This is a genomic window from Streptomyces chryseus (genome assembly GCF_014650755.1).
GTDB classification, from domain to species: Bacteria; Actinomycetota; Actinomycetes; order Streptomycetales; family Streptomycetaceae; genus Streptomyces; species Streptomyces chryseus.
Window position 1 is genome coordinate 1 of the sequence record NZ_BMVO01000032.1, and the last position, 56,331, is coordinate 56,331.

Consider the following 56,331-nt stretch of genomic DNA (forward strand, 5'->3'; position numbering starts at 1 on the left):
ACGAAGGAACGAGCAGGTCAGCGAACACGTCGTAGATCATTTACGGGACAACGCTTAGCCCGACCTCTCCGTCGATCGAGTGTAAGCCGCTGACTTCGAGATTCTGGAGCCGTTGAGTGAGTCGCTGCGTGACCAACTGCTCGTAGATTCCAGGGACTGGCTGTGATGCGCTGCTGGCTTCGGTCACGCTGTGGCCTCCGGTAAGTTGACACCTTGCGAAGTAGCAGGTGCCACTGACAAGGGGCTACTGATCTGTCTTCTGTAGTAATGCCGGCGGAAAGCCCATGACCTGATTTCTGGAACCTGATTCGATCACGTCGACGCTTCTCTGGCCAGGCCCACCGCCGGTGCAGCACGTTGGCTCTGCACCCCCTCGCCCGCCAGCACTGCTGGGCTGCCGACGCGAGCCGTTCGGTGCTGCATCACGTGCAGATGATTAGTAAAGCGGGCTTATACGAGGTCCGGGGTCCCGTGGCAGGTGCGGTATGGGGTGTTCGAGCCGCACCAGCACGGGGCGTTGCGGGCCGGGGGCCAGGTGGTGGCTCGGCCTCGTGCTGCCAGGGTGGTGGCGTACTGGGGGAGGAGGTCCGGGTCGGCGGGGGACACGGATTCCGATGCGGCGAACGCCTCGTACGACGGGACCGTGCCGCGCACGATGCCCAGGTTCCGGGTGCCCGTCGACGACAGGTCCCGCAGGGCCGACTCGATCGCGTTCAGGTGCGCCTCGTACGTCGGGTAGTCCGTCGTCAGCGCCGGGTACGCCGTCACCAGTTCGCGCAGCTCCTCCTCCGGCCAGTGCAGCATCGCCACCGGGAACGGGCGTGAGAGCGCCGTGCGGTACGTGCCCAGCTCGGCGCGCAGGCGGGCGATCTCGGCCCGGAGCTCCACCGGGTTCTCCGACCCCAGCGACCACAGCCGCTTCGGGTCGTGCAGCTCGTCCAGGGCGATCGGGCCGGCGTTCACCGCGTCCGCCGTGGCGTCCCACTCGTCGTGCGGCAGGCCCAGCATGCGGCGTACGCGGTGGCGGCCGGTCAGCAGCGAGTGCGCCGTGTACGGGATCTCCTCCGACGGGTCGATGAGGAGGTTCAGCGCGGTCGTGAACGCGTCGTGGGCCGCGTGGAGTTCGTCGTGGGATTCCAGGGCTTCCGCGATGATCTCCCACGGAGCCGCCTCGCGCGGGGCCGCGGCGCGGATGCCGTCGATGATCGCGCGGGCCTCCGCCTCATGGCCGTACTCCCACAGGTTGGCGGCCTTGAGGGCCTTCACCAGTGGCGGGTTGTCAGGGGTCTTCGCCAGGAGGTGGTCGTACAGCGTCGCCGCGCGGGCGCGGTCGCCGGACAGTTCCAGATGGGCGGCGGCCTGGAGGTACAGCGGTTCCTGGTCCTCGGGGTACTGGGCCGCGGTACGCAGCAGGCGCTCGGCTTCGGCGGTGTGATCGGCGTGATCGGCAGGCGTGTCGGGGCGCATGGTCCACACCGTACTGCTGTACGGGGTGCGGGCGAGAGGGGCTCGGAGCCATGAGGACCGAAGCGCGGCCGGGATTCCGGCCTGGCGCGGTGTGCGGCGAGGCCGCGCGGTGGCCGGAACGGGCTTGTCCGGCCGGTCTCGTCGGCGTGCGGCCTGCGGACGGTCCCTCGGAGTGTGGTGTACGTCCCTCCGGTACGGGTCTGGAGACTTGGCGGGGCAGCCCCTATCGTGCGCGCCGTGCGGGAGCGGAAGCGGCGGCGGAATCCGGTGGTGGTGCAGGGCGCCGCCCGGGGGCGCGCGGTGGCCGCGCGCGGGCTGTGGGTGGGCGCGGAGGCCGCGGTGACGTTCGGCGTCGTCGTGTTGCTCCTCGTCGTACACCAGCTGTGGTGGACCAACCAGCAGGCCCGCGACGGCGCCGAACGGAAGGTCCGGGCGCTGGAGCGGGAGTGGGCGGGCGGCGCGGGAGGCGAGCCGGCCGTCGCGCCCTCGATGCCGTCGATGCCGCCTCAGGAGGTGCCCGACGAGGCGGAGGCGGGGGCCGGCGGTGGGGCGGGGGAGGCAGCCGGGCCCGGTGGGGGTGGTGGTGACCGGCCGTCGCCGCGCGCCACCGGCCGTACGCCGTCGCCTCCCCGGTGGGACCAGGCGTACGCCATCCTCCGCATCCCGCGCCTCGGTGTCACGGCGCCCGTCGCGCGGGGCGTGAGCAAGGGCGGGGTGCTCGACAAGGGGTACGTCGGCCACTACCCGCACACCGCGCAGCCCGGCGGGGCCGGGAACTTTGCGCTCGCGGGGCACCGCAACACGCACGGTGAACCGTTCCGCCACATCAACCGGCTGCGCGCCGGGGACGAGGTGAGGGTCGAGACGCGGGAGGCGGTCTTCACGTACGTCGTCGACAAGGGGCTCGCGCAGACTTCCGCGCGCGACAGCGGGGTGATCGCGAAGGTGCCGAGGAGCGATGTCCGGGCGGGGGCCGGGTACCGGGAGCCCGGGTACTACCTGACGCTGACGACGTGCACGCCCGAGTTCACGTCCACGTACAGGCTGGTCGTGTGGGGGAAGCTGGCGGCGATGCGGCCCCGGTAGTTCTTGCGCGTGCCCTGCTGGCTGTGTGTCCCCTGTCCCCCTGTGTGACCCGTGTGACCTGTGTGGTGCGTGCGGCCTGTGTGACCTGTGGGGAACGTGCCTGGCGGGAGTACGATGATCGGACGTTCTGGGTAGGGCCGGGCTCGTGCCGGCAATGGTCGCATTGCCCTCTTTCGGCACGAGAGTTGAGGAGATCGCGCGCGTGCACGTCCGCCGGCTGCCTTCGTGGGCCTGGGTTGCCGCACTGACCGTGGCGGCCCTCGCGGCTGTCGTCGTACTGGGGGTCCAGGCCGACCGGTCGGTGCCGCCCGGCGAAGCGCCCTTCGCGTCGCGGCCCGCCGCGACCCCGTCGCCGCAGGCACGCCCGTCGACCCCGCCGCGCAAGCCGCCCCGGGCCGAAGTCCCGGCGAACTCGGGCGAGGGGACGCGCATCGTCTACTCGCTCGGGCAGAAGCGGGTCTGGCTGGTGGAGGCCGGTGACACCTCGCGCCGCTCGTTCACTGTCTGGCCCGGAACGGTGAACCCCGAAAAGGGCTCTCACCTGGTCTCCTTCCGGCGGCAGGCAGCAACAGGGTCCGACGGGGTGAAGATCGAGAACATCGTCTACTTCTCCACGAAGTCCGGGGTCTCCATCGCCTTCTCCAACGCCGTCGACGGCTCGTCGCCGGAGCCTGCGGCGGATGTGCAGACCGGTGGGATCCGCGTGCGCGCCGACGACGGTGACGCCATCTGGAAGTTCGCCGCTGTGGGCGCGGTCGTCTTCGTGGTCGATTGACCGCACGCGCGGCACCTCGGTGGTGGGAGGTGAGACGCGGACGGTGACGCCCGGTGGGAACTTGGGGGCCGTCTTGTGCGTCTGTCCTTACGGGCCCGTGACGCGACCTTGGCCCGCGGCCCGATGCTGAGGTGCCGGGTGCCGGGTGCCGGGTGCTTGGTGCCGGGGTTGGTTGTTCGTTCCGGCTTGCCCGGGGTGGCACCGGCGGGGGCGTTGTCAGTGCCGGGCCTTAGCATCGTGAGAAGAGTCGGACACCGGTCGAACGCCGGTTGGATGCTGGACAGGGAGAGGGAGGGATCATGATCAGTTGCTCCGCGCGACTGCTGCGCACGGTCGGTCTCGTCCTCTTCCTGTTGACCGAAGTCCTCCTCATGGAGAACGGCAGCTTCTCCGCCGCCGTCGCGCTCGCCGCCACCGCGGCGGCCGGCTCAGCCCTCACCGTCTGCGTGCTCCTCGCCGCCCGCTCCGTTCCCGCCGTGCCGCGCACGCGGGTCCGTACGGCGATACGGGACCGGGAGATACGCACCGCGTTCCTGCCCCAGCGCGATCCGGACGCGCGGGGGCGGACCAGGCCGCGTGCGCCGGGGCGTCGTCTTTCGACGACCCCCGCGTAGGGACACGCGCCGCTTCATTGGGCGCGTGCCGCGTGGATACGTAGTACGGCCTGCCGTGCTCGCGCCCCTGGTGCGACCGGATCGGCGCGCGTACCCGTCCACTCGCCCGCTCGCGTAGCCACCTGCCTGCCTCGCGTGGGTCGTCATGCCGATCTGTCTTCTCTCCCGGCACGACGAGACCCCCGGAGGGCTCACCATGTCCGTATTCGCCAATCTGGTCGCACGCCTCGCGGAACTGCTCGAACCGTTCTTCCACGCCTCGGCCGCAGCCGCCGCGATCGTCCTGTTCACCGCATGCGTACGACTCGCCATCCATCCCCTGTCGCGGGCCACGGCCCGCGGCCAGAAGGCCCGCACCAAGCTCGCGCCGCAGATAGCCGAGCTGCGCAAGAAGCACGGCAAGAACCCGGAGCGCCTCCAGAAGGCGATCTTGGAGCTGCACACCAAGGAGCAGGTCTCGCCGCTGTCGGGCTGCCTGCCCAGCCTGTTCCAGCTGCCGGCGTTCTTCCTGATGTACCACCTCTTCTCCAGCACACAGATCGGAGGCGAACCGAACGAACTGCTCGGCCACACCCTCTTCGCCAGCCCGCTCGGTGACCGCTGGACCGACGCGCTGGCGGACGGCGGGGTCTTCGGGGCGCAGGGGCTGCTGTATGTGGCGCTGTTCGCGATCGTGGCCGCGGTGGCCACGTTCACATACCGGCGCACCAAGCAGCAGATGGCGGCGTCTCCCGGCATGCCGGTCACGGGGCCGGACGGGGTGGAGCTGCCGGGTGCCGGAGCGATGGGTGCGATGGCCAAGGTGATGCCGCTGATGTCCTTCGCGACGCTGATCACGGTGGCCGTGGTGCCGCTGGCCGCCGCGCTGTACGTGGTCACCAGTACGACCTGGAGCGCGGTCGAACGTGCATGGCTGTACCGGGACGTTCCGGCTGGTGGGAGCGCTGTGGCTACTGCTCGGTAAGGGTCCAGTCCGTGAACGGGGTCTTGCGGACTGGACGTGCAGCTTGGAGGATCAGCCAATCCTCCGATGGCCGCACCCATCGGCCGGGGCCGAACGCGACTCTCGACCAGAGGAGACTGACCATGAAGCTGCTGCGTGTGGGAACGGCGGGTGCCGAACGTCCGGCGCTGCTCGACCAGGACGGGACGCTGCGGGATCTGTCCGGTCTCGTCACCGACATCGACGGCGACCTGCTCGCCGACGATGCGGCTCTCGGCCGGGTTCGCGAGGCTGCGGCGGGCGGCGAGCTGCCGGTGATCGACGACGCGGCGGGGACGCTGCGGGTCGGGCCGCCGTTGGGTCGTATCGGCAAGATCGTGTGCATCGGCCTGAACTACCACGACCACGCGGCCGAGACGGGTGCGGCGATACCCCCCGAGCCGATCATCTTCTTCAAGGCTCCGGACACGGTCGTCGGCCCCGACGACACGGTTCTCGTACCGCGCGGCAGCACCAAGACCGACTGGGAAGTCGAGCTGGCTGTCGTCATCGGGCGGACCGCGCGCTACCTGGACTCGGCCGAGGACGGCCTCGCGCACGTCGCCGGATACGCGGTCGCGCACGACGTCTCCGAACGCGAGTGGCAGATCGAGCGCGGCGGCACGTGGGACAAGGGCAAGAACTGCGAGACGTTCAACCCGCTGGGCCCGTGGCTCGTGACGGCGGACGAGATACCGGACCCGCAGGCCCTGGGCCTGAAGCTGTGGGTGAACGGCGAGCTGAAGCAGAACGGGACCACCGCCGACCAGATCTTCGCGGTGGGAGAAGTGGTCCGGTACGTCAGCCAGTTCATGACGCTGTATCCGGGTGATGTGATCAACACGGGTACGCCGGCGGGTGTGGCCATGGGACAGACGGAGCCGAAGCCGTACCTGCGGTCCGGGGATGTGGTGGAACTCGAGGTGGAGGGGCTGGGCCGCCAGCGCCAGGAGCTGAAGGACGCCTAGCCTTCGGCCGACCCTCATCACGGGAGGGGGAGGGGGCCGTGATGGTTCGGCGACGGTGAGGCTCGCCGCCGGCTGGCTGGCTGGTTGGCCTGGCCGGCCGGCCCGGGGGCTGGCCGACCGCCAGGCCGGCGCGCCGGACCGATCGCCCCGGCCCTCAGCGCCTGACCCCGCGCCCGGCCTTCAGGCCCTGACCCCGCGCCCGGCTCTCAGCGCCTGAACTGCTCCAGCGCCTCCACCACCAATGCGTGGTCGTCCGCCTGGGGGAGGCCCGAGACCGTGACCGCGCCGATCACGCCCGCGCCCTCCACCGCGATCGGGAACGATCCGCCGTGCGCCGCGTACACGTCCGGGTCCAGGCGGGACGAGTCCTCGAACGTCGTGCCCTTGGCGCGAAAGCGGGTGCCGACCCGGTACGAGCTCTCCGCGTACCGCTCCACGACCCGGCGCTTGCGGTCGATCCACGCGTCGTTGTCCGCGCTCGACCCCGGCAGGGCGCAGTGGAAGAGCTGCTGCGTCCCGCGCCGGATGTCGATCGCCACCGGCGCCTCGCGCTCCCGGGCGAGCCTCACCAGGAGGCTGCCGAGAGTCCACGCGTCCTCGTGGGTGAAGCGGGGGAGGACCAGCCGGTCCTCCTGGGCGGCCAGCTCGGCGAGGAGTTCGGCCGGCGTGGGCGGGGTGGGAGGCGTGGGGCCTGTCGACGTCATCGCCGCACCTCCACCGTCACGCCCTCGCGCGCCGACCGGCGCGCCGCCTCCAGTACGTCGAGCGCGGCGGCCGCCTGTGCGGCGGTGACCGGCGGAGCGGTGCCCGCGCGTACGGCGGCGGCGACGGCCGCGTAGTACGCCGGGTAGTCGCCCGGCAGCGTCGGGACGGGGCTGCCGCCACCCGTCGCCGGGGACTCGCCCGCACCGACGCGGCCCCACGCCGACTCCGGCTCCTCGCCCCAGCTCCCGTCCGCCGTCGGCCGCTTGCCCTCGCGCAGCGCGCCCTCCTGCGGGTCGAGCCCGTACTTCACATAGCCCGCCCGCGAGCCGAGCACGCGAAAGCGCGGGCCGAGCTGCGCGGTCGTGGCGCTCACGTACAGGTGGGAGCGCACACCGTTCGCATGCGTGATCGCGATGAACGTGTCGTCGTCCGCCTCCGCGCCGGGCCGGCGCACATCGGACTCGGCGTACACCCGCACCGCCGGGCCGAAGAGCACCAGCGCCTGGTCGACGACGTGGCTGCCCAGGTCGTACAGCAGTCCGCCGATCTGGGCCGGGTCGCCCGACTCGCGCCAGCCGCCCTTGATCTGCGGGCGCCACCGCTCGAAGCGCGACTCGAAGCGCTGTACGTCGCCCAGCTCGCCGGAGGCGATCAGCTGCTGGAGGGTGAGGAAGTCGTTGTCCCAGCGGCGGTTCTGGAAGACGGACAGCACCAGGCCGCGCTTCTCCGCGAGCGCCGCCAGGTCACGCGCCTCGGCGGCCGTGCCGGCCACCGGCTTGTCCACGACGACCGGCAGGCCCGCCTCGAGGGCGGCGGTGGCGAGCGGTACGTGCGTGTTGTTGGGAGACGCGACGACGATCAGGTCGAGTTCCTCCGCGCGCGCCCACAGCTCGTCGGCCGAGGCCGCGACGCGGACGCCGGGGTGCTCGCTGCGGGCCTGCTCCTGCCGCTCCGGGTTGGAGGTGACGACCGTGTCGAGGGCGAGGTCCTCGGTCGAGGCGATGAGCGGGGCGTGGAAGACGGAGCCCGCGAGGCCGTAGCCCACGAGTCCGACGCGCAAGGGGGCGCGGGTGTCGGTGCCAGTCATGACACCCACTTAAACAACGCTGTTGCCAAAGTGCAAGCGCAGTGGACAATGGGTCCGTGAACAGGAGCTATACGGGCGCGAACCTGCCGACGCTGCGCAGCCACAACGCGGCGCTGGTCCTCGACCTGCTGCGCACGGCGGGCGAGGCCGGCATCAGCCGCCTCGAACTCGCCGAGGGCACCGGCCTCACCCCGCAGGCCGTCAGCAAGATCACCGCCCGGCTGCGTGCGGAGGGCCTGGCGGCTGAGGCAGGCCGCCGCCCGTCGACGGGCGGCAAACCCCGAACGGTGCTGCGGCTGGTGCCCGACGCCGGGTACGCCGTCGGGCTGCACCTGGACCGCGACGAGCTGACCGGGGTCCTGGTGGACCTGGCGGGCACGACGGTCGCCGTGCGCAGGGCGCCGCTCGACCTGGGGGCGGACGCGGAAGTGGTGCTGGAGGCGGCGACCCGCGCGGTCGCCGCGCTCGTCCTTCCCCCGCCCGGGCCGGACGGGCCCACCACGCCGGGACCCGAGCGCGGCCTGACGCTGCTCGGGGTGGGGGTGGCCGCGCCCGGGCCGCTCGACCACGGCCGCGGGGTGCTGCACCGCGTCACCGGGTTCCCGCAGTGGGACGGGTTCGCGCTGCGGGACGTGCTGAGCGAGCGGCTCGGGCTGCCCGTGGTGGTGGACAAGGACACGAACGCCGCCGCGCTCGGGCTCGCGCTGCGCGCCCGCCCCGGCGGCGGGTCCTTCGCGTACCTTCACCTCGGTACGGGCCTGGGGTCCGGGCTCGTACTCGGCGGGGCGCTCTATCGCGGGGCGCGCACCGGGGCGGGCGAGTTCGGGCACCAGACGCTGCAACTGGACGGGCCGCCCTGCTCCTGCGGCGGTCGCGGCTGCGTCGAGGCGCTGTGCCTGGCCGCCGTCGCCGGTGGTGACCTGGCGGAGGCCGCGCGGGTGCTCGGGACCGGGGCCGCGAATCTGGTCGGGCTGCTCGACATCGACCGGGTGCTGCTCGGCGGCCGCGTCGTCGCCGCGGACGAGGAGGTGTTCGTACGAGGCGTGGAGGCGGTACTGGCGGACCGCGCCCGGCGTGAGGGCAGTGGGCCCGCCGTGCCGGTGGCCGCCGTGGCCGGCGACGGGCGCGCCGTCGCCGACGGGGCGGCGCAGCTCGTCCTCGCGCCGGTCTTCGGGCACGCGGACATCGCGTTCCCCGGCGCGGCGAGTGGAGCGGGCGCGGCAGAGGGGGCGAGCGGGGCGGACGGGGCGGCTGGAGGGAGCGGTGGGCCATTGGGGGGATTCCCTGCAGTCATATGAACGTATTGGGCGTGGCCTCCGGGGGTCCGTCGCGCGGCGGTGGAAGGGTCACTGGCGACTGACCGGGTGACCCGACCTGCAAAGGCTCCTCATGCGACTGCGCGATGCCCTCGCCCTCGGAGTTGCGGCAGCCTCGCTCGCTTCCCCGGCGGCCGCCGCCGCCTCCCTCGCCCCCGCTGACGCGGGCGCCGCCCACCGCGCCGCCTTCGGCGCCGGTTCCGGCGTACGCGCCGACGAGGAACCGGCCGGCGTACGCGCCGACGAGGAACCGGTAGGCGTACGTGCCGACGAGGGGCCCGCGGAGTACGCCGAACCCCTGCGCGCCGCCGCTCCGCACCTGCGACCCACCTGTGGCGACCCCGCCTCCCCCGACTTCCCCATCACCACCCGCCTGCGCGGCGGCCCCGACTCCTACCGAGCGGGTGGCGCGGCCGCTGAATGGTCGCTGGAGCTGACCAACACGACGGGCAGGAGCTGCCGCAACATCCACCCCGTCGTCGTCCTCATGGACGGGCGGCGACAACTCGAACCCGGCCAGGTGGAGCTGGCCTTCGAGGACAGCGCCGGGCGGTGGACCGACGTACCGATCGAGACCACCGACGAGGACGAGCACATCGGCGTCTTCGACGGCGGCGTCCCCGGCTTCACCGTCGGCGCCGACCGCACCGTCACCGTCAAGGTACGGCTCGGTTTCGCCGCCGGCGCCGCCCCCGGCCGCGCCGTCGTCACCGCCGCCGTCGTGCAGCGGCAGCCCGCCGACGGCGAGTGGGTCGGCGCGTCGAAGGACTACCGCTTCACCATCACGGGCCGCGAACCGGACGCCGACCCCGACCGCGAAGCCGAGGCCGACCCCGACCGCGAAGCCGAGGCCGACCCCGACCCCGGCCGGTCCCGCGACCCCGGGCGCGACCCCGAACCCGACGCCACGCTCGGGCCCCGCATCGGCGACGACGGTACGCCGCGCATCCGCGAGCGCCCCCACTCCCTCGCCATGACGGGCCGTGCCCCCGGGCCGCTCCTGGCGCTCGGGGCCACCGCCGGCGCGCTGCTCCTCGGCGGCGGGGTGCTGGTGGCCCTGTCCCGGCGCCGGTACGCGACGCCGACGCGCGGGAAGACGCCGACGCCCGGGAAGGGGCGTCGCGGCCGATGAGCGCCGATGGCTGACCGCACCCCCACCGGCGCCGGGCACGGCCGGGCCGTCGTACCGCTGGTGCGGATGGCGGCCCGGCGCCGCGACGAGGAACACCGGGCGGCGACGCCGCTGGAGCTGTTCTTCGACCTGTGCTTCGTCGTGGCCGTCGCACAGGCCGGAGGGCGGCTGGTGCACGCGGTGGCCGAGGGCGACCCGGGGCACGGGGTCACCGGGTACCTCTTCGTCTTCTTCGCCATCTACTGGGCGTGGGTCAACTTCACCTGGTTCGCGTCCGCCTACGACTGCGACGACGTCCCGTACCGCATCGCCACGCTGGTGCAGATCTCGGGCGTGCTCGTCCTCGCCGCCGGAGTCCCGCGCGCCTTCGACCAGGCCGACTACGGCGTCGCGGTCCTGGGCTACCTGATCATGCGGGTGGCGCTCACGCTCCAGTGGCTGAGGGCCGCGCACAACGAGACGGGAGCCGCACGTGCGGCAGCCCTGCGTTTCGCCGCCGGGCTGGTGGTGGTGCAGTTGGGCTGGGTGGTACTGCTGTTGCTGCCGGACGGGGCCTGGGTGTGGGGGTTCGTGCCGCTGGCCGCCGCCGAGCTGGCCGTTCCTGTCTTCGCCGAGAGCCGCCACGAGACCAGCTGGCACCCCCACCACATCGCGGAACGCTACGGCCTGTTCACCATCATCGTGCTCGGCGAGACCATCGCCGCCGCCACCGTGGCCGTGCAGTCGGCCCTCGACGAGTCGGCGGCGCTGGACGAGCTGCTGCCGATCGCGGCGGGCGGTTTGGTCATCGTCTTCGCCGCGTTCTGGATCTACTTCGCCGTGCCGATCCACGAGTACCTCCACTCGAACCGGCAGGCGTTCTTCTGGGGGTACGGCCACTACCTGATCTTCGGATCCGCCGCGGCGATCGGCGCGGGCATCGAGGTGGCGGTCGAGCAGGCGACCCACCACGCGCACATCTCCACGCTCGCGGCCTCCCTCGCCGTCACGGTGCCCACCGCGCTCTTCATGATCACGGTGTGGCTGGTGCACGCCCGCCACTTCAAGCGGGGCGCCGCCCAGAACCTGGTCCTGCTGGTGGGCGGGCTGCTGGTCCTGCCCGCCAGTTTCGCCGGGCACTGGGCCGTACCGCTGACCGGGCTGATCGCGGCGGGCACGGTGGCCGTGGGGGTGTACCTCGCCGTCCGGGGCGGCACGGGGGAGCCGGCCGGGCGGGCGACGGGCTGAGCGGGCGGCGGGTTGGCCGGGCGTTCAACATCGTCTGCGACCATCCAGGGCGTGGACTACCCGAAGGACTACCCGTACGCGCACGACCAGGACCCGGGGGCGCCGATCCGCTCCGGCGTCCCGGAGCACGGCCGCGTTCCCAAGTACTACGCCGTCAAAGCCCATATCGCCGCGCTGATCGGTGAGTTGGGGGAGGGCGGGCTGCTGCCGACCGAGCGGGATCTCGCCGTACGGTACGAGGTCTCGCGCGAAACCGTGCGGCAGGCGCTGCGCGAGCTGCTCCTGGAGGGCCGTCTTCGCCGGCAGGGGCGCGGCACGGTCGTGGCCGGACCGAAGCTCGAACAGCCCCTCGCGCTGGCGAGCTACACGGAGGGCGTACGCCGCCAGAACCGGCGGCCCGGGCGTCACCTCATCGGGCTCGACCGCTTCCCGTGCCCTGTGGCCCTCGCGGCCGATGTGGGGGTGGAAGCGGGGGATCCGGTCTGGCACCTGGAGCGGGTGCTGCTCGCGGACGACGAGCGGGTGGGGCTGGAGAGCACGTACGTCGCCGTGTCCCGCGTGCCGCGGCTGGACGTCGACTTCGAGCCGGATTCGTCCTTCTACTCCTACCTGCACGATCAGGTCGGGGTGTCCTTCGGCGACGCCGACGAGCGCATCGAGACGGTCCTGGCGACGCCGCGCGAGGCACTCCTGGTCGGTACGCCGCCGGCGCTTCCCATGCTCCTGATCCACAGGCTGTCGCGGGACGTGCGCGGGCGCCCGCTGGAGCGCGTCCGGACGCTGTTCCGGGGGGACCGGTTCAGCTTCACGGTGCGGTTGGGGGAGCGGGGATAGGGCGGCGGGCCCTGCGGTCGCGGGCGGGGTGCCGCTGCGCGGGCTTTCCCCGACCCGCCCTGCCCGAACCGGGGTGCTGTCCCGGATCCCGGTCCTCAAGCGCGGGACGGGCTGGGGGGTAACAGAAGAATAACGGGTCTAGGCCATCCTTGGGGGCCTGTTCACCGTCGCGTTGCCGGGTGGATCCGAGTGGGACACCCGTCCCGAGGAGCGTGGCCGCCGTGAGAGTCATAGTCGTTGGAGCCGGCGTCGTGGGAACCATGCACGCCTGGCACGCAGTGGAACGCGGCCACGAGGTCGTCCAGATCGAGCGCGAGACGGAGGCGCGCGGGGCCAGCCTCCGCAACTTCGGCCAGATATGGGTCAGCGGGCGCGCGGGTGGTGAGGAGCTGGAGACGGCCCTGCGCGCCCGCGAGCTGTGGGAGGGGATCGGCGCCCGCGTCCCCGGGCTCGGCTTCCGGGCCATCGGCTCGCTGACCCCCGTACGCAACGGTCTGGAGCTGGCCGTCGCCGAGGCCGCGCTGAGCCGGCCCGACGCGGCGGCCCGCGGCTACAAGCTGCTGACCGCAGAAGAGGCCCGCGCCCTGAACCCCGCCCTGCGCGGCGCGTTCGAGGCCGCCCTGTGGTGCGAGCGCGACGCCGCCGTCGAGCCCCGCACCGCCCCACTCGCCCTCAAGCAGGCCCTGCTGGCCACCGGCCGCTACACCTTCCTCGGCGGCCGCGAAGTACGGGAGGTCGTGGGACACAACGCCGTCCGCGACGACCACGGCGACGTGCACACCGGCGACGCGGTCGTCCTCTGTACGGGCGCCTGGCTCGGCGGGCTCGTCAAGGAGCTCGTCCCCGACCTGCCCGTACGCCGTGTCCGCCTCCAGATGATGCAGACCGAACCGCTCGGCGAGACCCTGACCACCTCCGTCGCCGACGCCGACAGCTTCCGCTACTACCCCGCCTACGCGAGCGCCGCCCTCGACGCCCTGAACGCCGGTCAGGCCCAGGACCCGACCGCCGCCGCGCACCGGATGCAGCTGCTCATGGTCCAGCGCCGCGACGGCGCACTGACCATCGGTGACACCCACGAGTACGAGCACCCCTTCGCCTTCGACGTCGTCGAGGAGCCGTACGAGCACGTCGCCCGAGTCGCCGAGTCCTTCCTCGGCCGCCCGCTCCCCAAGATCCGGCACCGCTGGGCGGGCGTGTACGCGCAGTGCACCGACACGAGCCGCGTCGTGCACCGCCAGCAGGTGCGCGAGGGCGTCTGGCTGGTGACCGGTCCCGGCGGGCGCGGCATGACGTGCTCCCCAGCGATCGCCGAAACCACCGCGAACGAACTGGGCTGGTGAACGCCACGATGAACGCCACGACGCACGACACGACGCACGACACGGTGAACGACCCCTGCACGGTCAAGCTGGTCGTCCTCGACATGGCCGGCACCACCGTCGCCGACGGCGGACTGGTCGAGCGGGCCTTCTCCGCCGCCGCCGAACGCCTCGGTGTCGTACCGGGATCGGCCGATCACGCGGTGAAGCTCGACTACGTACGCGCCACCATGGGCGAGTCCAAGATCTCCGTCTTCCGGCACCTCTTCGGGGACGAGGCCGAGGCCCAGCGGGCCAACGCCGCGTTCGAGGAGGCGTACGGCAGCCTCGTCGACGCCGGGCACATCGCGCCCGTACCCGGCGCCCGCGAGGCCATCGAGCACCTGCGCTCCGACGGCCGGCGCGTCGTCCTGACCACCGGCTTCGCCCGCGTCACCCAGGACGCGATCCTCGACGCCCTCGGCTGGCAGGGGCTCGTCGAACTGACCCTCTGCCCGGCGGACGCGGGAGGCCGGGGCCGCCCGTACCCGGACACGGTGCTCGCCGCCCTGCTGCGCACGGGGGCCGCCGACGGGGTGCGGGAGATCGCGGTGGCCGGGGACACGTCGTACGACATGCTCAGCGGCGTCCGATCCGGCGCGAGCGTCGTCGCGGGCGTCCTGACCGGTGCGCACGACCGCGGGCAACTCCTCGCCCACGGCGCCACGCACGTCCTCGCGTCCGTCGCCGAGCTGCCCGATCTGCTGGCCGGGGAGGGGCGATGACCAGCGGCATCCGCTTCGAGGACGTCTCGGTCGCGTACGGCGGCACCACGGTCCTCGACGCGTTCTCCCTGACCGTCGAGCCGGGCGAGGTCATGGCCCTGCTCGGCCCCTCGGGGTCCGGCAAGACCACCGCCCTGCGCGCCGTCGCGGGGTTCGTGCGGCCCGCCGCCGGGCGGGTGTTCATCGGGGACCGCGACGTCACCGGGCTGCCGCCGCACCGGCGCGGCATCGGCATGGTCGTCCAGCAGTACGCCCTCTTCCCGCACCTGCGCGTCGAGGACAACGTCGCCTTCGGCCTGAAGGCGCGGAAGGTCAACAAGGGCGAGATCCCCGGGCGGGTCGCCGAGGCGCTGGAGATGACCGGCATGGCGGCGTACGGGACGCGCTACCCCCGCGAGCTGTCCGGAGGCCAGCAGCAGCGCGTCGCCATCGCCCGGGCGCTCGCCGTCCGGCCCGGCGTGCTGCTCCTCGACGAGCCGCTGTCGGCGCTGGACGCGCAGCTCAGGTCCGGGATGCTGGCCGAACTGGCCCGACTGCACCGCGAGTTGCCGGAGGTGTCGATCCTGTACGTCACCCACGACCAGGTCGAGGCGCTGACCCTCGCGGACCGCATCGCCGTCATGGACAAGGCGCGGCTCCAGGACTGCGGTACGCCCCGGCAGTTGTACCGCAGGCCGAGGACCGAGTTCACCGCGTCCTTCGTCGGCAACGCGAACCTGCTGCCGGTCGCGGTCGGCGGCGCGGGCGTCTCCTTCGCCGGTACGCCGCTGAAGGTCGACACCGGGGGCGCGGCGAGCGGTTCGACGGCCACCTTGTGCGTACGCCCGCACCTCGTCGGTCTCGGCGACGGCCCGAACGCGCTGCGGGGGACGATCACCGAGGTCCAGTGGCGCGGCGCCACGCACCGGCTGTACGTCGACGTCGGCGGCCGGCGCCTCAAGGCGGACCTGCGCGAGCTGCGCGAGACGCCGGAACTCGGCGCCGAGGTCACCCTGCACTTCGCACCCGAGGACGCGGTGCTGCTGGGGGCGGGGGTGACCTCCGATGGCTAGCGCGGACGCCGTGCCCGCGGGCGGCGGGGGAGGAGTGCGCACGGCCTCCACCGGTGCCGGTGCACGCGGCGGCACCACCTCCGCGGGCGGGACCCGGAGCGCGGACCCGCGCACCGACGGCGCCCCACCCGCGCCGTCCGACGCCCCCGTGCCCCACGCCGACGCCGCCGCACCCCGAGGCCCCCGTTCCGGAGCCGGCGCAGCCCCGGGCAGCCGCCCCGGCCCGCCCGCAGGCGCGCCGGTCCGGGCCGTCCCCCGGTGGGTGTGGGCGCTGCCGCCCGTCGGTGTGCTCGCGCTGTTCTTCCTCTATCCGCTGGCCCTCGTCGTCCAGCAGTCCCTCTCGCCCGACGAGGGCGGCACCTCTGTCGAGCCGTACGCCGAGGTGTTCGCCTCCGAGGCGTTCCGGGAAGCGCTGTCGACCACTGTGTGGCTGGCCGTGGGGGCCACTCTCGGGTGCCTCGTCCTCGGCTTCGTCCTGGCCCTGGTCATCGCCTTCATACCCTTCCCCGGCGGCCGGGCGGTAGCCAAGTTCATCGACGTCTTCCTCTCCTTCCCGTCGTTCCTGATCACGCTCGCGCTGCTGTTCGTCTACGGAACGGTCGGGATGGCCAACGGGCTGTGGACGGACGTCACCGGCGCCGCCGAGGGGCCCTTCCACTTCCTCACCACCCCCTGGGGCGTGCTCCTCGCCGAGATCACGTACTTCACGCCGTTCGTGATGCGCCCGCTGCTCGCCGCCTTCTCCCAGCTCGACACCGCGCAGCTCGAAGTGGCCTCGTCGCTGGGCGCCAGGCCCGCCCGGATCGTCCGGCAGGTGATCCTCCCCGAGGCGCTCCCGGCGCTCGCCGCCGGCGGCAGCCTCGTCCTCGTCATGTGCCTGAACGAGTTCGGGATCGTGCTCTTCACCGGCGCCAAGGGCGTCACGACCCTGCCGATGCTCGTCTACAGCGAGGCGATCCTCGCGTCCGACTATCCCGCCGCCTGCGTCGTCGCGGTCGTCAACATCGCGATCTCCGTGGGCCTCTACAGCCTCTACCGGGTGGTGAGCCGCCGTGTTGGTGCATAGCCGTACGGGGAGGTGGGCGGCCTGGGCGCTCTTCGTCGTCCTGTTCGTGCCGCTCTTCGCCCTGCCCCTCCTCGTCATCCTCGCCGCGTCGTTCTCCACCCACTGGTCCGGCGCCTTCCCCTCGGGCCCGACCGCGGGGCACTACACCGCCGCCGTACGCGGGGAGTCGCTGCAGGCGCTCACCACCAGCCTGGTCACGGCGCTCACCGCCAGCCTCCTCGCGCTGACCGTGGGAACCTGGGCGGCGCTCGCCGCCGCCGCGCTCGGGCGCGGCGGGAAACGGGTGCTCGACGCGCTGTTCATGCTGCCCGTCGCCGTGCCGTCCGTGGTGGTCGGCCTCGCCGTGCTCGTCGCGTTCTCGCAGCCGCCCCTGCTGCTCAACGGCACACGCTGGATCGTGATCCTCGCGCACACCGTGCTGGTCACGGCGTTCGCCCACCAGTCGGTCTCGGCCGCCGTCCGGCGCCTGGACCCGATGTACGAACAGGCGGCCGCGTCCCTGGGCGCCCGCCCCTCGTACGTCCTGTGGAAGGTGAAACTCCCGCTCCTGCTGCCGTCGCTCAACGCGGCCGCCGGGCTCTGCTTCGCCCTGTCCATGGGCGAACTGAGCGCCACCATGATGCTCTACCCGCCCGACTGGATGCCGCTCCCGGTGCGGATCTTCACCGCCACCGACCGCGGCTCCCTGTTCACCGGCTCGGCAGTCGCCGTCGTCCTCATGGCCACGACGCTGCTCGTGCTGCTCGCGGTGTCCCGTATCCGCACCAAAGCCTCGTACCGCTAGGAGAAGTGAGACGTCATGCCCCGCAACCCCCGCACGCTCGCACAGCCGGCCGTCGCCGTCTGCGGCAGCCTCGTGCTCGCCGCCTCCCTGTGCGCCTGCGGCGGCTCGTCCGCCGCCTCCGACGAGAAGACCGTCACCGTCTACAGCGCCGACGGCCTCAAGGGCGAGAACGGCGACGGCTGGTACGACCGGGTCTTCGCCGACTTCGAGAAGAAGACCGGCATCAAGGTCGAGTACGTCGAGGGCGGCTCCGGCGAGATGGTGCAGCGAGCCGTCCGCGAGAAGTCCAACACCCAGGCGGACGTCGTCGTCACCCTGCCGCCCTTCATCCAGCAGGCCGACGAGAAGGGGCTGCTGCAGAAGTACGTTCCGCGGGGCGCCGACAAGGTCGCCGCCGCCGACAAGGCGCCCGACGGCACGTGGACGTCCGTCGTCAACAACTACTTCGGGTTCGTTCACAACAAGAAGGTGCTGAAGGAGGCCCCGAAGACCTGGGAGGACCTCCTCGACCCCGCGTACAAGGACAAGCTCCAGTACTCCACGCCCGGCGTCGCGGGCGACGGCACCGCCGTCGTCATCAAGGCCATGCACGACTTCGGCGGCAAGGAGCCGGCGATGGCGTACCTGAAGAAGCTCCAGGCCAACAACGTCGGCCCGTCCTCCTCCACCTCCAAGCTCGCCCCGAAGGTCGACAAGGGCGAGATCCTGGTCGCCAACGGCGACGTGCAGATGAACTTCGCGCAGTCCAAGTCGATGCCGAACCTGGGCATCTGGTTCCCGGCCAGGGAGGGCGGGAAGCCCACCACGTTCGCGCTGCCGTACGCCGCCGGTCTCGTCACCAGGGCCCCGCACGGCGAGAACGGGAAGAAGCTCCTCGACTTCATGCTCACCGAGGGCGCGCAGCGACAGGTCAGCGAGATCGGCGGCGGCTTCCCGGCGCGTACGGACATCGAGGCCACGGACACCAACGCCACCGAACTGGCGGGCGTCATCAAGGGCGTTGAGATCTTCGAGCCGGACTGGCAGGACATCGGCGCCCACTTCGACGACTACATCGACGCCTGGAAGTCGGCCACCGGAAGCTGATCAGTAACCACTCGGCCAAGCCCGGCTGCGAGGGTCTGGACCGGTCACCGCTGTCACGCAAAGGTAACGGGTCTGGTCCAGGTCCGGACCCTCGTCCTTTTCCTTGGAGGATCACATGTCCCGAGGCATACCCAGACGTTCCGTCCTCGCTGCCGGTACGGCAGCCGCCGCCGTCGCCGCCACCGGACCGCTCGGCGCCACCCCGGCCGCCGCCGCCACTGCCGCACCCACCCTCCCGAACGGCACCAGCCTTGACAAGGTGCTCGTCATCGGAATGGACGGCCTGCGCCACGACCGGATCGACGCCGCCAGGGCCCCGCACCTCAAGTCCCTGATGGCGAACGGCACGTACGGCACCTCGCTCCTGTACGCCAACCCCATGGCGGCCACCTCGTCCGGTCCCGGCTGGTCGACCGTCTCCACCGGGGTCTGGCCCGACAAGCACGGGGTGAAGGACAACACCTTCACCGGCAAGAACTACGCCAAGTACCCGGGCTTCCTGGCCCGCCTGGCCCAGGTCCGCCCCGGCCTCTCCACCTACGCCGCCGTCGACTGGAAGCCCCTGGACGCCCAGGGCACGGTCACCCCCGGCGCCGACGCGAAGCTCGTACTCGACGGTGACGCCGACGGCTACACCGGCCACGACGCGACCATCGCCGCCACCACCGAGTCGGTCCTGCGCGACCAGAACCCGGACGTCCTGTTCGTCTACTTCGGCCAGACCGACATCGTCGGCCACAGCTCGGGTGCCGCCAGCCCCAAGTACCTCGAAGCGATCGACGTCCAGGACGGTTACGTCGGCCGCCTCCTCGCCGCGATCAAGGCACGCCCGACGTACGCCTCCGAGCGCTGGACCGTCGTCGTCACCACCGACCACGGCCACGCCGACGCCGGCGGCCACGGCGGAAGTGCCATCGAGGAGCGCCGTACGTTCGTCCTCGCCCAGGGCCCCGGGATCGCCGCCGGCTCCCGGCCCGTCGACACGCGCCTCGTCGACGTCGCCGCCACCGTCTTCAAGCAGCTCGGGATCACGCCCGACCCCGCCTGGGGCCTGGACGGCAAGCCCGTCCAGGAGCGGTCCGCAGACCCCTTCGACGCCCTGTACCCCTCACTCTCCGGGCGGGTCGACGAGACCGGCATCCCGGCCGGGGTCCTCGGCTTCACGCACACCGCGCCCAGCGGCTGGTCGGTCATCAACAACGCCATGGGCACGGGCGGCACGACCGAGTGGCGGGGCTGGTCGTTCGCCACCGACGAGTTCTGGTCCAGGACCCAGCGCGACCAGTCCCGCGAGCTCAACGTCCGCGCGCGCGGCGTCTTCGCGGTCGCCGACTCCGACGAGTGGGCGGACAAGACCTTCTCCGGTACGTACGACTCGACGCTCGTCACCCCGGCGTACTCCGTCGGCGGCAAGAGCACCGTCACACTCGGCTTCACCACCTTCTACCGCCAGGAGGGCAGCCAGAGCGCCCGGATCCTCGCCTCCTGGAACGGCGGCACACCGGTCGCCGTCCGGTCGTACACGGCGGACGTGGTCTCGCAGCCCCAGTCGCTGACCCTGAACGTCCCGTCCGGGGCCACCAGCGTGGGCTTCCGCTTCCACTACACCGGCAGCAACAACTGGTACTGGGTGATCGACGGGGTCAAGATCACAGCAGCCTGATTAGGCTGGGGGCGCCCGGACGGTGTGGTCCGGGCGCCCCCAGCGTTGTTTTGCGTACGGCAGGAGTCCGGCACATGGCAGAGCGCAAGCCGATCGAATCATGGCTGACCGACATGGACGGCGTCCTCATCCACGAGGGAACGCCCATCCCCGGCGCCGATGCCTTCATCAAGCGGCTCCGCGAGTCGGGCAGGCCCTTCCTGGTGCTGACGAACAATTCGATCTACACCGCCCGCGACCTGCACGCCCGCCTGTTCCGCATGGGCCTGGACGTGCCGGTCGAGAACATCTGGACCTCGGCGCTCGCCACCGCCCGGTTCCTCGACGACCAGCGGCCCGGCGGCACGGCGTACGTCATCGGCGAGGCGGGACTGACCACCGCGCTGCACGACATCGGGTACGTCCTGACCGACCACGACCCCGACTACGTGGTGCTGGGCGAGACGCGCACGTACAGCTTCGAGGCCCTCACCAAGGCCATCCGGCTCATCAACGACGGCGCCCGCTTCATCTGCACCAACCCGGACGAGACCGGCCCGAGCCGGGAGGGCCCGCTGCCCGCCACCGGAGCCGTCGCCGCGCTCATCACCAAGGCCACCGGCAAGGACCCGTACTTCGCGGGCAAGCCCAACCCGCTGATGATGCGGACCGGGCTCAACGCGATCGGCGCCCACTCCGAGACCAGCGCGATGATCGGCGACCGGATGGACACCGACGTGCTCGCCGGGCTCGAAGCGGGCATGGAGACGTTCCTGGTCCTCACCGGCCTGACCGGTCCGGCGGACGTCGACCGCTACCCGTTCCGGCCCTCGACGATCGTCGACTCGATCGCGGACCTCGTCGACCGCGTCTGACCGGCCCCCTCGTCCGTCGCACGGCGGTCTCCAGGGGCCCGTACGGCCCAGTGACGGGCCTCTGGAGATGCGGAAACGGCCCGTACCGGTGAATCTTCCTAGTACCAGGAGGTTCACTATGCGCTCAATACAGCTCGCTCTGTGTGCCGGTGCGGCCGTCGTGGCGGTCATGGCGCCCGCGGCCGCGGCACACGCCGCCCCCACCGAGAACGACGGCGAGGGACGGGTCCTCGTCACCCCGTCCACCATCGCTCCGGGAGGAGAGGTGGATCTGCGCGTCGACGTGTGCCGGGGCAGACACGCCACCGGTACGTCCGACGCCTTCGCGGCGCCCGCCCACTTCAGCCCCGCCGCCGACCGGGGCGACCTCTTCGCCGAGGCCCGCATCCGGTCGGACGCCGAGGCCGGCGACTACGAGATCTGGGTGCGGTGCAAGGACGGCGGCCAGGCCAACGGCACCGTCACGGTGGTCCACCACCACAAGCCCACGCACCACCCGACCCACCACGCGACCCCGATCGCGCCCGTCCACGCGGGCGGCGGCGGCACGGCCGAGACGGCCGCGACCGAGGAGGGCGGGCCCGGGACCCCGCACACGGTGATCGGTCTCGTGCTGGCGGGCGTGGCGGCGGTGGCCGTGGCGTTCCGGAGCGTGCGTCGTCGCCGTACGGACTCGGACTGACATGTCCGCCGAGGACCGCCCGGCCGGTGGCGGCGGACGGCTGCTGACCGGCGTCGCGTGGGCCGTGCTGCTGCTCGGCCTGTGGCTGTGGGGCCGGGAGATCACGGACGGCAGTTCGGCGCCCACCACCGGAGACGTGGCCGCCGTCGGCCGCCCGCTGGGGACGCCGCTGCCCCCCGCGCACGCACCCGTCGAGGGCGCGGCGCCGCGGCACGTCACGGTGCCCTCCATCGGCATCACGGCCCCGGTCGTGCCCCGCGGACTCGACGCGTCGGGCGCCGTCGACCCGCCGCCGTACCACCAGCCGTCGAAGGTCGGCTGGTACGAGGGCGGAACGAAGCCCGGCGCCCGGGGAGTCGCCCTGCTCGTCGGTCATGTCGACACCGAGAGCAAACCGGCCGTCTTCTACGGTCTGAGCGCCGCCCGCCCCGGCGAGAAGGTACGGCTCGCGCGGACCGGCGGAGAGACCTTGGAGTTCACCATCGACGACATCCAGGTCTTCACCCGCGAACGCTTCGACCCGCAGAAGGTGTACGGCCCCCGCGAGAGCGACCGGGCGGAGCTGCGCCTGATCACCTGCGGGGGAACGTACGACAAGAAGGCCCGCACCTACACGGCCAACGTCGTGGTCTCCGCCTACCTGACCGGTACGGGCAAGAGCTGACCGGCGGGCCGGGACCGGCCCGCCCCCGGCGGGCGCACGGGCCGGCCGGCCGCTCCTAGGCCGCCACCGGCGTTGCCGCCGGAGCGGTGCGGCCGGCGGCGCGCAGGCCCAGCGCGCCGAAGACCCCGGCGAACACCGCCCACAGCACCGCGTGCGAGGCCAGCGACAGGACGCGGAAGTCCCACAGCAGCGTCGCCGCCACCGGGACCTCGTCCGGGTTGCCCGGCAGTGCGAAGAGCACCGCGAGCGTCGCGACCCCCGTGAGGGCCACCGCGACCTGCCGCACCGGGAGCGACCGGTCCGCGAGGCGTACGTACACCTGCCACGCCAGCACCATGCCGAGGACGCCGATCACGACGGCGGCCAGCCACAGGGCCTGGCGGTCGGCGACGGTGCCGGAGTCGCCCACGCCCGGCGGGTTCGCCGGATAGCGCAGTCCCGGCAGCAGCGAGACCGCGACGAACGCGGCCGCGCCGAAGGCGAGGGCACGCTGCCACGGCCGGTCGGCGAGGCTTGTCCGGCGGTGCACCAGGGCGTACGCGAGGGCGAACAGGACGCCCAGCGCGAGCCCGGCGGCGACCGCCGTGACGACCAGGCCGAAGTGCTGGGTCGAACGGGAGAACAGTTCCTCGTGGTGCTGGACGGCCGTGGCCGCCGCACCGTGCGCGTGTTCCTCGGCGGAGCGTGCCTCTTCCAGGCGGATCGCACGGTCCATCAGGGGCTCGGCGAGCAGGAGCGAGAAGAGGCCGGCGGCAAGACCGGCCGCCCCGCCCGCCGCGAGTCCGCGTCCGAGCAGGGGGAGTACGGGTGTCGACATGGTGCGTACGGCCCCGATCAGTGGCAGGGGGCACCGAAGAGGTGCCGGCCGTCGTGCGAGAACTCGTGCAGGTAGTCGCCCGTCGCGGTGACGACGGTGCCGTTGTCCATGAAGACGGCGTACAGCGCGACCACGGCGATGATCGCCGCGGCGGCCATGATCAGCCAGTCGCGCGTGGTGGTCGTGGCGGACTCGACCGCCGCGGTGTCGGCGTGCTGCGCGGTGTGCAGTGACATACCGGTGTGCCTCCTTCTGGGGTTTCCACGCCCCAATGCAGGAGGACGACGGGTCAGTTCCTGACTTCCGTACGGGCAGCACTCGGCTCTCGCACGGTCACAGTGGCGGGACCGTCCCGGGTTCGCACCGGGTTCCTGTCCACCGTCGCCTCGATGTGTGGAGTTGTCCCACGGAGCGTCCCAGCCCGGATGAGCACTGTCAACAGGCCAGTGCCCGCACGCCCTGCGCCCCCGGCCGGTGTGTCAGGATGGTTTCGACCGGATGTGTCCGGGGAGGGGCCGGGGGGTCCTCAGCAATCTTCAGCGCGTTGTTGAGCGCAGCCAAGGGGGAGTGGATGTACGGCAGTTACAGCGGCCGTAGGCGCAAGGGTGTCCGGGTGGCCGCGGTGGGGGCCGTGGGGGCCGCGCTGCTCCTGGCGGGATGTTCCTCCTCCGGGGGTGACGGAGGAGACGGGTCGAGCCTGCCGCCGATGAAGCAGCAGCCGAAGGGCAGTGACCCTTACTGGGTCAATCCGGAAGGAAACGCCGCCAAGCAGGCCGGGGCGCTCGCCAAGAAGGGCGAGGACGAGAAGGCCGAGCTCATCAGGAAGATCGCCGAGCAGCCGACCGCCGAGTGGATCGGCCCGGAGAACGCCGAGGCGCAGGCGAAGGGGTACACCGAGGCGGCCGAGAAGGCCGACCGTGACGCCCTGCTCGTCCTCTACAACATCCCGCACCGCGACTGCGGCCAGTTCTCGAAGGGCGGCGCCGCCGACGGCAACGCCTACCGGACCTGGACCGACCAGGTGGCCAAGGGCATCGGCGACCGCCCGGCCACCGTGATCCTGGAGCCGGACGCGGTGCTGCACCTGGTCGACGGCTGCACGCCCGACGAGTTCCACGAGGAGCGGTACGACCTCCTCAAGGGCGCCATCAAGCGCCTCAAGCAGCAGCCGAAGGTCACGGTGTACCTGGACGCGGGCAACGCGGGCTGGAAGTCCCCGGACTCGCTGTTCGAGCCGCTCCAGTGGGCGGGCATCGCGGACGCGGACGGCTTCTCGGTGAACGTCTCCAACTTCCAGACCACCGAGGTCAGCAAGGAGTTCGGCAAGAAGCTGTCGGCGAAGGTGGGCGGCAAGCCGTTCGTCATCGACACCAGCCGCAACGGCAACGGTCCGTACACCGGGGGCGACCCCGCCGAGAGCTGGTGCAATCCGCCGGGCCGCGCGCTCGGGGAGAAGCCGACCACCAAGACCGGTGACGAACTGGTCGACGCGTTCCTGTGGATCAAGCGTCCCGGCGAGTCGGACGGCGACTGCAAGGGCGGCCCGAAGGCCGGCGAGTGGTACGAGGAGTACGCGCTCGAACTGGCCCGCAACGCGAAGTAGCCGCGCGGAACACGAAGGGAGGGCCGCCCGTCGGGGCGGCCCTCCCTTTCCCGTTCCGCAGGACTCCCGGGCTACGGGACCTCGATCCAGGTCCCCTCGGACGGCGTGCCCTGAGCGTCCGTCACGAACAGCATGTAGTAGCCCGAGGGCACCAGTGCCCGGTTCTTCGGCACGGTGACCGAGATGCCGTCCTTGGTCTTCTTCATCTCCAGCGCGACGGTGCGCTGGTCGACGTCGGTGACGTGGGTGACGGCGCTGGGCCGCATCAGCTTCGCGTCCTTGAGCGACGCGGCGTGCGCCGACTCGAAGGTCGCCGTGCCGCCTCGCGCGATCTTCTTCGGGCCGCCCGTGAGCTTGGGCCGCGCGTCCCGGAAGAGGTACGGCGGCGTGTAGATCTCGATGCGCTGCTCGAAGACGCCCGGCCGGGTGTTGGCCTTGTCGGAGTACAGCGAGTCGGACCCGAAGATCATGACGCGCCCGTCGGGAAGCAGCAGCGAGCCCGAGTGGTAGTTGCGGCCCACGGCCGGGTCGGCCACCCGGCGGTACGTGCCGGTCTGGGCGTCGTACAGCCGCGCCTGGAGGATGTCCGAGCCGCCGCGCCCGCGGTAGTCGTGGGAGCCGCCGGTGATCAGGACGGTGTCGTCCGGCATCAGGGACGCGCTGGGGTAGCGGGTGCCCTGGTCGAGCGAGGCGCCGTCCTTGAAGCGGGGGTTGGACTCCTTGAGGTCGACGAGGCGCGACTTCTCGCTGGACTTCTCCGACTCGCCGACGCCGCCGCCGCCGATGACCATGAACTTCTCGTCCTGGGCGGGAGGCAGCCGCACGGTCGCGGAGGTCTCCATCATGTCCGGGTCGCTCAGACCGGGGATCTTCTTGAACTTGTTGGTCTTCAGGTCCCAGATGCCCGGCTCACGGCCCTCGTCGGCGGGCCCGTACCCGGCGTTGGAGCCCGAGTAGAACAGCTTGCCGTTGTTCATCAGGAAGATCGCGGGGTATGTCGGGAACTTCCGGATGACCCCGGTGTACTCCCACTTCTTCGTGGCGGGGTCGTAGATCTCGTCCTTGCCGGGGACGATCTGGCCGATCTCGTCGAGGCCGGACAGCGACAGGACCTTGCCGTCCTCCAGCGTGGTGAGCGTCGGGTACCAGCGGGCCTCGTTCATCGGGTCCACGGTGATGTACTTCTCCGCGACCGGGTCGAACTCGTAGGCCTCCTTGATGCCCTGGAAGTCCTTCTTGTCGAGGGCCAGCTTCTGCGCGATGCCGTACACGTTCTTGGCGTCGGTGCCCGTCAGGCCGTGGACCCGGTAGTTGTCCTCGGTGCCGGACTCGTACTTCTTGCCCGACGCCTTGGCCTCGACGTAGATGCGGCCGAGCCCGGCCTCCGTGCGCAGGAAGCGGCCGGTCTGCTTGTCGAAGACCTTCTTGGCCTTCTCCACGAGGACCGGGTCCTTGGAGACGTACGTCTTGCCGTTCTTCTTGCCCGTGAAGATGGTGCCGGCGGGCAGCGTCTTCGGGGCGTCCGGGTCCTCGTTGTGCACGATCATCAGGCCGCCGGCCTTGGTGACGTCGCCCTCGAGTTTCTCGTACCGCTTGGTGCCGCCCGCCACCAGCAGCTTCCCGTCGGGCAGCTGGGTGTGCCCGGCGCAGAACATGTCCTTGGGCGTCGGGATCTTCTTGTACGTGTCGGTCTTCGGGTCCCACAGCACCGACTCGAACTTCTTGGCGTCGAAGTTCTTCTGGTTGTTGCCCGAACCCGCGATCAGCAGCACCTTGCCGGTGTGCAGCAGGGCGGCGTGGATCGTGTTGATGCGGAACTCCGACGGGACGTCGAGGAAGTCCCAGTGGCCGTTCTCCGCCTTGTACTCGGGCCGGTTGATCTTGTAGTCGTGGTACTGCTCCGTGCCGAAGCGGTAGAGCGCGGGCCCGTTCATCCCCGCCAGAGCGAGCACCACCACACCCGTTATCGCCAGGCGGCGGGTGCGGCGGCTCGGACGGTAGTTCATTTCTTACGTCCCCCAAGGGCTATCTGCATGGTCTGGTCGGAAGCGGCCCAGGTGGGCTTCTGCTGCGGCGGGTGAGCCTCGGGCGGGGGACCGGCCGGCGGCTCGGACTGGTTCGGCGGCGCTCCGTGCCTGCCGCGCCCCTTCCGCTTCTTCTTCTCGTCGCGGACGGTCCAGCGCCAGGCGAAGATCGGCGCCGCCGTGATCAGCAGGGCCAGCGTGGCCCAGGTGATCATCGCGGGATGGTTGTGGCCGAAGAAGAAGGACGAGACGAGCGATCCGCCGAAGACCAGGACGAAGAACAGGTGGATACGGAAGGTGCCGAAGAGCGTGTCGGGGCTGGAGGAGTCGCCCTTGGGCGTCACCACGAAGCCGGACTTGCGGCGCAGTACGGCGTCCATCAGCGAGCGCGCGTAGATCGGCGCCGAGAGCGCGGACATCACCATGCCGGCCAGGCCGCCGGAGCCCTCGGGCTCGTGCGGCGAGACGTTGTGCCGGCGGTTCCAGATGTAGAGGCCGATCTGGAGCGCCGAGGCGTTGCCGTACAGCATCATCCAGATCGCCGGGTCGATCTGCACACCCGAGGCGCCCATGCCCAGGAACAGGGCGCAGCTGAGCGCCGCGAGGATCCAGTTCATGGCGGACATCGGGTAGAAGATGATCATCATCGTGTAGTTGAAGAGCTTGCCCGCGGGCAGCGAGCCGTAGCCCCTCCAGTACTGCTTGAGGATCGTCTCGTACGTGCCGCGCGACCAGCGCAGCTGCTGCGTGAAGAAGTCCGTCCAGGCGGTCGGTCCCTCGCCGACGGCCAGCACGTCGGGCGTGTAGACCGAGCGCCACTTCCGGCCGGTGACCGGGTTCGTGGCGCGGTGGATCTCGAAGCCCGTCGCCATGTCCTCGGTGATCGAGTCGTACAGGCCGCCGATCTGCTTGAGTGCCCGGATGCGGACGGCGTTGGACGTGCCGACGAACATCGGCGCGCCGTAGCGGTTGCCGGCGCGCTGGATCAGGGCGTGGAAGAGGAACTGCTGCGACTCGGCGGCCTTGGTGACGAAGGTGTCGTAGTTGCCGTAGACCTGCGGGCCGATGACGAAGCCGATGTCCGGGTCGCGGAAGTAGCCGAGCATCCGCTCCAGGTAGTTCGGCAGCGGCACGTGGTCGGTGTCGACGGAGGCGAAGAAGTCGTAGTCGTCGCCGTGCGCGTCGAGCCAGGCGTTGTAGTTGCCGTGCTTGGTCTTGGCGCGGTGCGGGCCCTTGGCCTGGTTCCACTTCGCGACGCCCTTGCGGGAGAAGTGGTGCACGCCGAGGCGCTCGCAGACCTCCCTGACCGCCGGGTCGTTGCCCTCGTCGAGGAGCCACACGTGCATCAGGCCGCGGTGGCGGATCTTGACCGCCGCCTCCAGCGTCTTCGTCACCATCTCCAGCGGTTCCTTGCCGGGCACGAAGGAGGTGAGGAAGGCGACGCGGGTGCCGGTCTCGGGCACGACGGGGACGGGGTCGCGGGCGACCAGGGTCGCGTGCGCGTTCGACAGGACGTTCATCGTGCGGAAGAGCTCGATCAGACCGATCGAGACCAGCATGACGATGTCGAGGATCAGCAGCGTGTCGTTCTTGAGGTTGGGGTCGCGCTCGGTCCAGTGCTCGGGCTGCATCAGCCAGACGAACAGACCCAGCGACAGCAGCGGCGCGGCGCACAGCAGCAGGGCGGCGCGGACGCGGTGCGGCTCCTGCGAGAGCAGCGAGCGGTACTGCACGGTGTACGGCTTGGCCGGGTCGGGCTGGGTCAGCGGACCGGCGAGCCGACTGTAGTGCTCGTAGTCGTACCTGGGCAGCGGCTTCTTCGCCCGTATGCGCGACCCGCCGGTCCGCAGCTGCGGGGGTACCCGGAGCTGGGCCGTCCGGGAAGGGTCGTTGTTGTGCCGGGCGCCGGTCGGCGTCGACGTCATGAGTCATCCCCCCGCACGCATGCTGGCTGCGTGTGTTCGTCGGTCTCTTCGCCCGGTGCCGGTCCCCCTCGACCATTCCGGACGCACAAGTGGCCTGCTGTCATCCCTTCAGACATGGGACGACAACCTTCCGGTTGCATGATGCCCGCCCCGGGATCTGTTCAGAACGGGGCCCCCGCCCCCTGTGCTCCCGCAGCCCCCCGGCTGCCGGCTTCGCCCCCAACGTGCCGGAGCCGCCCGCCCCATTGGAGCCACTGGCTCCAGGATAGGGTCTACGACCCCCGCCTTGATCGCAAGGGTGAAACAAGGTGTTTACCGGTCATACGCGGGCTTTGGGGGCCCTCTGCGATTTGGGTGCGACATGGGTTCGGCGCGGGGGCGACATGCCCGGAGTGTCCCGGAAAAGCCGAAGCCCCCTCACGCTGGGTGAGGGGGCTTCGACGTCGTGTGCGCCGCCAGGGACTCGAACCCCGGACCCGCTGATTAAGAGTCAGCTGCTCTAACCAACTGAGCTAGCGGCGCCTGTCTGACTCCGAGAACTTTACCCGACGGTCGCGGGTGCTCCGGACCGGCCACGCCGTGCGCTGTCCGTTTGATTATCATTTGGACCGTCAACATGCGTTATGTCCAGACAGTTGAAACACTGTCACCCGTGCAGATCCGCCAGAAAAACCCACGGGAGGGGACCGCATGACGATGCCGGTTTTCGATGAGTACGAACCCGCGGCCGACTGCGGCTGCCCCGGCTGCGCCCAGGAGCGCCGGGCCGCCGCCCTCGGCCTGACGGTCGCGGCCGGCGGCCACCCGGCCGCGCACGGCGCCCGCCGCGCGCTGGTCCTCGCCACGGCCGCGGGCGTGGTCCTGGGCGGCGGCGCGGCCGGCGCCGCGAGCGCCGTCGCCCCCGGGCACGCGCCGGCCCGTACCGGAGCCGACCACGACCCGGACACCCCGCAGGGCGGGCCCGGCCCGCTGCACGGCGGCCGGCCGGGCCGGGACGGCGAGACGACCCCCACCGCGCACGTGACGCCGACCGCCACCCGGCCGGCCCTGCGGATCACGACCAGGGCCGAGATCATCGACCGCGCCAAGCGCTGGGTGGACGCCAGGGTCCCGTACAGCATGGAGAAGTACTGGAGCGACGGGTACCGGCAGGACTGCTCGGGCTACGTCTCGATGGCTTGGAACCTCGACGGCAACGAATGGACGGGGAGCCTCGCCCAGTACGGCACGCTCACCGCCAAGGACCAGCTGGAGCCCGGCGACATCCTGCTCTTCCACAACCCCGCCGATCCGAACAAGGGCTCGCACGTCACGATCTTCGGCGGCTGGTCCGACGACGGCCGCACCCACTACATCGCGTACGAGCAGACCCGTCCGCACACCCGCCGGCTGGCCACCCCGTACGCCTACTGGAACAACTCCGCGCGCTACGTCGGCTACCGCTACAACGGGATCAGCGGCGGGGCCGGCGGCGGGGCCGGTGGCGGCGGGTCCACAGGGACGGCCTACCCGGGCGCGAAGTCCTTCGGCCCGGGTGCGAACAACCGGTACGTCACCCGGCTCGGCAAGATGCTCGTCGCCCGGGGCGGCAAGCGCTTCTACAGCCAGGGCCCCGGGCCCGGCTGGGGCGAGGCCGACCGGCGCGCCACCGAGGCGTTCCAGCGCGCCCAGGGCTGGCGCGGCGCGGAGGCGGACGGGCTGCCGGGGCCGCACACGTGGCGGCTGCTCGTCCAGAACGCGGGCAAGGACATCCCGGCCGCAGGCGAGGGCGAGGGCGGGGGCGGGGACGGCGGCACCGGCGGCACGGCCGGCGCCACGGTGTTCCCCGGCCGGGAGCACTTCCGGCCCGGCCGGTCGAACGGGTACGTCGAGATGCTCGGCAGGCAACTGGTGAGGAAGGGATACGGCAAGCACTACACCTCGGGGCCGGGACCCCGCTGGACCGAGGCGGACCGGCGCAACGTCGAGGCGTTCCAGCGCGCGCAGGGCTGGCGCGGCGCGGCGGCCGACGGCTATCCCGGCCCGCAGACCTGGCGGCGGCTCTTCGCATGACGGCATGACGGAGGAACGATGAGCACCACGACTTCAGAGACCTCGGAGCCGGACGGCTCCAACGCGCCGTCCGCTCCCGGCCGGCCGGGGCCCGAGCCCGTGCCGAGGGCGCCGGTCATCAGGAACGAGTCCACCGTCGAGATCCCGGTGCACCTGCTGTTCCGCGACGACACCGGCCCGACCGCGCTGACCCTGCCGCCGGGCGCCTCGGTGATCAGCCGCAGGAAGGGCACCGGCGAACAGCCGCGCGTGGCGGCGGGCGGCGCCGCTGCCCGGCCGGGCGCGGGCGTACCGGTGTCCGCGCGGGGGCGCTCGCCCCGGCCCGCCGCGCCCTGCGACCCCGGGCTCGCGGAGCGGCCGGGGCCGGCGCTGCCCGGCTGGTGCGGGGTCGCGGCCGGGGCGGGTGCGCTCGCGGCGGGCGCGGCGCTGGTGTGGTGGACGGGGGCGGTGCCGCCGCCGGCGGCCGTACTGCTGGGGCTGCCCCTGCGTCCGTACGACGGGATCGCGCTCGGGACCTGGGCGGTGCTGGCCGCGCTGGTGACGGTCGTGCTGTTCGCGTTCGGCGGTCTGGCCCGGGGGCGGGTCGGACACGCGTGGGTGCTCTCGCTGTTCGGCGACTACCGGGGGACCGTGCGCCGCAGCGGCCTGGTGTGGGTGAGCCCGCTGCTGCTGCGCCGCCGGGTCGACGTGCGGCTGCGGCACTGGCGCAGCGAGCCGATGGAGGCCGTGGACGCGAACGGGGTGGCGCTGCGGGTCGTGGTGCTCGTGGTGTGGCGGATCAAGGACACGGCGCGGGCGGTGCTCGCGGTCGAGGACCACGTCCGGTACCTGCGCGAGCAGGTGGAGGCGGCCATGGCGCGGGTGCTGTCGCAGCTTCCGGCCGACGCCTTCCACGACAGCGCGCCGACCCTGCGCGACGCGGAGGCGGTCGGCGGCGCGCTGACCGGGATGCTGGCGGCGGAGGCGGCGCCGGTCGGCATCGACGTCTTCTCGGTGCAGCCGACGCGGATCGAGTACGCCCCCGAGGTCGCGGCGGCGATGCGGCGCAGGCGGGTCGCGGCGCTCGACGCGCAGCACCGGGACAGCGTGCTGTCGTCGGTGGTGGACGCGGTGGACGACACGGTGACGCGGCTGACCTCGCGCGGGCTGGTCGAACTGGACGACTACGAGCGCAAGGCGCTCGTGAAGGACCTGACGGTGGCCTTCTACACGGGCCGTGGGGAGGGACTGTGAACGCCTCCGCGATTGGTCTGGACATGTTCATGACCCGTTAATACATTGGAACTTGGTCTAGACCGCAAGACAACGCGCGCAGCACAGCTCACAGAACTGCCCCCACGTTCAGGAGCAAGCATGCGAATAAAGACAGGTGCGGCCGTCGTCGGCCTCGCGATGGCCGGGGTGTCCTTCCTCGCCACCGGCAGCGCGAGCAGCCACGGCTACACCGACGCCCCGATCAGCCGTCAGAAGCTCTGCGCCAACGGCACGGTGACCGGCTGCGGCAACATCCAATGGGAACCGCAGAGCGTCGAAGGGCCGAAGGGATTCCCCGCCTCCGGCCCGGCGGACGGCAAGATCTGCGCCGGCGGCAACGGCCAGTTCGCCCAGCTCGACGACCCGCGCGGAGGTGCCTGGCCCGCCACCAGGCTCACCGCCGGACAGGGCTACGGCTTCCGCTGGCAGTTCACCGCCCGGCACGCCACCAGCGACTTCAGGTACTACATCACCAAGAACGGCTGGGACTCCAGCAGGCCGCTCACCCGGGCGGCCCTGGAATCGCAGCCGTTCATGACGGTGCCGTACGGCGGTCAGCAGCCGCCGTCCACCCTGACCCACCAGGGCACGGTCCCGACTCAGAAGACCGGGCGCCACATCATCCTGGCGGTCTGGAACGTGGCGGACACGACCAACGCGTTCTACGCCTGCTCCGACGTTCAGTTCTGACGTCTGGTCAGCTAACCTCCGGCGCCATGGGGAGCGCAGGCACCGTCGCGGAGCTCGTACAGCGCCAATGGGGCGACCACCGGCCGGGACTGAGATCCGGGAATCTGGTTCTCAGCCACCACCAGGTCGCCGCGGGCGCCGCCGCGCGGGCCGCGCTCCTCGTGGATCTGCTGCCACGGGGAGCCGAGCCGCACGTCGCCGTGCTGCTCGACAACACGCCGGAGTACCCGCTGTGGCTCAGTGCGGCGGCCCTCGCGGGGGCCGCCGTCGCCGGCGTCAACCCGACCCGGCGCGGCGCCGAGCTGGCCCGCGACATCCTGCACACCGACTGCCGGGTGCTGGTCACCGAACGGGCCCACCTGCCGCTGCTCGACGGCCTCGGCCTGCCGGGCGTACGGATCCTGGTCACCGACACCGACGCGTACGAGCAGCGCCTGCGCGCCTGTGCCGGTGCGACGCCCGGCAGCGCGACCCTCGCCGGCGGCCCCGCTCCCGGCAGCCGCCTGCTCCTGTACTTCACCTCCGGCTCGACCGGCGCGCCCAAGGCGGCGATCTGCACCCAGGGGCGTCTCGCGGCGGCGGGCGCGTCGCTCGCCGCGCACTTCCGCGTCCGTCCCGACGACGTGCACTACGTCTGCATGCCCATGTTCCACGGCAACGCGGTGATCGCGGACTGGGCTCCCGCGCTCGCCGGCGGCGCGGGCATCGGCCTGCGGCGGCGCTTCTCGGCGTCCCGGTTCCTGGACGACGTACGGGCGTACGGCGCGACGTACTTCACCTACGTGGGCCGGGCCGTCCAGTACCTGCTCGCCACCCCCGAGCGCCCCGACGACCGGGACCACTCGCTGCGGCTCGGCTTCGGCACGGAGGCGGGCGCGGTCGACGCGGCCCGCTTCGAGGCGCGGTTCGGGGTGCGCCTCGTCGAGGGGTACGGCTCCTCGGAGGGCGGCGCCGCGATCCGGCGGACCCCGGACACGCCACCCGGCGCCATCGGGCGCGCGGCGCCCGGGGACGACCTCGCCGTGGTCGACCCGGCGACGGGCGGGGAACGGCCGCCCGGCGTGCTCGACGCGGCGGGCCGCCTCCTGAACGGCTCGGAAGCGATAGGCGAGCTGGTCAACCGGGGCCCGAATCCCTTCGAGGGGTACTGGCGCAACGAGGCGGCGGAGGCGGAACGCCGCCGGGGCGGCTGGTATTGGACCGGTGACCTCTTCTTCCGCGACGCGGCCGGTTTCCTGCACTTCGCGGGCCGTACGGACGACCGCCTGCGGGTGGACAGCGAGAACCTGGCCGCCGCGATGATCGAGAACATCCTGGCCCGCTGGACGGACGCGGCGGCCGTCGCGGTCTACGCCGTACCGGACCCGGTGGCGGGCGACCAGGTGATGGCGGCGGTCGCGCTGCGCGAGGGCGCGGCGTTCTCCCCGGCCGCGTTCGCCCGGTTCCTCGCGGCGCAGCCGGATCTGGGCACGAAGATGGCCCCGCGCTTCGTGCGCGTCGTCCCCCGGATGCCGGTGACGGCGACGAACAAGGTGCACCGGGTGGCCCTGCGCCGCGAGGGGTTCCGCTGCGCCGACCCGGTGTGGTGGGCGCGCGAGCGCGGCGCGTACGTACCGCTGACCGGGGCCGAGGAGGCGGCGCTGGTGGCGGAGTACGCGGCGCACGGCCGGGCGCTGTGACCCGGATCACGGGAAGCGGCACGCGAAGGGAGGCGGGCGGGGGAACGGAAAAGACCCCCGCTTCCGCGAGGGTCTTTCGTCTGTGCGCCGCCAGGGACTCGAACCCCGGACCCGCTGATTAAGAGTCAGCTGCTCTAACCAACTGAGCTAGCGGCGCTTGACTCGTAAATAGTACCTGGTCCGCGGGGGTGCCTCGCACCACGGCCGGTGACCGTCGTCACAGGGCCAGCGACAGCACCACCGGAGCAGCCCTGCGGTTCAGGGTGTCCGCCGCCGAGCGCAGCCGGTGCGCGTGCTCCACCGGCAGGGACAGGGCCAGGCAGCCCACCGAGGAGCCGGCCGTGAGCGGCACGGCCGCGCAGACCGTGCCCACCGCGTACTCCTGGAGGTCGAGCACCGGCACCGTGGGCGGCTGGCTGTCCAGCGTGGAGAACAGGACCCGCTCGTTGGTGATCGTCTTCGAGGTGAGCCGGGCGGTCTTGTGGCGGGAGAGGTGGTCCCGGCGGCCGTCCTGGTCGAGCTGGGTGAGCAGGCACTTGCCGATCGCGCTGGCGTGCGCCGCCGACCTGAAGTCGACCCACTCGTTGACCCTGGGTGTGCGCGGGCCCTCGGCGATCTGCGTCACCTTGATCTCGCCGTCGATGTAACGGCTGATGTAGATCGCCGCGCCCACCGTGTCCCGCAGCTCGTCGAGGGTCTGCTGGAGCTTGGCCTGCAGGGCCTCGCGCCGGGTGGAGCCCGACCCGAGCAGGACGAGCGAGTCGCCGACGACGTACGCGCCGTCCCCCACCTGCTCCACGTACCCCTCGCGGCGCAGCATCAGCAGCAGGGAGGTCAGGTGGGCGGTCGGGAGTCCGGTCTCACGGGCGATCTGGACATCGGTCACACCGCCGCCGTGCTTGGAGACCGTCTCCAGTACACGCAGGGCGTACTGCACCGAGTGGAACGGTGCGGTCGGCTCCGGCTTCAGCGCCACGGTTTCCCCCTACCAGGTTGTGACCGCTTGCATCCGTTCCACGATAGCTGCCAAGAACCCCTTGTGGGGCCGCTGTTGACGACAATGTGGCGCGCCCCGGCGACGTGCGCCGGGACGCGCCGCCCGCGCATATGTCAGGGGCAGGATCTTCGGGCGGAAGGAGAGGTCAGAGCACCGCGCCCAGGAACTCGCGCGTACGTTCGTGCTCCGGATCGCTGAAGATCTTCTCGGGGGAGCCGGACTCGATGACCCGCCCCGCGTCGAACATCAACACGTCGTCCGAGATGTCCCGCGCGAAGTTCATCTCGTGCGTGACGCAGAGCATGGTGATGTCCGTCGTACGGGCGATGTCACGCAGTACGTCGAGAACGCCCGCCACCAGCTCCGGGTCCAGCGCCGACGTCACCTCGTCCAGGAGCAGCACCTGCGGACGCATCGCCAGTGCCCGGGCGATGGCGACCCGCTGCTGCTGGCCGCCGGAGAGCTGGGTGGGCCGCATGTCCTGCTTGTCGCCGAGCCCGACCAGGTCCAGCAGGCCCTTGGCGCGCTCGGCGGCCTCGTCCTTCGACATGCCGAGGACCCGCACCGGCGCCTCGGTGACATTGCGCAGGACGTTCATATGGGGGAAGAGGTTGAACTGCTGGAACACCATGCCGATGTTCTTGCGGACCTCGCGGACCTCCTTCTCGTCCGCCGGGAACAGCCGGCCGCCGTTCACGCTGATCACCCCCTCGTCGGGCTTCACCAGGGTCATCAGCAGCCGCAGGATCGTGGTCTTGCCGGACCCGGACGGCCCGATGAGGGTCACGTGCTTCCCGGTCTCGACCGAGAAGCAGAGGTTGTCCAGGACGGTGTTGTCGCCGAACCGCTTGGTGACGTTGTCGAAACGGATCAGCTCGTGGGGGGTCGGGTCAGCGGACAAGACGACGCTCCAGGGCTCGCATGAGAAGAGAAGCCGGGTAGGCGATGAGGATGAAGGCGACGCCGACGACGGTCAGCGGCTCGGCGTACTGGAAGGTCTGCGCGCTCGCCAGCCGGGCCTGCTGGAGCATCTCCAGTACGCCGATGGCCATGAGCAGCGGAGTGTCCTTCAGCATCGAGATCACGTAGTTGCCCAGAGCGGGCACGATCCGCCGGATCGCCTGCGGCAGGATCACCGCGAACCAGGTGCGCGGAACCGGCAGGCTGAGCGCCGTCGCCGCCTCCCACTGCCCGGCCGGAACGGCGTCGATGCCGGCCCGGTAGACCTGCGCGGTGTACGTCGAGTAGTGCAGCCCGATCGCGAGGGTGCCGGTGGTCAGCGCCGAGGCCTGCACGCCCCACTCCGGCAGGACGAAGTAGAAGAAGAACAGCTGCACCAGCAGCGGAGTGTTGCGGATGAACTCGGTGACGGCGTTCACCGGCCAGCGGACCCAGCGCGGCCCGCGGTATCCGATCGCCCAGACCAGGCCGAGCGTGAACGACAGCAGCGAGCCGAGCACCAGCACCTGGAGCGTGACGAGCAGGCCGTCCCAGAACGTCGGCATGAAGTCCGTGACGGCGGACCAGTCCCAGTGGTTCATCGTGCCCCTCCGGCTCCGGCGGCCCCGGCGGTGATCCCGACGCCGGCCTTGGTCCTGCGTTCGAGCACCCGCATGCCGCGGGTGAGGACGAAGGCGATCACGAAGTAGACGACCAGGGTCACCGAGTAGATCTCGACGCTCTCCTGGGTCGCCAGGCGCACCAGGTAGGCGGCGAACGACGTGTCGGCCACTCCGAGCAGCGACACCAGCGCCGTGCCCTTGAGCAGCTCGATCAGCAGGTTGTTGAAGGGCGGGATCATCTCGGGCACCGCCTGTGGCAGCAGGACCAGCCGCATCCGCTGCCAGGGGGTGAAGCTGAGCGCCACGCCCGCCTCGCGCTGCGCGGGTGCCACCGCGTTCAGCGCGCCGCGCACCACCTCGGCGCCGTACGCCCCGTACGAGAGTCCCAGCGCCAGGACGGCCGCCCACATCGGGACGAGCGCCCAGCCGAAGAGGCCCGGCATCACGAAGAACAGCCAGAACATCAGCACCAGCGCCGACGTGCCGCGGAAGACCTCCGTGTAGAAGCCCGCCAGGAAGCGGACGACGCGTGAGTGGTGGGTACGGGCGATGCCGATGCCGAAGGCCACGAGCGTGGCCAGCGCGGCGCTGTACACCGTCAGCTGGATCGTGATCCAGATGCCGGGGAGTATCCAGTGCGTCCACAGTCCGGCTGTCATGCGCACAGCTCCTCTGCGGTCATCGTGGTCATCTCCGCCTCGGTGAAGCCGAACGGCCGCAGGATCCGCAGCAGTTCGCCGCTCTTCTTCATCCGGTGGATCTCCACGTTGAAGGCGTCGCGCAGCTCCGCGTCGCCGAGACGGAAGGCGAAGCCGCCGCCGTCCACCTTCTTCCTGCCGTCCACGAGCGGCGCGAAGGGCTTCGTCGCCTCGGCCTTCGTGCTCTTTTTCACCACGCCCCGGCCGGTCAGGGCCGTGCCGGCGAAGACGTCGACCCGACCGGACTCCACCGCGTTCAGGCCCGCCACCGGGTCCTGGAAGATGGCTATCTCCCCGCGCGGGATCCCCGCGGCCACCGCGTAGTCGAGCTCGGCGTACCCGGCGCCGGTGGCTATCCTCGCCTTCGCCCCGACGACGTCCTGGTACGAGTGGAGCTTCTTCGGGTTGCCCTTGCGCACGATGAACGCGTCGAGCATCTGGTACTCGGGATCCGCGAACAGGACCTGCGCGCAGCGTTCCTTGTTGATGTACATCCCGGCGGAGACCACGTCGAACTGCTGCGACTGCAGGCCGGGGATCAGCGAGGAGAAGTCGGTGGGGGAAGGCTGCACCTTCGGCACGCCCAGCCGCTTGAAGATGACCTTGGCCAGTTCCACCGCCTCGCCGGTGAACTCGCCCTGCTCGTCGATGTACCCGTACGGAGCCTCGCCGGCGATGCCGAGCCGGACCGTGCCCTGTGATCTGAGGCGGGCGAGCGTGTCGCCCGACGGGACCTTGGCGCAGCCCGCCGCGCCGAGCGCCCCCGCGGCGCCCAGCGCGGCCGTGCCGAACAGAAGCGAGCGCCGGCGTATGGAAGGTCTTGTGGTGCTGCCTGAGTCGTTCCCTGGTGGTGGAGCCATGGGCGCGCGGCTACCCCACTCCAGCCCGGGCATGCCGACGAATTCCGGCCCATGTCACGGCGGGAGGACCGGGGTGCGCCCTTGACCCCGTGGGGACCATGAGGAGATGACCGACCGATTCGTGGACGTATCGCTCGACAAGCGTGGTGTGCGCTGCACCGCGAAACTCCTCGACGACCGGGCGCCGGTCACCTGCGAGGCGGTGTGGCGGGCGCTCCCCCTGGGCGGCGACGTCTACCACGCGAAGTACGCCCGCAACGAGATCTACGCCCTGGTCGCTCCCTTCGCGGAGCGGGAGCCGCCGCTGGAGAACCCCACCGTCACGCCCATCCCGGGCGACCTGTGCTACTTCGCGTTCTCCGGCACCCAGTTGGGCACGGCCTCCCACGGCTACGGCCCCGCGCCCGCCCTCGACGCCGGCCGGGGCGTCGTCGACCTCGCCCTCTTCTACGAGCGCAACAACCTGCTGCTCAACGGCGACACCGGCTGGGTCCCCGGCATCGTCTGGGGCACGGTCGTCGACGGCCTCGACCGCATGGCGCAGGCATGCCAGGACCTGTGGCGCGCGGGCGCGCTCGGGGAGACCCTGACGTTCACGCGCGGCCGGGCACCGGACTGAACACCGCCGCCCCCGCCCCGTACAGCGCGTGCGCCGCGCGCAGCACCAGGTCGTCCCGGTGGCGGGCGGCCACCAGTTGCAGACCGACGGGAAGGCCGCCGGCGTCCAGGCCGCAGGGCACCGTGGCGGCGGGCTGCTGGGTGAGGTTGAAGGGGTACGTGAACGGGGTCCAGCCCGTCCAGCGGCGGTGCCCCGACCCCCGCGGCACCTCGGCGCCCGCCTCGAAGGCGGTCACCGGCAGGGTCGGCGTGAGCAGCAGGTCGTACGTCGCGTGGAACCGGCCCATGCGGCGGCCCAGGTCCATCCGGGCGTCGACCGCCGCCAGGTAGTCCAGGGCGCTGTACCGGGCGCCCCGGGCGGAGATCTCCCGCAGGCCCGGGTCCAGCAGCTCCCGCTGCCGCGCGCCGAAGTGCTGCACCAGCCGTGCGGCGCCGCTGAACCACAGCGTGTGGAACGCCTCCACCGGGTCCGCGAAGTCGGGGTCGGCCTCCTCGACGTACGCGCCGAGTCCGGCGAGCCGCTCCACCGCCGCGTGGACCGCCGCCGCCACGTCGGGGCGCACCGCCACCTGCCCGCCGAAGGACGCCGAGTACGCGACCCGCAGGCCCTTCACCCCGCCGTCGAGAGCGGCGGTCATGCTGCCGCCGGGGGCCAGCTGGGACCAGTCGCGCCAGTCGGGGCCGCTGATGACGTCCATCAGCAGCGCCGCGTCCGCCGCGTCCCGCGTCATCGGCCCCACGTGGGCGAGCGTCCCGAAGGGGCTGGAGGGGTACAGCGGCACCCGGCCGTACGTCGGCTTCAGCCCGAAGATCCCGCAGAACGACGCCGGGATGCGGACCGAGCCCCCGCCGTCCGTGCCGAGCGACAGCGGCCCCGCCCCGTACGCCACGGCCGCCGCGCTGCCGCCGCTGGAGCCGCCCGCCGTGCGCGCGGGGTCGTACGGATTGCCGGTCGCTCCGGACAGCGGCGAATCGGTGACGCCCTTCCAGCCGAACTCCGGTGTGGTCGTCTTGCCGAGGAACACCGCGCCGTGCTCCCGCAGCCGCGCGACGGAGGGTGCGTCCTCGTCCCACCGCGCTGCCGGCCATACGGTCCTGGAGCCCCGCAGCGTCGGCCCGCCCCGCATCAGCAGCAGGTCCTTCACCGACACCGGCACCCCGTCGACCAGCCCCCGCGGCTCCTTCTCGCGCCATCGCTCGGCGGACGCCTCCGCCTGCGCGAGGGCCTGATGGGCGTCGACCCGGACGAACGCGTTGACGAGCGGCTCCGCGGCTTCGATCCGGGCCAGGGCGGCGCGGGTCGCGTCGACGGGAGTGAACTCACCCTTCTCGTACCCGGCCAGCAGTTGACGGGCGGTCAGTGCGCTCAGGTCAGTCATGACTGGGGACGTACCCACGTTTCTTGTCCACCACGTTCGGCAGCGGCTTTCCCGACGCCCACCGTTCGTACAGGTCGACGAACTGCGCACCCAGTTCGTCGCGCCAGCCGACGGTGTCGCCGCTCATGTGCGGGGACACCAGCAGCCCGGGCACGTCCCACAGCGGGCTCTGCGGCGTCAGCGGCTCGGCGGCGAACACGTCCAGTGCCGCGCCCGCGATCCACCGCTTGCGCAGGGCGTCGACGAGGTCGTCCTCGACGACGAGCGGGCCGCGCCCCACGTTGATGAAGCGGGCCGACGGCGGCATGGCGCCGAAGGCCGCCGCGTCGAACATCCCGCGCGTCGCGTCGGTCAGCGGCGCGGCGCAGATCACCCAGTCGGCGCGTGAGAGCAGCGGGGGCAGGTCCTGGGCGCCGTGCACGCCGGGGCGCTCGGTGCGCCCGACCAGGGCGGTGACGACCCCCAGGGCCCGCAGCAGCCGGGCGGTCTCCCGCCCGATCGGCCCCGAACCCACGACCACCGCCCTGCTGCCCGCCACCCGCTGGGTCTCGCGGTGCTGCCAGCGCCGCTGCCGCTGGAGCTCCAGCGTGCCGGGCAGGTCCTTCGCCATGGCGACGACCAGGCCCGACACGTACTCCGCGATGGGCAGGTCGAAGATCCCGCGCGCGTTGGTCACCACCGTGTCCGACGCGACCAGCTCGGGACACAGGAGGTGGTCGACGCCCGCGCTGGCCGTGTGCACCCAGCGCGGCCGGGGGCCCTCGCCCGGCCAGAGGCGGCGTACCGCGTCGGAGGTGAAGTCCCACACCAGCAGCACGTCGGCCAGGGGCAGTTGACGGGCGAGCGTGGACTCGTCACCGTGCAGGATGCGGGCGCGTCCGGTCAGCCGGCCCAGCCGGGGCGGCGGATCGGCGTCGAGCACGAGAAGGGTCACTTCGGTCTCTTCGGACATGGAGGCGAAACCCCTTCGACACGTCTGACATGTACGGATTGCAGTACGGATCGACCACGCTCGCACCCGAACCCACGGTCGTCAACACAGGCATCTGGGGGCCGCATTGGACATCTCCTTCCTCGGCGGACCAAGGCCGCAACGCGGCGTCGGCGTCGTGGCCCCCTTCGACTTCGCGCTGGACCGGGAACTGTGGCGCTGGGTCCCCGACGAGATCTCGCTGCACCTCACCCGTACCCCGTTCGTCCCCGTCGAGGTCAGCCTCGATCTGGCCCGGCTCGTCAGCGAGCACGAGACGCTGCGCGAGGCGGTGCGGGCGCTGTGCGCGGTGGCGCCGGAAGTCGTCGCGTACGCCTGTACGTCGGGGAGTTTCGTCGGCGGAGTGGCCGGTGAGCGCGCGATGTGCGCGGCGATGACCCAGGCCGGTGAGCTGCCGTCCCTGACCACATCCGGCGCGCTGCTCGACGCGCTCGCCGCGCTGGGGGCGCGGCGGATCGCGCTGGTCACCCCGTACACCGAATCGGTGACCAGCTCCCTGGAGGAATATCTCGCCCAGGCCGGGACAGCGGTCACGGGACGCGCTTTCCTCGGACTGACCAGGCACATCTGGAAGGTCCCCTACCGGGATGTGGTCGACATGGCGAGACAGGCGGTGGTGGGAGCGGCGGACTGCCTCTTCATCAGCTGCACGAACCTGCCGACGTACGACGTGATCCCGCAACTGGAGGCGGAACTGCGGATGCCGGTGCTGTCCGCGAACCAGGTCACGATGTGGGCCGCGCTGCGGCGGATCGGCGCCCACGCGGTCGGCCCGTACCAGCGGCTGCTGATCGAGGAGGCACAGCGGGCGCGGCCGCCGGCGCCGGAGCAGTCCCAGAAACGGCAACAGCAACAAGAGGGGTGATCATGACAGCGGTCGGGTTTCTCTACCCGGGGCACTCCGCGGAGGACGACTACCCGCGGATCGAAATGCTGCTCGACAGCGACGTGCGGCTGTCCGTCGTGCACACCGACATCGGCGAGGACGCCCACCGCGTCGACGCCCTCCTGGAGATGGGTTCGCCCGCCCGTCTGGCGGCCGGGGTGGAGGAGCTGCGGCTCGCGGGCGCGGAGGCGGTGGTGTGGGCCTGCACGAGCGGCAGCTTCGTGCACGGCCCCGAGGGCGCGCAGGACCAGGTCAGCCTGCTGGCCCAGGCGGCCGGCCTGCCCGCCTCCAGCACGTCGTTCGCCTTCACCCACGCGGTACGGGAGCTGGGCGCGACCAGGGTCGCCGTCGCCGCGACGTATCCGGACGACGTGGCGGAGTACTTCGCCGACTTCCTGAAGGCGGCGGACATCGAGGTCCTCGCGACGCTCGGCAGCGGCGTCGTCACGGCCGCTGAGGCCGGCACCTGGGGCCGGGACGAGGTGCTGGAACTGGCCCGGGCGGGCGACCGTCCCGAGGCGCAGGCGGTCCTGCTGCCGGACACGGCGCTGCACACGGCGGCGTACCTGCCGGAGCTGGAGGAGGCGCTGGGCAAACCGGTCCTCACCGCGAACCAGGTCACCGTGTGGGAGGCCCTGCGGCTGGCGGACCGCAGGGTGCGCACGAAGAACCTGGGCGCGCTGTTCGCCCGGGAGGCGTAGGCGCGGGACGGGCGGGGGTACGGGGCGCGGCCCCGTACCCCCGCACCCCTGGGGCCGGTTCACCCCGGCCGGGGGAATAACCGGAGCCACCCTCCTGTTGGAGCGGTCGTTGTACGAACCGCACCGCACTACGCAGGAGGACCCACCGGTGGACGCGATCCGAGGCACGGCGAGCGGAAGCGCGCCCGTACCCCTTTCCGTACTCGACCTGGCGACGGTGGGCAGCGGCACCACCGCCACCGCCGCCCTGCGCACCAGCGTCGGCATCGCCCGCCGGGCGGAGGCGCGCGGCTTCCACCGGTACTGGGTCGCCGAGCACCACTCCATGCCCGGCGTCGCCAGCTCCTCCCCGGCCGTGATCCTCGCCCACATCGCCGCCCACACCGAGCGCATCCGCCTCGGCTCCGGCGGCGTCATGCTGCCCAACCACGCACCGCTGGTCATCGCCGAACAGTTCGGCACCCTCGAAGCCTTCGCGCCCGGCCGCGTCGACCTCGGGCTCGGCCGCGCCCCGGGCACCGACGGCGCCACCGCCGCCGCCCTGCGCCGCACCGACCGCCTGAACGAGGGGGCCGACGACTTCCCGCAGCAGCTCGCCGAACTGACCCGTTTCCTGGACGACGACTTCCCCGACGGCCACCCGTACGCCCGCATCCACGCGGTCCCCGGCCCCGTCCAGGGCCCCGCCGCCCGCCCGCCGATCTGGCTGCTCGGCTCCTCCGGCTTCAGCGCGCGCCTCGCCGCCACGCTCGGCCTGCCGTTCGCCTTCGCGCACCACTTCTCCGCGCAGAACACCCTTCCGGCGCTCGACCTCTACCGCGAGTCGTTCCGCCCCTCGGCCGTCCTCGACGCCCCGTACGCCCTCATCGGCGTCTCGGCCCTCGCGGCGGACGACGAGACGGAAGCCCGCCGCCAGGTCCTGACCGGCGCCCTGTCGATGGTCCGCCTGCGCACCGGCCGCCCGGGGCTGATACCGACGCCGGAGGAGGCGGCGGCGTACGCGTTCAGCCCCCTGGAGCGGGAGTTCGTCGACAGCTGGCTCGGCAACGTCGTCCACGGCACGCCGGACGCCGTCCGTTCGGGTCTCGACGACCTGGCCAAGCGCACCGGCGCCGACGAACTCATGATCACGGCCAACGCCCACAGTGGCGACGCCCGCCTGCGCTCATACGAACTCATCGCGGACGCGTACGGCCTGCCCCACCTCGGCTGAGCGCGAGCGTCAGACCCGCAGGCCCGGCCGGTCCTGCGGGCTGACGGCGATCATCGCCGCGATCCGCTCCGGCGTCACCGCCCGCGAGTACAGCCACCCCTGCCCCGTGTCGCACCCGATCCGGCGCAGCCGCGCCGCCTGCCCCGAGGTCTCCACGCACTCGGCCGTGACGGTCAGCCCCAGCCGGTGCGCGAGCTGCACCAGCGCTTCGACGATCGTTTCGTCAGCCGGGTTGGCGTGCGCCTCGTCCTGGAAGCCGCGGACGAACGACCCGTCCAGCTTGAGCACCGACACGGGCAGCCGGCTCAGGTACGCGAGGTTCGAGTAGCCGGTCCCGAAGTCGTCGATGGCGATGTGCACGCCCATGTCGCTCAGCGCCTGAAGGGCCTGGAGCGGCCGTCCCGCCGAGCCCATCACCGCCGATTCGGTGAGCTCCAGTTGCAGCAGGTTCGGCGCGAGCCCCGTCTCGGCGAGGATCCCGGCGACGTCCGCGACCAGGTCGGAGTCCCACACCTGGCGTACGGCGACGTTGACGCTGACGAAGATCGGCGGCGTGCCGGGGTGCGCGATCTGCCACTGCCGGGCCTGCCGGCAGGCGGTCCGCAGCACCCACCGGCCGAGCTGGACGATCGAGCCGTCCTCCTCGGCGATGGAGATGAACCGATTCGGCGCGAGTGTTCCGAACTGCGGGTGTTCCCAGCGCACGAGCGCCTCCACGCCGCGCACGCCGCCGCCCTCCAGGTCCACCAGCGGCTGGTACTCCAGGGTGAACTCGCCCCGTTCGACAGCCGGGCGCAGCGTGCTCGACAGGGCCTGACGGGTCATCCGGTGGGCGTTGCGCTCGGGGTCGAACAGCGTCCAGCGCGCCTTGCCGTCCGCCTTCGCCCAGTACAGCGTGGTGTCCGCCGCCTGCATCAGGCCGGTCGCCGTCGTCCCGGCTGCGGCCCGTTCCACGACGCCGATGGACGCGGACACCGCCAGGCGCTGCCCGGCGAGGTCGAACGGCTGCTGGAGCGCGGTCAGTACGGACTGGGCGAGGTCGGCGAGCTGTTCCGTACCGGTGGAGTCCTCGACCAGCAGGGCGAACTCGTCGCCGCCGAGCCGCGCGACCAGGTGGCCGCCGGCCCGCGCGTAGCCGTACTGGTCGGCGCACCGGGCCAGCCGTGAGGCGACGGCGGTCAGCAGCCGGTCGCCGACGCGGTGGCCGAGGGTGTCGTTGACGGCCTTGAAGCCGTCGAGGTCGAGATAGCAGACGCCGATCCGGCCCGTGCCGCCGTCGTCGTACGCGGAGTTCTCCAGCGCGGCGGTGAGGCGCTCGAAGAAGAGCGTGCGGTTGGGCAGGCGCGTCACCGGGTCGTGCATCTGGAGATGGCGCAGCCTGGCCTGCAGTTCGCGCCGGTCGCTGGTGTCCGCGACCGACAGCAGGACGGTGCCGCTGTCCGGTACGGGCGTGGCGGTCACCTCGGCCCACAGCGAGCGCCCGTCGAAGTGCTTGAGCCGGCGCGTGCAGCGGAAGCGGGCGCGCCGGCCGGCGAGGACTTCCAGGTAGGCGTGGAAGCTGCGGGCGTCGGACGCAAGGTCCAGGAGGTCCGCGGCGGACTGCTCGCGCAACTGGAGGGCGTCGGTGCCGAGGATCTGGCCGAGGGAGGGGTTGGCGGTGACGACCAGGCCCTCGCGGTCCACCACGGCCATGGCGAGGTGCGCGGCGTTGAAGGCGGCCCGGTAGTCGTGCCGGTCGGACACGTCGCGCGGCGCGGACCCGCCGTGCGGCGCGGACACCGGACGACTGGTGGCGTTACTCTGTGTGACGGTCGGTCGGACGGCATCGGGGGCTGAACCGGGTTTTTCGGAGGTTCCGCTCACCGCTCGCTCCCGCAGGGCATTGATCGCGTACAGATGTTCGTCGGGGTCGTCGGCGGGGTGGAGAGCCCCCAAGGGGCGGTCTCCACGCAGGAAAGTGTGCCGATCATAGAGGCTGTCGGCAGGGCCGTTCCAGCTACACCGCCGTGACGCGAAGCACCCGGGGCTCGCGGACGATCGTTTCTGCACAGGTGCGCCTTGCGGTGTTCCTCCGTGATTGATTGTGACTTTCCGTGATCTCGTCGGGGTGTCGGACTATCGACCGCCCCCTGAGGCCCGGTCACCCGTGTGGGGCAGTGGAACAGGGCATACGTCATGAAAACGCAACAATGTGGGTGGCGTGCCCCGTATTTCCGCACCCGGAGGTCGACGTGGTCCGCCAGCAGACACCCGGGGGAGCCGACCGGTCCAGCCGAAGCCGCCGCGAACGTCTGCGCAGTACGGCCGCCGTCTTCACCTCCCTCACGGCGCTCGCCGCCACCTCGCTCGTCGCGGGCCCCGCCGTCGCGGCGCGCGGCGACGGCCCGTGCGTGCTGACGCGCACCGCGGCGCACCACTCGCTGGGCCTCGACACCTGGAACCCGGCCTACCCGCGCCCCGTGAACACCCTCGACGCCGTCATGATCTTCCTGGCCTTCCCGGACTCCGCGCCCACCACCACCCCGGAGGAACTGGCCGCCGACTACTTCCCCGCGACCAGTGACTTCTTCCGCCGGGCCTCGTACGGGAGGTTCGCGCTCCGGCCGCATCCGCAGCGCGAGTGGGTCGAGATGCCGCAGGACTCCACGGCGTACGGCATAGAGCGCGACTGGGACGCGGGGCGGCGTACCGCCTACCTGCGCGACGCGGTGGCGGCGGCGGACGAGCAGGTCGACTTCCGGCGGTACGACATCGTCTACCTCATCGCGGACCCGGACGCGCCGGGCGTCGACTCCGACGCGACGAAGGTCGTCAACTTCGACAAGCCGCTGCGCGCCGACGGCCAGGGCATCCGGCGCATCGTCACCGTCTTCGAGCAGCACCCGCCGGACCGCAACGTGCTGGCCCACGAGACGGGGCACGTCTTCGACCTGCCGGACCTCTACCACCGGCCGGTGGACGGCAAGGGCGACTGGGACACGTACGTCGGCGACTGGGACGTGATGGGCAGCCAGTTCGGGCTCGCGCCGGAACTCTTCGGCTGGCACAAGTGGAAGCTCGGCTGGCTGGACCGCCGGCAGGTGGCCTGCGTGCCGGCGGACGGCTCGACCCACCTCACCCTGGAACCGCTGTCGGCGGATCCGCCGCGCGGGGCGAGGGGCGGCACGCGGCTCGCGGTCGTACCGACGGGCAAGGACAGCGTGCTCGCGATCGAGGCGCGCGGCGGGTCCGGCAACGACGAGTCGCTGTGCACGGAGGGCGTGCTGATCTACCGGGTCCGCAACGGGGCTGCCTCGGGCGGCGGACCGATCGAGGTCGTGGACGCCCACCCCCAGAGCGAGGCCTGCTGGGACCGGTCCGTCTACCCGCCGCTGGCGGACGCGCCGGTACTGGAGGGGGAGACGTTCACGGTGCCGGGCGAGGGGACACGGGTGGAGGTGGCGGAGCGCACCCGGTCGGGGGCGTGGACGGTGCGGATCACGCCGGGGGTGTGAGGCACGGCGTACGGGCGACGAAAAAGCCCCCCGCTTCCGCGAGGGGCTTTTCCCGTCTGTGCGCCGCCAGGGACTCGAACCCCGGACCCGCTGATCAGGAGTCCGATGGATGACGAGTCGGACGGTGCCGAATGATGCCGGGCCGGGCCGTTTCCGCAGGTCAACCGGTGTCAGTCCGTATCGGCCCGAACCGGTTCTCGACGGGGTGGTTCGGCGCGGCCGTTAGCCCCGCGCTAGCACGGCTTCGTCGGGCGACTGTGGCCCTGGTGCTGGGGGGAACAGTCATGAAGCTGCCCGCTTATGACCTCTACGCGGTGCTCGGCGTCCGCCCTGACGCTGATCTCGACACCATCCGCCGGGCGCATCGCGCCTGCGTGCGTCACGCTCACCCAGACCGTCGTCCGGAGGTAGACGCGGCCCGCGCCCATGAAGACATGGTGCGGATCAGCATGGCTTGGGCAGTTCTCATCGACCCACGTACGCGTGCCGAATGCGACGCGTCATCGCCTCCTCCACCACAACCCCGACCACGCCTCGTGATGTGTCAGCCGCAGCAGGTCGACTTCGGTGAGGTACCCATCGGCCAGACACCGGCCGATCAACTCGTCCTCTTCCATTTCGATGACTTCTCGACCATCCGCTCCTGGCGGCTCCTGGATGAAGGGGGCGTCTGCTGGGTGGCCGAACCGGTACCGCAGCCGCAGCTTCAGACGCGTCTGACAGTCCGGCTGCGCGGCCGGCCAGTGCCGTCAGACGCACCCACGCGTGTCTGGGATCAACTCCTCCGCATCCAGCTGGACGAGGTCACTGCCTCGCTTCGAGTTACGGCCACCATCACGGCGGCCCCCATGTCGATGCGCCTGGGCCGGCTGATCGTTGTCTTGGCGGCAGTCCTGAGCGTCATCCTGGGCGTGGTGATTGCCAGGGGAGCGGGCGAGCCACCTTGGTCAGACTCTGAGCAACCAAGGTCGAGGGCCGCCGCGGAGGCACCGGAGCGTCTCTCTGCGCCTGCCAATGGTCCTGGCACGGTGGTCTGGCGGGTGCCAGGGGTTGCAGACTTGCCCCCGACTCCCGTCTCCTCAGTGCCGCCTGTGGCACTGACCGATGACACGCTCTACGAGAGCAACACAACCTTTTCCACCGGATTCATCCGGGCCATCGACACCCGCTCGGGCCGAGTGCGCTGGACGGCCACGACCGCCGGCCTATCTGCGAACTGGACGCCCGTGCCGTTCCTCAGCGGCAGCGTTGTCGTCGGGTCGGACAATAGCGGCATCTTCGCGTTGAGCGCCCAGAACGGCCATGAACAATGGCGGCGAGACTGGTACTACAGCCGGAGATCTTGTGACGGGGGCCGTGTGGTGTCGTTGACCGGGCATGATGCTGGGTCTGACGGCTGAGCAGATAGCCGAGTGGGATGCCGAACTGTCCGCGTTGACCCGTTCGTTGGGGTATTTGTTCAACCGGCCGGAGCCTCGGGTGGTGTTCGCGCAGTTCATCGAGGGGCTGCTGGCGGAGCTGCCGAAGAAAAACGGGTGGACGTTGTCCGAGCGGGCCGGGCATGTGACCGCGGACCGGATGCAGTGAACCTCTTCCAACCTGACGGGTGGTTGGATCGGCGCCCTGGTGGCGGGCATAAAGAAAGCTCCTGGTGGACGGGGTCACAACCAAGATCACCAGTCCGCCAGGAGCTCTTGTGCTTGTCTACCCCGTCCGCCATCGATCTGTCCGGCCGCAGCCTGCAGCACCTCTCCGGTCTTCTCGCAGGTCACCGCCGCCGCATCGGTTCCCGGTGGCGTCGCCTGACCTGCGGCCGGCAGGCCCTGCTGGTCCTGGCCCACCTGCGCTGCGGTGATACCTACGCCCGCTTGGCGGCGGGATTCCGCGTCGGGTCGCCACGGTCTACCGATACATACGCGAGACCGTCGACCTCCTGGCGGCCCTCGCCCCCACGCTCGAGCAGGCCATGCGGACCGTGCGGAAGAAGGCGTACGTGATCCTCGACGGCACGCTCCTGCCGATCGACCGCATCGCTGCCGACCGGCCGTACTACTCGGGGAAGAAAAGCATCACGGGATGAACGTGCAGGTCATCGCCGATCCAGCCGGACGCCTGATCTGGGCATCGGGCGCGCTGCCGGGAGCCACGCACGACCTGACCGCGGCCCGGACCCACGGCATTCCCGCCGCCCTGGCCGCCGACGACATCAAGTGCTGGGCAGACAAGGCGTATCAAGGTGCGGGTCCTGCCATCCGCGTCCCGTTCCGGGGCAAGAACCTGCGCGGCTGGCGCCGGCGTCACAACCGGGACCACGCCAAGATCCGCAGCCTGGGCGAACGTGCCATGGCGATCCTCAAGTGCTGGCGGCTCCTGAGCAAACTCCGCTGCAGCACCACCCGGATCACATCCATCGTCCGAGCCATCGTCACCCTCGAACTCGCCAACTGATCAAGATGGAAAACGCTCACTGGCGGTGGCGCTCGGCGGCCGGCCAAGCGCGGCCAGACCAGCCGCGGGGACGCGGCCAAGGTCCGCGAGTGGGCCCAGAGCCAGGGCATTGAGGTCAGCAGCCGCGGTCGCATCCCGGCTGACCTGATGGAACGGTACGAAGCCGCCCACTGACTAACGCAACGCACCAACTGAGGCAGGGCCGCAGCCCCCGCCGCCCGATGGGCGGCGGGGGCTGCGGACATGAGTGGCCGGCTGCTAGAAGTAGGGTCTGCCGGCCTCGCCTCGCGCCGTACCGTAATGCCGGCGGAGGGGGTGACCGCACCGCCGCGTAGTCTCATGCCGCCGACATGACAAGACGGGGGCGTTCTCGATGGGAAGTAAGCCGGTACGCGTAGCACTGGGCGAAGTGTGGCTCACCTGCCAGGTCTGCCAGGGAGACCTGTTTCGGGAGCGGCGAGTCCTGCTCAACAGCGCAGGCATGGAGTTCATGAAGTTGGCCTGGGCCGACGAGAGTGCCACCGGTCTGATCTGTTGGCAATGCGGCTACGTCCACCTCTTCGTCAACAAGGCCATCAAGCTCTATAAGGCAGACAAGTAGGCGTGTGACCTTGTGCGTTCCCGTTCCCACTCCGATGCGGATGCCGAAGTCTGAGGTCTCACTCCGGCCGAAAGATTTCGTCGACACGAGCCAACTTGCGGGCGAACTGGTGGAACGTTGAACCAGGTCGGCGCCAACCTCAGATTATCCTCAGGCCTTGCCCTCAAACTCGCGTGTTGATCACTTGGCCGCTATGTTGACTGAGCCGGCTGACCAACCGGCTACGGGCATCCCAAATAGCAGCGCTTCTTGACCAGTTGCGTGCTCGCGGGTGCCTGCATCACCACGTTGGGGGAACAAACAAGTGAATGGCATACGTGCCCGCGCCTCTTTCCGTCGTAGGAACTCGACGGCGCTTCTCATAGCAACGACCGTTGCTGCAGGCTTGCTGACGTCGACGGGTAGCGCCCAGGCTGCACCTGGCGGCGACCCGGACATTTTCAGCCCTGCGGGCTACTCTGCCTACCTTCAAGAGCAGACAGCTGCCACGCCTGAAGCCAAGGAAACCCTTGACGGCTTCAAGGCGCTTTCTATCAGCGACAAGAAGAAGTTCCTGGACTACCTGCGGGATCCGGAAATCCTGAAGGCGGCTGTCGATGAGGCAGAGGGCGCGGTCGAACTGGCAGATGGGCAGACCGTAGCCCGCGAAGAAGTCAAAATTAACAAGGACGTCAGCCTGGTCTCCGAGCTGACGGAGCGCAAGGTGACGCCTCTTGCCGCCGCGGCGGGCCGGGACCATACCGTCACCTATAACGCTAACACCAAGGTGATGGGCATCAATATCACGAAGATGTCCGTGTGGGTTCGCTACCACGCCAAGCGCGGGGCTGTCACGAAGGTGTACAACAGCGGTTCCGCGAAGCAGAATTTCAACCCCGGCGTTGTACTCAGCGCCGAGAATGCGCGCCCCTGGGTAGCTAGCGGGAAGGCCCATGCTGAGACCGTGTGGGAGGGGAATCTCACCGCTCTCGGAGGCTTCATGCAGGTCGACAAGCGGCAGCATATAACAGCAGCTTGGGATGGGTCCTGGAAGGGCTCGATAAAGAACGCGTGACGGCAGTCGCCATCACAAGTAGGGAGAGAGCGGCATGACCAAGAGTGCCAAGATCGCCATTATCCTCGCTGCCATCGCAGTCTTCGGCGTGCTCCTCGCCGGCGGAGTTCTGTTCGTGGTGACCGAGTCCTGATTTAGCGGACGTGACGAGGCCGCAGCCTTCTGGCTGCGGCCTCGTCGTCATCTGCGGCTTCGACCAGCTGGCCGCGAGAGACGCGACGAGGGAAGTCGGGGAGATCAGTGGCAAGCAGCGCCCGAACAAACGACGTCCCGGCCGCCTACCACGGCGTGGATGACGGCGACCGGGCAGATGGTTATGCCAGCGGCGAGGACCCAGGCGATCATCGAGTCCCGATTCCGTAGCCGATGATGGGCGCCAGTCATCTGTGGCCAGGTCAAGACTGACGCCAGCCTTGCGACCCTTAGCCTCGCGCTTTCATGAGGTGGCCTGTCCAGAGGTTGATCACAAACGCAGAAAGTGCCCTTGACCTGCAACGATAGGACTTGCTGAGGGTCCTGTTGGCTGCAAGGGAAAGAGCACTTTCCAGGTGAAGCACTCTATCGGGTCCTATCCCCGTGTCCGCGTCCAGGACGACGGCCGCCAGGTCGTCTCCCAGGCCGGGTCGGTCCTGCTCGTCGAAACGGTCCGCAAGACCGGTCTTGACCAGGCCATATCCCAGGCCCTGGCTCCGTGGCGCAAACCGCGGGCCGTCCACGATCCCGGCAAGGCCCTCCTCGACGTCGCCCTGGCGGTCGCACTGGGCGGGGACTGCCTCGCGGACGTCGCGATCCTGCGCTGTGAGCCGGCCCTCTTCGGCCCGGTCGCCTCCGACCCGACCATCTCCCGCCTGATCGCCACCCTCGCCGCCTCCGGCGAGAAAGCCCTGCAGGCCATCCGGTCCGCACGCTCCGAAGTCCGCCACCGTGCCTGGTCGTTGGCCGGCGAGAACGCCTCGGACGCCGACGGCCAGGTCGTCATCGATCTCGACGGTGTCCTCGTGATCGCCCACTCCGACAAGGAGGACGCGGTCGCGACCTGGAAGAAGACCTACGGCCATCACCCGTTGACGGCCTTCCTCGACCACGGGCCGGGCGGAACCGGTGAACCCGTCGCCGCCTCCTGCGACCGGGAAACGCGGGCTCCAACACGGCAGCCGACCACATCACCACCGCCCAACTCGCCCTCGCCCAACTGCCGAAGAAGTACCGGCGAGGGCGGCAGACGCTGATCCGAACGGACTCTGCCGGCGGCACCCACGACTTCGTGTCCTGGCTCGCGCGACGAGGGCGATGGCTGTCCTACTCGGTCGGCATGACGGTCACCGAAGCGATCCACGAACACGTGCTGAAGATCCCCGCATCGGCCTGGACCCCGGCCGTCGAGACCGACGGTGAGGCCCGTGACGGGGCCTAGGTCGCCGAGCTCACCGGCAAGCTCCTGGGCGGCTGGCCCAAGGGCATGCGACTGATCGTCCGAAAGGAACGACCCCATCCCGGTGCCCAGTTGAGGATCACAGACGCGGACGGCATGCGGATCACGTGCTTCGCGACCAACACCCCTGACCGGCCGATCGCCGAACTCGAGCTCCGTCACCGGCTGCGGGCCCGGGCTGAGGACCGGATCCGGGCCGCGCGGGCCACCGGCCAGCGCAACCTGCCCCTCCACACCACAGCCCAGAACAAGGTCTGGCTCGAGATCGTCCAGATCGCGCTCGACCTGATGGCCTGGATGCCCATGCTCGCCCTCACCGGCAAGGCACGGCTCTGGGAACCCCGCCGCCTGCGATTCCGCCTGCTCTCCGCGGCCGGCCAACTCGTCACCACCGGCCGGCGCAGGATTCTCCGCCTCACTCAGCACTGGCCCTGGACCGGCGAGATCACCGCCGCCCTCGAACGGCTCGCGCTCCTGCCCAACCCCGGCTGACGAACAACGTCCACCGCTCCGACGACAACATCACCCGCCCCGGGCAGTGGAACCCGGCGCCTACTCGACGCGACAGCCGGGCCACCAACCTGCCCACCATCAGCTCCGGAAAGCGAAAGGGGCCACCGACTCCGTCGGCGGACCCTCACGAAAGATCGAGGTTAGCGCCTCGCGGCTAGGGCCACACCCAGCATGCGGGCAAAGACCTCGACCAACGTGACGTCGTCCTGGTGCAGGTCACCCGGCTTGAGGCAGTCGACTGTCAGGAGCCCGAACTTCGTGTCGCCGGCCGTCACCGCGCAGGTGATGTAGGTCTTGTAGGTGTCGCTGTCGGGCTTGAGCTCTGGCGGCAGTTGATCAACATCGTGAACGAACTGGCTTGTCCCCTCGTCGAGCAGCTTCAGTACCTCTCTGCCCCGTCGGTCGCACTCCCTGAAGACGGTCACCGGCGCGACATGCCGGCCCACCCATAAGTTGTTCTGACACTTGATCTCACGGGCCCCCGGCTGCGGGCTGGGCGACTCCTCCAGGAAGCATGCTCGCGCGTCTGGCGGACCGATCAGGTTGGCCGTGAGGGCCACGATCGCCAGCTTGGTCTGCTGTTTGAGTGCCTGCCGGTCGGCCCTGTTGTTGTTGGAGACGATCTGGTCGAGATTGAGGGCCAGCGGAACCAGTACATCCTCGAACGCCCGGCGCTGGTTCTTGGTCGCTGCCTCAGCAGCCTGGTGCGCCGTGGCGACGCGGCGGTTAGCCAACCAAACCGTCGTCAGGGTAGCTATCGCTCCGATGCTGGTGATCGTCCAGAACAGCCAGTCAGCCATGTCGAGGCCGATGACCATCTGAGCGACATATGCCAGCACTGCCAGGATGCCCGCAGCGATCGCGCCCTTGCCCACTTGCAACCCCCCGCCCCCGGACAAATAGCCGGGAAGCACCAGTCACGAACGATACACGGAGAGTAGCCCAAGTGGGCGAAATCCGTTTCATCGGCGGCCTGTTGGGGTATTTCTCGGCTAGTGTGTCGAGTCGATAGACGTTGGCGTAGCCAGCTTCTCGACACGCGTCCATCGTCGCTTGGGGCCGCTTGCCGCCGCAAGGCAGCCGGAGACTGGCGACACCGACGCGGTGGCAGGTTTCGTTGACCGATGATGACGAGAGCTCACCTCGGGGTCAGGGACAGGCTTCCAAGGCCCGCCACGGCAACGAGGAAGCTGAGTCCTGGGGGGATTCGATCATGACTACACCTGCGGGTGTTTGGAACGGCATCGCTTTAGAGGCTGACCCTCGGATGAGGGAGTTTCGAGCCGACCCTGTCGCCTACATGGAGCAACGGGCCAGCACCCTTCGGTCAGGCGACTTGGACGAAGAGGAGGCGCGTCTGATGAAGCAGAAGAATCGGCGCATCCGCGTGGCGCTGTCCGACCTGCTGCACTTCTTCCGCACCAAGTGACATCTGCGCCCGCGCTATGCGGGCGCGGGACGACCACGAAGACCATCTGAACGTTGACTCTGGCTCCGTCCCTTGGGCGGAGCCAGAGTCAGTTGCGCTGACAGCCGAGGTGCCTCGGAGCCGTGCGCAGAAGCGCAGCAGACGCATGAGGGCCGACAGCCCGGGCAATCGTTAGAGCTCCAGGTTCTGCCGGAACGAAAGGAGCAAGCGGTGGCTGCGGACCGAGAGTATTCGCAAGCCAGCCCGTTGACCGCGATGAGCGTCGGGCAAGACTGGTCCTTCGAAGGCGCCCTGAGCGACGTTTCCGCAGCCAGGAACTGGGCCGCCGACTTCCTGTACGGCCTCGCTCCCTGGCAGCCACCAGCTTCACCTGAGATCCTACGACGACGTGCTGCTGGTCGTCACCGAACTGGCGTCAAACGCCTTCACCTATGCGCCCGGCCCCTTCACTCTCAACTTGCAGGCCGCGATGACAGGAACGGTGCACGTCGCCGTGACCGACACCAACCCCAGCGTTCCCAGCCCGCGGCCGGTTGACCACGCCGGCCGGGGTGGACTGGGGTGGCATCTCATCAACACACTCGCGGATGAGGTCATCGCCGTGCCAGACGGTGACGGCAAGACGGCACGCCTTTCTTCCGTGGTAACCAACGATGCTGGGTACCGCGCCGGGAGCTCGTGCCGAGTGGCCTCTCCGGGGTGGAGGCCCTGGACCGCGGACGGCACAGGGCACCCCCTCCGCCGCCCGCCTACCCGGCACGCCACTTGGGCAGGCCGTTGAGATTGAGCCATCACCAGCACATGCTGCAGCGCCCGTCCCGGCAATGGGACGGGCGCTTTCAAGCGGGAGAGGCTTGGGGGCGTGAGACGCAGATACTGCCGGCGCAGATGTTGACCTTGACCGGCAGGACGGTGATGCCGAACTTCGTCATGTAGGTGCATCCCGTCCCACGCATCCGCCGCCACCCGGCGGGCTGCCCGCACACAGGCGCGCATCTGGGTGACGCGATCGCAGCAGGCGCGGCGCGGAGTCAGGGAGCCATGGGTCAGCCACGACCGAGAGTCGCCTTAGCGTCACGCAGGCGATCTCGGTGCGGATCGAGCTGCTGATGACCACCCCGCCAAGTCACGCGATAAGCGGGTCCTCGCAGTCGGCGAGCGAGCCTGAGGCGAGAGATCTTGATGCTCTCTCGAAAAATCCCGCCGAACCCCCTCCGGCCTACCTGGCCAATAGATACCCTCAAAAAGGAGGGGCTCCGCAGCTCGCTCGTGTGTTCCTTT

At 70.9% G+C, this 56,331-nt stretch carries 48 protein-coding genes, 2 tRNA genes, 5 pseudogenes and 1 riboswitch; of the genes and pseudogenes, 37 read left to right on the top strand and 18 right to left on the bottom strand.

Features of this window, described 5'->3' with window-relative positions:
• Positions 1-450: 450 nt before the first annotated feature.
• Positions 451-1,467 carry an SEC-C domain-containing protein gene (locus IE185_RS29600; protein ID WP_138899441.1) on the bottom strand — a complete coding sequence of 339 codons (1,017 nt, stop codon included), beginning with the start codon at positions 1,465-1,467 and terminating at the stop codon, positions 451-453.
• 237 nt (positions 1,468-1,704) lie between these two features.
• Between IE185_RS29600 and IE185_RS29605 the strand changes: the two genes are divergently transcribed.
• The 5 genes from IE185_RS29605 (at position 1,705) to IE185_RS29625 (ending at position 5,892) form a co-directional block, all read left to right on the top strand.
• Complete coding sequence (locus IE185_RS29605; protein ID WP_373303775.1) at positions 1,705-2,553, top strand: class E sortase; 849 nt, start codon at positions 1,705-1,707, stop codon at positions 2,551-2,553.
• Between the two features lie 154 nt (positions 2,554-2,707).
• Positions 2,708-3,328: a hypothetical protein gene (locus IE185_RS29610; protein WP_138898625.1), complete on the top strand. Its 621-nt coding sequence runs from the start codon at positions 2,708-2,710 to the stop codon at positions 3,326-3,328.
• 299 nt (positions 3,329-3,627) lie between these two features.
• Complete coding sequence (locus IE185_RS29615) at positions 3,628-3,942, top strand: DUF6412 domain-containing protein (RefSeq protein ID WP_138898626.1); 315 nt, start codon at positions 3,628-3,630, stop codon at positions 3,940-3,942.
• A 196-nt stretch (positions 3,943-4,138) separates the two neighbouring features.
• Positions 4,139-4,906, top strand: a complete 768-nt coding sequence (locus IE185_RS29620) for a YidC/Oxa1 family membrane protein insertase (protein ID WP_138898627.1) — start codon at positions 4,139-4,141, stop codon at positions 4,904-4,906.
• Positions 4,907-5,028: 122 nt separating this feature from the next.
• Entirely contained in the window at positions 5,029-5,892 is an 864-nt protein-coding gene (locus IE185_RS29625) for a fumarylacetoacetate hydrolase family protein (protein ID WP_138898628.1), read from the top strand.
• A gap of 206 nt (positions 5,893-6,098) precedes the next feature.
• Here IE185_RS29625 and IE185_RS29630 read toward each other — a convergent pair whose 3' ends face one another.
• Together IE185_RS29630 and IE185_RS29635 are read right to left on the bottom strand one after the other, a co-directional pair.
• Positions 6,099-6,596, bottom strand: a complete 498-nt coding sequence (locus tag IE185_RS29630; RefSeq protein WP_189716368.1) for a heme-degrading domain-containing protein — start codon at positions 6,594-6,596, stop codon at positions 6,099-6,101.
• Entirely contained in the window at positions 6,593-7,684 is a 1,092-nt protein-coding gene (locus IE185_RS29635; RefSeq protein ID WP_138899439.1) for a Gfo/Idh/MocA family oxidoreductase, read from the bottom strand. Before IE185_RS29635 ends, IE185_RS29630 begins: the two co-directional genes overlap by 4 nt.
• Before the next feature lie 56 nt (positions 7,685-7,740).
• Here IE185_RS29635 and IE185_RS29640 point away from each other — a divergent pair, with 56 nt between their 5' ends.
• The 14 genes from IE185_RS29640 (at position 7,741) to IE185_RS29705 (ending at position 22,130) form a co-directional block, all read left to right on the top strand.
• Positions 7,741-8,982, top strand: coding sequence for an ROK family transcriptional regulator (locus IE185_RS29640; protein WP_189716370.1), 1,242 nt, complete (start codon positions 7,741-7,743; stop codon positions 8,980-8,982).
• 91 nt (positions 8,983-9,073) lie between these two features.
• Positions 9,074-10,132, top strand: coding sequence for a hypothetical protein (locus IE185_RS29645; RefSeq protein WP_189716372.1), 1,059 nt, complete (start codon positions 9,074-9,076; stop codon positions 10,130-10,132).
• Positions 10,133-10,138: 6 nt separating this feature from the next.
• Entirely contained in the window at positions 10,139-11,359 is a 1,221-nt protein-coding gene (locus IE185_RS29650) for a low temperature requirement protein A (RefSeq protein WP_229843764.1), read from the top strand.
• A 51-nt stretch (positions 11,360-11,410) separates the two neighbouring features.
• Positions 11,411-12,193 carry a GntR family transcriptional regulator gene (locus IE185_RS29655; RefSeq protein WP_189716374.1) on the top strand — a complete coding sequence of 261 codons (783 nt, stop codon included), beginning with the start codon at positions 11,411-11,413 and terminating at the stop codon, positions 12,191-12,193.
• Between the two features lie 221 nt (positions 12,194-12,414).
• Positions 12,415-13,536, top strand: a complete 1,122-nt coding sequence (locus tag IE185_RS29660) for a TIGR03364 family FAD-dependent oxidoreductase (protein WP_138898995.1) — start codon at positions 12,415-12,417, stop codon at positions 13,534-13,536.
• An 8-nt stretch (positions 13,537-13,544) separates the two neighbouring features.
• Positions 13,545-14,279 carry a phosphonatase-like hydrolase gene (locus tag IE185_RS29665; RefSeq protein ID WP_138898997.1) on the top strand — a complete coding sequence of 245 codons (735 nt, stop codon included), beginning with the start codon at positions 13,545-13,547 and terminating at the stop codon, positions 14,277-14,279.
• A complete protein-coding gene (locus IE185_RS29670; protein WP_138898996.1) occupies positions 14,276-15,331 on the top strand; it encodes an ABC transporter ATP-binding protein in 1,056 nt (351 codons plus the stop codon). Before IE185_RS29665 ends, IE185_RS29670 begins: the two co-directional genes overlap by 4 nt.
• Positions 15,324-16,397: a 2-aminoethylphosphonate ABC transporter permease subunit gene (locus IE185_RS29675; protein ID WP_308432832.1), complete on the top strand. Its 1,074-nt coding sequence runs from the start codon at positions 15,324-15,326 to the stop codon at positions 16,395-16,397. Before IE185_RS29670 ends, IE185_RS29675 begins: the two co-directional genes overlap by 8 nt.
• Positions 16,384-17,181 carry an ABC transporter permease gene (locus IE185_RS29680; RefSeq protein WP_138899056.1) on the top strand — a complete coding sequence of 266 codons (798 nt, stop codon included), beginning with the start codon at positions 16,384-16,386 and terminating at the stop codon, positions 17,179-17,181. Before IE185_RS29675 ends, IE185_RS29680 begins: the two co-directional genes overlap by 14 nt.
• 15 nt (positions 17,182-17,196) lie before the next feature.
• Complete coding sequence (locus IE185_RS29685) at positions 17,197-18,267, top strand: 2-aminoethylphosphonate ABC transporter substrate-binding protein (protein WP_138899055.1); 1,071 nt, start codon at positions 17,197-17,199, stop codon at positions 18,265-18,267.
• Between the two features lie 115 nt (positions 18,268-18,382).
• On the top strand, positions 18,383-19,930 hold the full coding sequence (locus IE185_RS29690) for an alkaline phosphatase family protein (protein ID WP_189716376.1): 1,548 nt from the start codon (positions 18,383-18,385) through the stop codon (positions 19,928-19,930).
• A gap of 74 nt (positions 19,931-20,004) precedes the next feature.
• Positions 20,005-20,784: an HAD-IIA family hydrolase gene (locus tag IE185_RS29695; RefSeq protein ID WP_138896554.1), complete on the top strand. Its 780-nt coding sequence runs from the start codon at positions 20,005-20,007 to the stop codon at positions 20,782-20,784.
• Positions 20,785-20,902: 118 nt separating this feature from the next.
• Positions 20,903-21,466, top strand: a complete 564-nt coding sequence (locus IE185_RS29700; protein WP_138896553.1) for a hypothetical protein — start codon at positions 20,903-20,905, stop codon at positions 21,464-21,466.
• A 1-nt stretch (position 21,467) separates the two neighbouring features.
• Positions 21,468-22,130, top strand: a complete 663-nt coding sequence (locus tag IE185_RS29705) for a class F sortase (RefSeq protein WP_138896552.1) — start codon at positions 21,468-21,470, stop codon at positions 22,128-22,130.
• Between the two features lie 55 nt (positions 22,131-22,185).
• On the opposite strand, the gene IE185_RS29710 is transcribed toward IE185_RS29705, so the two are convergent.
• Entirely contained in the window at positions 22,186-22,947 is a 762-nt protein-coding gene (locus IE185_RS29710; RefSeq protein ID WP_138896551.1) for a CbtA family protein, read from the bottom strand.
• A gap of 17 nt (positions 22,948-22,964) precedes the next feature.
• Positions 22,965-23,183: a CbtB domain-containing protein gene (locus IE185_RS29715; RefSeq protein WP_138896550.1), complete on the bottom strand. Its 219-nt coding sequence runs from the start codon at positions 23,181-23,183 to the stop codon at positions 22,965-22,967.
• 33 nt (positions 23,184-23,216) lie between these two features.
• Positions 23,217-23,345, bottom strand: a riboswitch (cobalamin riboswitch).
• Positions 23,346-23,518: 173 nt separating this feature from the next.
• Between IE185_RS29715 and IE185_RS29720 the strand changes: the two genes are divergently transcribed.
• Positions 23,519-24,550 (top strand): glycoside hydrolase family 6 protein, encoded by a 1,032-nt coding sequence (locus IE185_RS29720; RefSeq protein ID WP_138896556.1) that lies wholly within the window; start codon positions 23,519-23,521, stop codon positions 24,548-24,550.
• Positions 24,551-24,621: 71 nt separating this feature from the next.
• Here the strand turns inward: IE185_RS29720 and glxA are convergent, their stop codons facing one another.
• The 3 genes from glxA to IE185_RS29735 all read right to left on the bottom strand — a co-directional run bounded on the left by glxA (position 24,622) and on the right by IE185_RS29735 (position 29,021).
• Positions 24,622-26,556: a radical copper oxidase GlxA gene (gene glxA / locus IE185_RS29725; protein ID WP_138896549.1), complete on the bottom strand. Its 1,935-nt coding sequence runs from the start codon at positions 26,554-26,556 to the stop codon at positions 24,622-24,624.
• Positions 26,553-28,499 carry a glycosyltransferase family 2 protein gene (locus tag IE185_RS29730; RefSeq protein WP_138896548.1) on the bottom strand — a complete coding sequence of 649 codons (1,947 nt, stop codon included), beginning with the start codon at positions 28,497-28,499 and terminating at the stop codon, positions 26,553-26,555. Before IE185_RS29730 ends, glxA begins: the two co-directional genes overlap by 4 nt.
• Positions 28,500-28,947: 448 nt before the next feature.
• Positions 28,948-29,021: transfer RNA gene (locus IE185_RS29735), tRNA-Lys, on the bottom strand.
• 168 nt (positions 29,022-29,189) lie between these two features.
• Between IE185_RS29735 and IE185_RS29740 the strand changes: the two genes are divergently transcribed.
• The 4 genes and pseudogenes from IE185_RS29740 (at position 29,190) to IE185_RS29755 (ending at position 34,174) form a co-directional block, all read left to right on the top strand.
• Positions 29,190-30,551, top strand: a complete 1,362-nt coding sequence (locus tag IE185_RS29740) for a peptidoglycan-binding protein (RefSeq protein WP_189716378.1) — start codon at positions 29,190-29,192, stop codon at positions 30,549-30,551.
• Between the two features lie 54 nt (positions 30,552-30,605).
• Positions 30,606-31,784 (top strand): annotated as a pseudogene (locus IE185_RS29745) (SPFH domain-containing protein); the annotation flags it as partial.
• Positions 31,785-31,904: 120 nt separating this feature from the next.
• Positions 31,905-32,495 (top strand): lytic polysaccharide monooxygenase auxiliary activity family 9 protein, encoded by a 591-nt coding sequence (locus tag IE185_RS29750; RefSeq protein WP_138894276.1) that lies wholly within the window; start codon positions 31,905-31,907, stop codon positions 32,493-32,495.
• 26 nt (positions 32,496-32,521) lie between these two features.
• Positions 32,522-34,174 (top strand): AMP-binding protein, encoded by a 1,653-nt coding sequence (locus IE185_RS29755; protein ID WP_138894275.1) that lies wholly within the window; start codon positions 32,522-32,524, stop codon positions 34,172-34,174.
• Between the two features lie 83 nt (positions 34,175-34,257).
• Here IE185_RS29755 and IE185_RS29760 read toward each other — a convergent pair.
• From IE185_RS29760 to ehuB, 6 genes are all read right to left on the bottom strand, one after another.
• Positions 34,258-34,331: transfer RNA gene (locus IE185_RS29760), tRNA-Lys, on the bottom strand.
• 60 nt (positions 34,332-34,391) lie between these two features.
• Positions 34,392-35,150: an IclR family transcriptional regulator gene (locus tag IE185_RS29765; RefSeq protein ID WP_138894274.1), complete on the bottom strand. Its 759-nt coding sequence runs from the start codon at positions 35,148-35,150 to the stop codon at positions 34,392-34,394.
• Positions 35,151-35,316: 166 nt separating this feature from the next.
• The gene (ehuA, locus tag IE185_RS29770) at positions 35,317-36,072 is read right to left on the bottom strand and encodes an ectoine/hydroxyectoine ABC transporter ATP-binding protein EhuA (RefSeq protein ID WP_138894273.1); all 756 of its coding nucleotides are present in this window, start codon (positions 36,070-36,072) and stop codon (positions 35,317-35,319) included.
• Positions 36,062-36,712 (bottom strand): ectoine/hydroxyectoine ABC transporter permease subunit EhuD, encoded by a 651-nt coding sequence (gene ehuD, locus IE185_RS29775; RefSeq protein WP_138894272.1) that lies wholly within the window; start codon positions 36,710-36,712, stop codon positions 36,062-36,064. Before ehuD ends, ehuA begins: the two co-directional genes overlap by 11 nt.
• On the bottom strand, positions 36,709-37,392 hold the full coding sequence (gene ehuC / locus IE185_RS29780) for an ectoine/hydroxyectoine ABC transporter permease subunit EhuC (RefSeq protein ID WP_138894271.1): 684 nt from the start codon (positions 37,390-37,392) through the stop codon (positions 36,709-36,711). The genes ehuD and ehuC overlap by 4 nt, the downstream gene beginning before the upstream one ends.
• Complete coding sequence (ehuB, locus tag IE185_RS29785; protein ID WP_138894270.1) at positions 37,389-38,291, bottom strand: ectoine/hydroxyectoine ABC transporter substrate-binding protein EhuB; 903 nt, start codon at positions 38,289-38,291, stop codon at positions 37,389-37,391. The genes ehuC and ehuB overlap by 4 nt, the downstream gene beginning before the upstream one ends.
• 106 nt (positions 38,292-38,397) lie before the next feature.
• On the opposite strand from ehuB, the gene IE185_RS29790 reads away from it, so the two are divergent.
• Complete coding sequence (locus tag IE185_RS29790) at positions 38,398-38,910, top strand: DUF3830 family protein (protein WP_138894269.1); 513 nt, start codon at positions 38,398-38,400, stop codon at positions 38,908-38,910.
• Here IE185_RS29790 and IE185_RS29795 read toward each other — a convergent pair.
• Together IE185_RS29795 and IE185_RS29800 are read right to left on the bottom strand one after the other, a co-directional pair.
• Entirely contained in the window at positions 38,885-40,288 is a 1,404-nt protein-coding gene (locus IE185_RS29795; protein WP_138894268.1) for an amidase, read from the bottom strand. The two genes, IE185_RS29790 and IE185_RS29795, sit on opposite strands and share 26 nt — an antisense overlap.
• Positions 40,281-41,240 (bottom strand): D-2-hydroxyacid dehydrogenase, encoded by a 960-nt coding sequence (locus IE185_RS29800; RefSeq protein ID WP_138894267.1) that lies wholly within the window; start codon positions 41,238-41,240, stop codon positions 40,281-40,283. Before IE185_RS29800 ends, IE185_RS29795 begins: the two co-directional genes overlap by 8 nt.
• Positions 41,241-41,346: 106 nt before the next feature.
• On the opposite strand from IE185_RS29800, the gene IE185_RS29805 reads away from it, so the two are divergent.
• From IE185_RS29805 to IE185_RS29815, 3 genes are all read left to right on the top strand, one after another.
• A complete protein-coding gene (locus IE185_RS29805; RefSeq protein WP_138894266.1) occupies positions 41,347-42,144 on the top strand; it encodes a maleate cis-trans isomerase family protein in 798 nt (265 codons plus the stop codon).
• A 2-nt stretch (positions 42,145-42,146) separates the two neighbouring features.
• Positions 42,147-42,866, top strand: a complete 720-nt coding sequence (locus IE185_RS29810) for a maleate cis-trans isomerase family protein (RefSeq protein ID WP_138894265.1) — start codon at positions 42,147-42,149, stop codon at positions 42,864-42,866.
• Positions 42,867-43,014: 148 nt separating this feature from the next.
• A complete protein-coding gene (locus IE185_RS29815; protein ID WP_138894264.1) occupies positions 43,015-44,079 on the top strand; it encodes an LLM class flavin-dependent oxidoreductase in 1,065 nt (354 codons plus the stop codon).
• Positions 44,080-44,088: 9 nt separating this feature from the next.
• On the opposite strand, the gene IE185_RS29820 is transcribed toward IE185_RS29815, so the two are convergent.
• Positions 44,089-45,858, bottom strand: coding sequence for a putative bifunctional diguanylate cyclase/phosphodiesterase (locus IE185_RS29820; protein WP_373303776.1), 1,770 nt, complete (start codon positions 45,856-45,858; stop codon positions 44,089-44,091).
• 410 nt (positions 45,859-46,268) lie between these two features.
• Here IE185_RS29820 and IE185_RS29825 point away from each other — a divergent pair, with 410 nt between their 5' ends.
• From IE185_RS29825 to IE185_RS29860, 8 genes and pseudogenes are all read left to right on the top strand, one after another.
• Positions 46,269-47,573: a M6 family metalloprotease domain-containing protein gene (locus IE185_RS29825; protein WP_138894263.1), complete on the top strand. Its 1,305-nt coding sequence runs from the start codon at positions 46,269-46,271 to the stop codon at positions 47,571-47,573.
• A gap of 284 nt (positions 47,574-47,857) precedes the next feature.
• Positions 47,858-48,973 (top strand): J domain-containing protein, encoded by a 1,116-nt coding sequence (locus IE185_RS29830; RefSeq protein WP_170198259.1) that lies wholly within the window; start codon positions 47,858-47,860, stop codon positions 48,971-48,973.
• Positions 48,963-49,157, top strand: a pseudogene (locus IE185_RS29835) (IS701 family transposase); the annotation flags it as partial. The gene IE185_RS29830 and the pseudogene IE185_RS29835, both read left to right, overlap by 11 nt.
• A gap of 116 nt (positions 49,158-49,273) precedes the next feature.
• Positions 49,274-50,021, top strand: a pseudogene (locus tag IE185_RS29840) (transposase family protein).
• A gap of 72 nt (positions 50,022-50,093) precedes the next feature.
• Positions 50,094-50,195: pseudogene (locus IE185_RS33760) on the top strand (Lsr2 family DNA-binding protein); the annotation flags it as partial.
• Between the two features lie 199 nt (positions 50,196-50,394).
• Positions 50,395-50,622: a hypothetical protein gene (locus tag IE185_RS29850; protein WP_138894260.1), complete on the top strand. Its 228-nt coding sequence runs from the start codon at positions 50,395-50,397 to the stop codon at positions 50,620-50,622.
• Between the two features lie 304 nt (positions 50,623-50,926).
• Positions 50,927-51,676, top strand: a complete 750-nt coding sequence (locus IE185_RS29855; protein WP_138894259.1) for a hypothetical protein — start codon at positions 50,927-50,929, stop codon at positions 51,674-51,676.
• A 548-nt stretch (positions 51,677-52,224) separates the two neighbouring features.
• Positions 52,225-53,600, top strand: a pseudogene (locus IE185_RS29860) (IS1380 family transposase).
• A 161-nt stretch (positions 53,601-53,761) separates the two neighbouring features.
• Here the strand turns inward: IE185_RS29860 and IE185_RS29865 are convergent.
• Positions 53,762-54,496, bottom strand: coding sequence for a hypothetical protein (locus IE185_RS29865; RefSeq protein WP_229843765.1), 735 nt, complete (start codon positions 54,494-54,496; stop codon positions 53,762-53,764).
• Positions 54,497-55,438: 942 nt separating this feature from the next.
• Here IE185_RS29865 and IE185_RS29870 point away from each other — a divergent pair.
• Entirely contained in the window at positions 55,439-55,831 is a 393-nt protein-coding gene (locus IE185_RS29870; protein WP_229843766.1) for an ATP-binding protein, read from the top strand.
• Positions 55,832-56,331 lie beyond the last annotated feature (500 nt).

Excerpts from the sequence above, each read along its gene's own strand:
- IE185_RS29620 (WP_138898627.1), top strand. The coding sequence starts at position 4,139 with ATGTCCGTATTCGCCAATCTGGTCGCACGCCTCGCGGAACTGCTCGAA.
- IE185_RS29690 (WP_189716376.1), top strand. The coding sequence starts at position 18,383 with ATGTCCCGAGGCATACCCAGACGTTCCGTCCTCGCTGCCGGTACGGCA.
- IE185_RS29830 (WP_170198259.1), top strand. The coding sequence starts at position 47,858 with ATGAAGCTGCCCGCTTATGACCTCTACGCGGTGCTCGGCGTCCGCCCT.
- IE185_RS29645 (WP_189716372.1), top strand. The coding sequence starts at position 9,074 with ATGCGACTGCGCGATGCCCTCGCCCTCGGAGTTGCGGCAGCCTCGCTC.
- IE185_RS29740 (WP_189716378.1), top strand. The coding sequence starts at position 29,190 with ATGACGATGCCGGTTTTCGATGAGTACGAACCCGCGGCCGACTGCGGC.
- IE185_RS29630 (WP_189716368.1), bottom strand. The coding sequence starts at position 6,596 with ATGACGTCGACAGGCCCCACGCCTCCCACCCCGCCCACGCCGGCCGAA.
- IE185_RS29755 (WP_138894275.1), top strand. The coding sequence starts at position 32,522 with ATGGGGAGCGCAGGCACCGTCGCGGAGCTCGTACAGCGCCAATGGGGC.
- IE185_RS29825 (WP_138894263.1), top strand. The coding sequence starts at position 46,269 with ATGTGGGTGGCGTGCCCCGTATTTCCGCACCCGGAGGTCGACGTGGTC.
- IE185_RS29850 (WP_138894260.1), top strand. The coding sequence starts at position 50,395 with ATGGGAAGTAAGCCGGTACGCGTAGCACTGGGCGAAGTGTGGCTCACC.
- IE185_RS29650 (WP_229843764.1), top strand. The coding sequence starts at position 10,139 with ATGGCTGACCGCACCCCCACCGGCGCCGGGCACGGCCGGGCCGTCGTA.
- IE185_RS29665 (WP_138898997.1), top strand. The coding sequence starts at position 13,545 with ATGAACGCCACGACGCACGACACGACGCACGACACGGTGAACGACCCC.
- IE185_RS29610 (WP_138898625.1), top strand. The coding sequence starts at position 2,708 with ATGGTCGCATTGCCCTCTTTCGGCACGAGAGTTGAGGAGATCGCGCGC.
- IE185_RS29810 (WP_138894265.1), top strand. The coding sequence starts at position 42,147 with ATGACAGCGGTCGGGTTTCTCTACCCGGGGCACTCCGCGGAGGACGAC.
- IE185_RS29670 (WP_138898996.1), top strand. The coding sequence starts at position 14,276 with ATGACCAGCGGCATCCGCTTCGAGGACGTCTCGGTCGCGTACGGCGGC.
- IE185_RS29795 (WP_138894268.1), bottom strand. The coding sequence starts at position 40,288 with ATGACTGACCTGAGCGCACTGACCGCCCGTCAACTGCTGGCCGGGTAC.
- IE185_RS29750 (WP_138894276.1), top strand. The coding sequence starts at position 31,905 with ATGCGAATAAAGACAGGTGCGGCCGTCGTCGGCCTCGCGATGGCCGGG.
- IE185_RS29790 (WP_138894269.1), top strand. The coding sequence starts at position 38,398 with ATGACCGACCGATTCGTGGACGTATCGCTCGACAAGCGTGGTGTGCGC.
- IE185_RS29625 (WP_138898628.1), top strand. The coding sequence starts at position 5,029 with ATGAAGCTGCTGCGTGTGGGAACGGCGGGTGCCGAACGTCCGGCGCTG.
- IE185_RS29705 (WP_138896552.1), top strand. The coding sequence starts at position 21,468 with ATGTCCGCCGAGGACCGCCCGGCCGGTGGCGGCGGACGGCTGCTGACC.
- ehuD (WP_138894272.1), bottom strand. The coding sequence starts at position 36,712 with ATGAACCACTGGGACTGGTCCGCCGTCACGGACTTCATGCCGACGTTC.
- IE185_RS29720 (WP_138896556.1), top strand. The coding sequence starts at position 23,519 with ATGTACGGCAGTTACAGCGGCCGTAGGCGCAAGGGTGTCCGGGTGGCC.
- IE185_RS29710 (WP_138896551.1), bottom strand. The coding sequence starts at position 22,947 with ATGTCGACACCCGTACTCCCCCTGCTCGGACGCGGACTCGCGGCGGGC.
- IE185_RS29615 (WP_138898626.1), top strand. The coding sequence starts at position 3,628 with ATGATCAGTTGCTCCGCGCGACTGCTGCGCACGGTCGGTCTCGTCCTC.
- ehuC (WP_138894271.1), bottom strand. The coding sequence starts at position 37,392 with ATGACAGCCGGACTGTGGACGCACTGGATACTCCCCGGCATCTGGATC.
- IE185_RS29695 (WP_138896554.1), top strand. The coding sequence starts at position 20,005 with ATGGCAGAGCGCAAGCCGATCGAATCATGGCTGACCGACATGGACGGC.
- IE185_RS29800 (WP_138894267.1), bottom strand. The coding sequence starts at position 41,240 with ATGTCCGAAGAGACCGAAGTGACCCTTCTCGTGCTCGACGCCGATCCG.
- glxA (WP_138896549.1), bottom strand. The coding sequence starts at position 26,556 with ATGAACTACCGTCCGAGCCGCCGCACCCGCCGCCTGGCGATAACGGGT.
- ehuB (WP_138894270.1), bottom strand. The coding sequence starts at position 38,291 with ATGGCTCCACCACCAGGGAACGACTCAGGCAGCACCACAAGACCTTCC.
- IE185_RS29675 (WP_308432832.1), top strand. The coding sequence starts at position 15,324 with ATGGCTAGCGCGGACGCCGTGCCCGCGGGCGGCGGGGGAGGAGTGCGC.
- IE185_RS29730 (WP_138896548.1), bottom strand. The coding sequence starts at position 28,499 with ATGACGTCGACGCCGACCGGCGCCCGGCACAACAACGACCCTTCCCGG.
- IE185_RS29600 (WP_138899441.1), bottom strand. The coding sequence starts at position 1,467 with ATGCGCCCCGACACGCCTGCCGATCACGCCGATCACACCGCCGAAGCC.
- IE185_RS29685 (WP_138899055.1), top strand. The coding sequence starts at position 17,197 with ATGCCCCGCAACCCCCGCACGCTCGCACAGCCGGCCGTCGCCGTCTGC.
- IE185_RS29715 (WP_138896550.1), bottom strand. The coding sequence starts at position 23,183 with ATGTCACTGCACACCGCGCAGCACGCCGACACCGCGGCGGTCGAGTCC.
- IE185_RS29700 (WP_138896553.1), top strand. The coding sequence starts at position 20,903 with ATGCGCTCAATACAGCTCGCTCTGTGTGCCGGTGCGGCCGTCGTGGCG.
- IE185_RS29635 (WP_138899439.1), bottom strand. The coding sequence starts at position 7,684 with ATGACTGGCACCGACACCCGCGCCCCCTTGCGCGTCGGACTCGTGGGC.